The 57,247-nt window shown below is 53.4% G+C and carries 56 protein-coding genes, 2 rRNA genes, 1 other RNA gene and 1 pseudogene (3 of these 60 only partly in view); 10 read left to right on the top strand and 50 right to left on the bottom strand.

All coding sequences use genetic code 11. The annotated features are described in order from the left end of the window. On the bottom strand, nt 1–38 hold the start of the coding sequence (gene hrpB / locus EUZ85_RS07245; protein ID WP_241566980.1) for an ATP-dependent helicase HrpB. The gene continues 2,491 nt to the left of window position 1, outside the view; only the first 38 of its 2,529 coding nucleotides appear in the window; the start codon lies at nt 36–38; the stop codon falls past the left edge of the window. Further along, a protein-coding gene (locus EUZ85_RS07240; protein WP_127968660.1) for a dihydrofolate reductase crosses the window boundary here: on the bottom strand, nt 1–486 show its 5' portion. 12 nt of this gene lie to the left of the window's left edge; 486 of the gene's 498 nt are visible here — the first part of the coding sequence; its start codon is at nt 484–486; its stop codon lies off the left edge, out of view. The genes hrpB and EUZ85_RS07240 overlap by 50 nt, the downstream gene beginning before the upstream one ends. An 11-nt stretch (nt 487–497) precedes the next feature. Beyond that, a complete protein-coding gene (thyA, locus tag EUZ85_RS07235) occupies nt 498–1,292 on the bottom strand; it encodes a thymidylate synthase (RefSeq protein ID WP_127968659.1) in 795 nt (264 codons plus the stop codon). A gap of 10 nt (nt 1,293–1,302) precedes the next feature. After that, complete coding sequence (gene lgt, locus EUZ85_RS07230; RefSeq protein WP_127968658.1) at nt 1,303–2,124, bottom strand: prolipoprotein diacylglyceryl transferase; 822 nt, start codon at nt 2,122–2,124, stop codon at nt 1,303–1,305. After that, nucleotides 2,121–2,921, bottom strand: coding sequence for a sulfite exporter TauE/SafE family protein (locus EUZ85_RS07225; protein ID WP_127968657.1), 801 nt, complete (start codon nt 2,919–2,921; stop codon nt 2,121–2,123). Before EUZ85_RS07225 ends, lgt begins: the two co-directional genes overlap by 4 nt. Before the next feature lie 116 nt (nt 2,922–3,037). Between EUZ85_RS07225 and EUZ85_RS07220 the strand changes: the two genes are divergently transcribed. After that, entirely contained in the window at nt 3,038–3,826 is a 789-nt protein-coding gene (locus EUZ85_RS07220) for an NRDE family protein (RefSeq protein WP_127968656.1), read from the top strand. On the opposite strand, the gene EUZ85_RS07215 is transcribed toward EUZ85_RS07220, so the two are convergent. The 3 genes from EUZ85_RS07215 to pomA form a co-directional block, all read right to left on the bottom strand. Next, on the bottom strand, nt 3,768–4,355 hold the full coding sequence (locus EUZ85_RS07215; protein WP_127968655.1) for a PilZ domain-containing protein: 588 nt from the start codon (nt 4,353–4,355) through the stop codon (nt 3,768–3,770). The genes EUZ85_RS07220 and EUZ85_RS07215 overlap by 59 nt on opposite strands. Before the next feature lie 119 nt (nt 4,356–4,474). Continuing rightward, entirely contained in the window at nt 4,475–5,455 is a 981-nt protein-coding gene (locus tag EUZ85_RS07210) for a flagellar motor protein MotB (RefSeq protein WP_127968654.1), read from the bottom strand. A gap of 14 nt (nt 5,456–5,469) precedes the next feature. Beyond that, nucleotides 5,470–6,228: a flagellar motor protein PomA gene (pomA, locus tag EUZ85_RS07205; RefSeq protein WP_127968653.1), complete on the bottom strand. Its 759-nt coding sequence runs from the start codon at nt 6,226–6,228 to the stop codon at nt 5,470–5,472. A gap of 245 nt (nt 6,229–6,473) precedes the next feature. On the opposite strand from pomA, the gene EUZ85_RS07200 reads away from it, so the two are divergent. The 3 genes from EUZ85_RS07200 (at nt 6,474) to dxs (ending at nt 9,698) form a co-directional block, all read left to right on the top strand. After that, entirely contained in the window at nt 6,474–6,752 is a 279-nt protein-coding gene (locus tag EUZ85_RS07200; protein WP_127968652.1) for an exodeoxyribonuclease VII small subunit, read from the top strand. Continuing rightward, the gene (locus tag EUZ85_RS07195) at nt 6,736–7,635 is read left to right on the top strand and encodes a polyprenyl synthetase family protein (protein ID WP_127968651.1); all 900 of its coding nucleotides are present in this window, start codon (nt 6,736–6,738) and stop codon (nt 7,633–7,635) included. The genes EUZ85_RS07200 and EUZ85_RS07195 overlap by 17 nt, the downstream gene beginning before the upstream one ends. 131 nt (nt 7,636–7,766) lie before the next feature. Further along, nucleotides 7,767–9,698 (top strand): 1-deoxy-D-xylulose-5-phosphate synthase, encoded by a 1,932-nt coding sequence (gene dxs / locus EUZ85_RS07190; RefSeq protein WP_127968650.1) that lies wholly within the window; start codon nt 7,767–7,769, stop codon nt 9,696–9,698. A gap of 84 nt (nt 9,699–9,782) precedes the next feature. Here dxs and ribA read toward each other — a convergent pair whose 3' ends face one another. The 8 genes from ribA to EUZ85_RS07150 form a co-directional block, all read right to left on the bottom strand. Further along, the gene (ribA, locus tag EUZ85_RS07185; RefSeq protein ID WP_127968649.1) at nt 9,783–10,406 is read right to left on the bottom strand and encodes a GTP cyclohydrolase II; all 624 of its coding nucleotides are present in this window, start codon (nt 10,404–10,406) and stop codon (nt 9,783–9,785) included. 132 nt (nt 10,407–10,538) lie between these two features. Continuing rightward, the gene (gene moaA, locus EUZ85_RS07180; protein ID WP_127968648.1) at nt 10,539–11,525 is read right to left on the bottom strand and encodes a GTP 3',8-cyclase MoaA; all 987 of its coding nucleotides are present in this window, start codon (nt 11,523–11,525) and stop codon (nt 10,539–10,541) included. 105 nt (nt 11,526–11,630) lie between these two features. After that, on the bottom strand, nt 11,631–11,882 hold the full coding sequence (gene moaD, locus EUZ85_RS07175; protein ID WP_127968647.1) for a molybdopterin converting factor subunit 1: 252 nt from the start codon (nt 11,880–11,882) through the stop codon (nt 11,631–11,633). Between the two features lie 3 nt (nt 11,883–11,885). Beyond that, nucleotides 11,886–12,365: a cyclic pyranopterin monophosphate synthase MoaC gene (moaC, locus tag EUZ85_RS07170; RefSeq protein WP_127968646.1), complete on the bottom strand. Its 480-nt coding sequence runs from the start codon at nt 12,363–12,365 to the stop codon at nt 11,886–11,888. Nucleotides 12,366–12,386: 21 nt separating this feature from the next. Next, nucleotides 12,387–12,791, bottom strand: coding sequence for an 8-oxo-dGTP diphosphatase MutT (mutT, locus tag EUZ85_RS07165; protein ID WP_127968645.1), 405 nt, complete (start codon nt 12,789–12,791; stop codon nt 12,387–12,389). 30 nt (nt 12,792–12,821) lie between these two features. Further along, complete coding sequence (argJ, locus tag EUZ85_RS07160) at nt 12,822–14,042, bottom strand: bifunctional glutamate N-acetyltransferase/amino-acid acetyltransferase ArgJ (RefSeq protein WP_127968644.1); 1,221 nt, start codon at nt 14,040–14,042, stop codon at nt 12,822–12,824. Nucleotides 14,043–14,047: 5 nt separating this feature from the next. After that, complete coding sequence (gene secA, locus EUZ85_RS07155) at nt 14,048–16,774, bottom strand: preprotein translocase subunit SecA (protein WP_127968643.1); 2,727 nt, start codon at nt 16,772–16,774, stop codon at nt 14,048–14,050. 318 nt (nt 16,775–17,092) lie between these two features. Next, entirely contained in the window at nt 17,093–18,028 is a 936-nt protein-coding gene (locus tag EUZ85_RS07150) for a M23 family metallopeptidase (protein WP_127968642.1), read from the bottom strand. Between the two features lie 139 nt (nt 18,029–18,167). On the opposite strand from EUZ85_RS07150, the gene EUZ85_RS07145 reads away from it, so the two are divergent. Beyond that, nucleotides 18,168–18,611 (top strand): DciA family protein, encoded by a 444-nt coding sequence (locus tag EUZ85_RS07145; protein WP_127968641.1) that lies wholly within the window; start codon nt 18,168–18,170, stop codon nt 18,609–18,611. A 5-nt stretch (nt 18,612–18,616) separates the two neighbouring features. Here the strand turns inward: EUZ85_RS07145 and lpxC are convergent, their stop codons facing one another. From lpxC to rsmI, 18 genes are all read right to left on the bottom strand, one after another. Then, on the bottom strand, nt 18,617–19,525 hold the full coding sequence (gene lpxC / locus EUZ85_RS07140) for a UDP-3-O-acyl-N-acetylglucosamine deacetylase (RefSeq protein ID WP_127968640.1): 909 nt from the start codon (nt 19,523–19,525) through the stop codon (nt 18,617–18,619). Nucleotides 19,526–19,618: 93 nt separating this feature from the next. Next, nucleotides 19,619–20,782: a cell division protein FtsZ gene (gene ftsZ, locus EUZ85_RS07135; protein WP_127968639.1), complete on the bottom strand. Its 1,164-nt coding sequence runs from the start codon at nt 20,780–20,782 to the stop codon at nt 19,619–19,621. Between the two features lie 91 nt (nt 20,783–20,873). Further along, nucleotides 20,874–22,106: a cell division protein FtsA gene (ftsA, locus tag EUZ85_RS07130; protein ID WP_127968638.1), complete on the bottom strand. Its 1,233-nt coding sequence runs from the start codon at nt 22,104–22,106 to the stop codon at nt 20,874–20,876. A 29-nt stretch (nt 22,107–22,135) separates the two neighbouring features. After that, on the bottom strand, nt 22,136–22,975 hold the full coding sequence (locus EUZ85_RS07125) for a cell division protein FtsQ/DivIB (protein ID WP_011399588.1): 840 nt from the start codon (nt 22,973–22,975) through the stop codon (nt 22,136–22,138). A gap of 114 nt (nt 22,976–23,089) precedes the next feature. Next, complete coding sequence (locus EUZ85_RS07120; protein WP_127968637.1) at nt 23,090–24,037, bottom strand: D-alanine--D-alanine ligase; 948 nt, start codon at nt 24,035–24,037, stop codon at nt 23,090–23,092. 89 nt (nt 24,038–24,126) lie between these two features. Next, the gene (gene murC, locus EUZ85_RS07115) at nt 24,127–25,560 is read right to left on the bottom strand and encodes a UDP-N-acetylmuramate--L-alanine ligase (RefSeq protein WP_370454921.1); all 1,434 of its coding nucleotides are present in this window, start codon (nt 25,558–25,560) and stop codon (nt 24,127–24,129) included. After that, nucleotides 25,553–26,635 (bottom strand): undecaprenyldiphospho-muramoylpentapeptide beta-N-acetylglucosaminyltransferase, encoded by a 1,083-nt coding sequence (gene murG, locus EUZ85_RS07110; protein ID WP_127968636.1) that lies wholly within the window; start codon nt 26,633–26,635, stop codon nt 25,553–25,555. The genes murC and murG overlap by 8 nt, the downstream gene beginning before the upstream one ends. Continuing rightward, nucleotides 26,632–27,825, bottom strand: coding sequence for a putative lipid II flippase FtsW (gene ftsW / locus EUZ85_RS07105; RefSeq protein ID WP_127968635.1), 1,194 nt, complete (start codon nt 27,823–27,825; stop codon nt 26,632–26,634). The genes murG and ftsW overlap by 4 nt, the downstream gene beginning before the upstream one ends. Next, nucleotides 27,822–29,162 carry a UDP-N-acetylmuramoyl-L-alanine--D-glutamate ligase gene (gene murD / locus EUZ85_RS07100; RefSeq protein WP_127968634.1) on the bottom strand — a complete coding sequence of 447 codons (1,341 nt, stop codon included), beginning with the start codon at nt 29,160–29,162 and terminating at the stop codon, nt 27,822–27,824. The genes ftsW and murD overlap by 4 nt, the downstream gene beginning before the upstream one ends. 7 nt (nt 29,163–29,169) lie before the next feature. After that, nucleotides 29,170–30,252, bottom strand: a complete 1,083-nt coding sequence (mraY, locus tag EUZ85_RS07095) for a phospho-N-acetylmuramoyl-pentapeptide-transferase (RefSeq protein WP_127968633.1) — start codon at nt 30,250–30,252, stop codon at nt 29,170–29,172. A gap of 47 nt (nt 30,253–30,299) precedes the next feature. After that, entirely contained in the window at nt 30,300–31,631 is a 1,332-nt protein-coding gene (gene murF, locus EUZ85_RS07090) for a UDP-N-acetylmuramoyl-tripeptide--D-alanyl-D-alanine ligase (RefSeq protein WP_241566979.1), read from the bottom strand. 31 nt (nt 31,632–31,662) lie between these two features. Continuing rightward, nucleotides 31,663–33,189 carry a UDP-N-acetylmuramoyl-L-alanyl-D-glutamate--2,6-diaminopimelate ligase gene (locus EUZ85_RS07085; RefSeq protein ID WP_127968631.1) on the bottom strand — a complete coding sequence of 509 codons (1,527 nt, stop codon included), beginning with the start codon at nt 33,187–33,189 and terminating at the stop codon, nt 31,663–31,665. A 1-nt stretch (nt 33,190) separates the two neighbouring features. Then, nucleotides 33,191–34,963, bottom strand: coding sequence for a penicillin-binding protein 2 (locus EUZ85_RS07080; protein ID WP_127968630.1), 1,773 nt, complete (start codon nt 34,961–34,963; stop codon nt 33,191–33,193). Continuing rightward, entirely contained in the window at nt 34,960–35,355 is a 396-nt protein-coding gene (gene ftsL, locus EUZ85_RS07075) for a cell division protein FtsL (protein ID WP_127968629.1), read from the bottom strand. Before ftsL ends, EUZ85_RS07080 begins: the two co-directional genes overlap by 4 nt. Beyond that, nucleotides 35,355–36,284, bottom strand: coding sequence for a 16S rRNA (cytosine(1402)-N(4))-methyltransferase RsmH (gene rsmH, locus EUZ85_RS07070; RefSeq protein ID WP_127968628.1), 930 nt, complete (start codon nt 36,282–36,284; stop codon nt 35,355–35,357). The genes ftsL and rsmH overlap by 1 nt, the downstream gene beginning before the upstream one ends. A gap of 4 nt (nt 36,285–36,288) precedes the next feature. Further along, nucleotides 36,289–36,744, bottom strand: a complete 456-nt coding sequence (gene mraZ / locus EUZ85_RS07065; RefSeq protein ID WP_041598950.1) for a division/cell wall cluster transcriptional repressor MraZ — start codon at nt 36,742–36,744, stop codon at nt 36,289–36,291. Between the two features lie 385 nt (nt 36,745–37,129). After that, nucleotides 37,130–37,495: RNase P RNA component class A (gene rnpB / locus EUZ85_RS07060), an RNA gene on the bottom strand. Nucleotides 37,496–37,567: 72 nt separating this feature from the next. Continuing rightward, the gene (rsmI, locus tag EUZ85_RS07055) at nt 37,568–38,416 is read right to left on the bottom strand and encodes a 16S rRNA (cytidine(1402)-2'-O)-methyltransferase (RefSeq protein ID WP_127968627.1); all 849 of its coding nucleotides are present in this window, start codon (nt 38,414–38,416) and stop codon (nt 37,568–37,570) included. Nucleotides 38,417–38,598: 182 nt separating this feature from the next. On the opposite strand from rsmI, the gene EUZ85_RS07050 reads away from it, so the two are divergent. Genes EUZ85_RS07050 through EUZ85_RS07040 form a run of 3 tightly spaced genes read left to right on the top strand, consistent with a single transcriptional unit; the run spans nt 38,599 to nt 41,473 of the window. Beyond that, nucleotides 38,599–40,455, top strand: coding sequence for a penicillin-binding protein activator (locus EUZ85_RS07050; protein ID WP_127968626.1), 1,857 nt, complete (start codon nt 38,599–38,601; stop codon nt 40,453–40,455). Further along, nucleotides 40,455–40,829: a YraN family protein gene (locus EUZ85_RS07045; protein ID WP_127968625.1), complete on the top strand. Its 375-nt coding sequence runs from the start codon at nt 40,455–40,457 to the stop codon at nt 40,827–40,829. Before EUZ85_RS07050 ends, EUZ85_RS07045 begins: the two co-directional genes overlap by 1 nt. 50 nt (nt 40,830–40,879) lie before the next feature. Continuing rightward, entirely contained in the window at nt 40,880–41,473 is a 594-nt protein-coding gene (locus EUZ85_RS07040; protein WP_127968624.1) for a phosphoheptose isomerase, read from the top strand. Between the two features lie 70 nt (nt 41,474–41,543). Here the strand turns inward: EUZ85_RS07040 and EUZ85_RS07035 are convergent, their stop codons facing one another. The 13 genes from EUZ85_RS07035 to EUZ85_RS06975 all read right to left on the bottom strand — a co-directional run bounded on the left by EUZ85_RS07035 (nt 41,544) and on the right by EUZ85_RS06975 (nt 52,561). Further along, nucleotides 41,544–41,966: a ClpXP protease specificity-enhancing factor gene (locus EUZ85_RS07035; protein WP_127968623.1), complete on the bottom strand. Its 423-nt coding sequence runs from the start codon at nt 41,964–41,966 to the stop codon at nt 41,544–41,546. Nucleotides 41,967–42,027: 61 nt separating this feature from the next. Next, nucleotides 42,028–42,660, bottom strand: a complete 633-nt coding sequence (locus EUZ85_RS07030) for a glutathione S-transferase N-terminal domain-containing protein (protein ID WP_127968622.1) — start codon at nt 42,658–42,660, stop codon at nt 42,028–42,030. Nucleotides 42,661–42,770: 110 nt separating this feature from the next. Further along, nucleotides 42,771–43,529 carry a cytochrome c1 gene (locus EUZ85_RS07025; protein ID WP_127968621.1) on the bottom strand — a complete coding sequence of 253 codons (759 nt, stop codon included), beginning with the start codon at nt 43,527–43,529 and terminating at the stop codon, nt 42,771–42,773. Beyond that, nucleotides 43,529–44,761, bottom strand: a complete 1,233-nt coding sequence (locus EUZ85_RS07020; protein ID WP_127968620.1) for a cytochrome bc complex cytochrome b subunit — start codon at nt 44,759–44,761, stop codon at nt 43,529–43,531. The genes EUZ85_RS07025 and EUZ85_RS07020 overlap by 1 nt, the downstream gene beginning before the upstream one ends. After that, a complete protein-coding gene (petA, locus tag EUZ85_RS07015; protein ID WP_127968619.1) occupies nt 44,761–45,342 on the bottom strand; it encodes a ubiquinol-cytochrome c reductase iron-sulfur subunit in 582 nt (193 codons plus the stop codon). Before petA ends, EUZ85_RS07020 begins: the two co-directional genes overlap by 1 nt. 248 nt (nt 45,343–45,590) lie before the next feature. After that, nucleotides 45,591–45,983 (bottom strand): 30S ribosomal protein S9, encoded by a 393-nt coding sequence (gene rpsI / locus EUZ85_RS07010; RefSeq protein WP_127968618.1) that lies wholly within the window; start codon nt 45,981–45,983, stop codon nt 45,591–45,593. Between the two features lie 11 nt (nt 45,984–45,994). After that, entirely contained in the window at nt 45,995–46,423 is a 429-nt protein-coding gene (gene rplM / locus EUZ85_RS07005) for a 50S ribosomal protein L13 (protein WP_011399611.1), read from the bottom strand. Nucleotides 46,424–46,653: 230 nt separating this feature from the next. After that, nucleotides 46,654–47,436, bottom strand: coding sequence for a TatD family hydrolase (locus EUZ85_RS07000; protein ID WP_127974427.1), 783 nt, complete (start codon nt 47,434–47,436; stop codon nt 46,654–46,656). Between the two features lie 11 nt (nt 47,437–47,447). Continuing rightward, entirely contained in the window at nt 47,448–49,025 is a 1,578-nt protein-coding gene (gene prfC, locus EUZ85_RS06995; RefSeq protein WP_127968617.1) for a peptide chain release factor 3, read from the bottom strand. Nucleotides 49,026–49,091: 66 nt separating this feature from the next. Next, complete coding sequence (locus tag EUZ85_RS06990) at nt 49,092–49,751, bottom strand: energy-coupling factor ABC transporter permease (protein ID WP_127968616.1); 660 nt, start codon at nt 49,749–49,751, stop codon at nt 49,092–49,094. Between the two features lie 3 nt (nt 49,752–49,754). Further along, nucleotides 49,755–50,225: a ribosomal protein S18-alanine N-acetyltransferase gene (gene rimI / locus EUZ85_RS06985; RefSeq protein WP_127968615.1), complete on the bottom strand. Its 471-nt coding sequence runs from the start codon at nt 50,223–50,225 to the stop codon at nt 49,755–49,757. Then, nucleotides 50,218–50,994, bottom strand: coding sequence for a hypothetical protein (locus tag EUZ85_RS06980; protein WP_127968614.1), 777 nt, complete (start codon nt 50,992–50,994; stop codon nt 50,218–50,220). The genes rimI and EUZ85_RS06980 overlap by 8 nt, the downstream gene beginning before the upstream one ends. A gap of 22 nt (nt 50,995–51,016) precedes the next feature. Beyond that, nucleotides 51,017–52,561, bottom strand: a complete 1,545-nt coding sequence (locus EUZ85_RS06975; protein ID WP_206618010.1) for a 2-isopropylmalate synthase — start codon at nt 52,559–52,561, stop codon at nt 51,017–51,019. A 550-nt stretch (nt 52,562–53,111) separates the two neighbouring features. Here EUZ85_RS06975 and EUZ85_RS06970 point away from each other — a divergent pair. Then, nucleotides 53,112–54,146 carry a PEP-CTERM sorting domain-containing protein gene (locus EUZ85_RS06970; RefSeq protein WP_127968612.1) on the top strand — a complete coding sequence of 345 codons (1,035 nt, stop codon included), beginning with the start codon at nt 53,112–53,114 and terminating at the stop codon, nt 54,144–54,146. An 81-nt stretch (nt 54,147–54,227) separates the two neighbouring features. Here EUZ85_RS06970 and EUZ85_RS06965 read toward each other — a convergent pair. Further along, nucleotides 54,228–55,420, bottom strand: a pseudogene (locus EUZ85_RS06965) (IS256 family transposase). A 15-nt stretch (nt 55,421–55,435) separates the two neighbouring features. On the opposite strand from EUZ85_RS06965, the gene EUZ85_RS06960 reads away from it, so the two are divergent. After that, the gene (locus tag EUZ85_RS06960; RefSeq protein WP_241566978.1) at nt 55,436–55,822 is read left to right on the top strand and encodes an OB-fold nucleic acid binding domain-containing protein; all 387 of its coding nucleotides are present in this window, start codon (nt 55,436–55,438) and stop codon (nt 55,820–55,822) included. 130 nt (nt 55,823–55,952) lie between these two features. On the opposite strand, the gene rrf is transcribed toward EUZ85_RS06960, so the two are convergent. Further along, nucleotides 55,953–56,066: ribosomal RNA gene (gene rrf / locus EUZ85_RS06955) — 5S ribosomal RNA — on the bottom strand. 116 nt (nt 56,067–56,182) lie between these two features. Beyond that, nucleotides 56,183–57,247, bottom strand: a 23S ribosomal RNA gene (locus EUZ85_RS06950) (it continues 1,824 nt past the right edge of the window).

Genomic DNA, 57,247 nt, shown 5'->3' with positions numbered 1-57,247 from the left:
AAAGACGACAAAGTCATGGGGATATTGATTTTTCTCATCCGCCGGGTGCGAATCGCGAGACGTTTCACGCCAGTCAGCGGGGTCAAGCTCCGGGAAAAACGCATCGCCCTGCACGGAAGTCTTCACCTCCGTCAGATAAACACGCTGCGCCGCCGCCAGCCCCTGCCGATACAGCTCGGCGCCGCCAATCAGCATAACCTCGTCTGTCTGCTCCCGTCCCGCCAGAGATACCGCCTCATCCAGAGAGTGAGCCACGCTGACGCCATCGTGACGCCAGTCTTTATTACGGGTCACCACAATGTTGGTTCTGCCCGGCAGCGGACGCCCAATCGAATCGAAGGTCTTGCGTCCCATAATAATCGGCTTGCCCATGGTGACTCGCTTGAAATACTGCAGGTCATTGGATAAACGCCAGGGCAACGTATTTTCCACGCCAATAGCGCCATTCTCCGCGCGGGCGACAACGATTGATAAAACTGCGCTCATATCTTCGCTCCTTACACTGCTACCGGCGCTTTAATATGAGGGTGCGGGTCGTATCCCGTAATCTCAAAATCTTCAAACTCATAGTCAAACAGCGACGCCGGCTTGCGACGAATCTGCAATTTTGGCAGCGGACGCGGTTCACGGTTTAGTTGCTCATCCGCCTGATCCAGATGATTGTTGTACAGGTGCACGTCGCCGCCGGTCCAGATGAAATCTCCTACCTCCAGGTCGCATTGCTGCGCAAACATATGCGTCAGCAGCGCATAGCTGGCGATATTAAAAGGCACGCCTAGGAAAATATCAGCACTGCGCTGGTACAACTGGCAGGATAAGCGTCCTTCCGCCACATAGAACTGAAACATGGCGTGACAGGGAGGCAGCGCCATCTGATCCACAAACGCGGGGTTATACGCCACCACCATATGACGACGGGAGTCCGGATTGCTTTTGATCTGCGCCAGCACATTGGAAATCTGATCGATATGCTCGCCATTCGGCGCGGGCCAGCTGCGCCACTGGTAGCCATAAACAGGCCCCAGGCCACCGCTTTCATCCGCCCACTCGTCCCAGATTCTGACGCCATTGTCCTTCAGATATTTGATATTGGTGTCGCCATTCAGAAACCACAGCAATTCATAAATGATCGAGCGCAAATGCAACTTCTTGGTGGTCACCAGGGGAAAGCCCTGCTGCAAATCGAAGCGCATCTGATAACCGAATACGCTACGGGTGCCGGTGCCGGTACGGTCAGTTTTAACGGCCCCTTGCTCGCGCACATGGCGCATCATGTCGAGATACTGTTTCATATGACGTCTACTAACTCCGCGCCGCTTTTGCTTCCGCCCCATACACGGTGCGGCCATAAATAATGAAAGCCACCCCAATTACAATCATCGGAGTTGATAAAACCTGCCCCATGGTCAGCCAGCCCCACGCCAGATAGCCTAACTGCGCATCGGGCTCGCGTACAAATTCCACCAGGAAGCGGAAACAACCGTAACACAGCAGGAACAGGCCGGAGACGGTCATGCGCGGGCGGGGTTTAGCGGAATAGAACCATAGGATCAAGAACAGGGCGACGCCTTCCAGGGCGAACTGATATAGCTGTGAGGGGTGGCGCGCCAGATGCGTCGGATCACGTGGAAACACCATGGCCCAGGGAACATCCGTCGCTCTGCCCCAGAGTTCGCCGCCGATAAAGTTGCCCAGACGCCCTGCACCCAATCCAATTGGCACCAGCGGCGCGACAAAGTCCGCCACCTGAAAAAATGAGAGTCCTAATGAGCGACCATAGGCCCACATAGCGATAATTACGCCGATCAGCCCACCGTGGAATGACATGCCTCCGGTCCAGACTTCAAACAACCAGATGGGATCATCCAGAAACTGTTCAAAGTTATAGAAAATGACATAGCCAACGCGTCCACCCAACACGACGCCAAGCGCGCACCAGAAAATCAGGTCCGCCACTTGCTGCTCCTGCATAGGCGCATGGGGCTGATGCGAACGGTGTTTACCCAGCATCCAGGCCGCGGCGAAGCCCAGCAGATACATCAAGCCATACCAATGCACACTCAGCGGCCCAACGGAAAAAGCCACCGGGTCAATATTCGGATAGTCAAACCAACGTTCTGTCACAATTGTCCCCACGCTTGATATAGAAACCGGCCGCCCACAATAAACAGCAGCACTGAGAAAATTCGTTTAAGCACGTCTCCGGGAAGACGGTGAGCCAATTTGGCGCCCAGACTCGCGAACGGCATGCTGGTTATCGCGATCCCCGCCAAAGCCGGCAGATAAATGAACCCCAGACTGTATTCCGGTAGCGACGCTTCGCCCCATCCTTCCCAGATATTAGTGACGGCGCCCATTAGCGCTATCGGCAACCCACAAGCGGCTGAGGTGCCCACCGCCTGCTGCATGCGCACGTTACACCATGTCAGATAGGGTACCGACAGGGAGCCGCCGCCAATGCCGAATATGGCGGACGCCCAACCGATGCCGCCGCCAACGCCCACTAATACGCCATCGCCAGGCAAGCTCCTATGGGGTTTGGGCTTCAGCGCCAACGCCATTTGCACGCCGATGGTGATGGCGAATATCCCGATGACCAGCTTCAACTGCGCCGCCGGCATAAGAGAGGCCGTCTGCGCGCCCAATACCGCGCCAATCATCAGTCCTACCGCCATAGGACGAAACACGCGCCAATTCACCCCTTGCTTCTGATGATGCGCACGGATCGAGTTTATGGATGTGAAAATAATCGTCGCCAGGGATGTGCCGACGGCCAAATGCGTGGCGACGCTCGGGGCCACGCTCTGCAGTTCGAAGCTGAAAATCAACGCAGGGACAATAATCAATCCGCCGCCGATGCCGAACAGTCCGGCCAACACTCCCGCTAGCGCGCCCAAAGCCAAATACGCCAGGAATACCATTTCGCCCCCATAGGATCAGGCCGCTCCGCCAGGAGCCCCGTATAAAGAAGGTGGTATGATACATAAATTAAGGACTCTGTGCTTTTCGAATTCCACGCACGTCTGGGAGCAAGCCTATGTGCCTACTATTTGTCGCTTATCAAGCGAATTCCCGGTTTCCACTGATCGTCGCCGCCAATCGTGACGAGTTCTACGCCCGCCCCACCCAGCCTCTCACGCAATGGCCAGAGCGCCCGCGCATTTACGCCGGACGCGACTTGCAGGAAGGCGGAACCTGGATGGGCGCGACCACCAACGGCCGTTTCGCCGCCATTACCAACCACCGCTCCGGCCCCCGCGAAGCGGCGCAGCTTTCCCGAGGCGCTCTGGTCAGAAACTTCCTGGAGTCTGAATTATCAGTGGACGATTTCGCCGCCGCCCTGGAGCCAACCAGCCACTCCTATGGCGGTTTTAACCTGATGATGCTCGCGGGCTCCACCCTGGCTTATTTCAGTAATCGTAAGGAGCCACAGTATCAGCGCTTAACGCCAGGCGTATACGGTTTGAGCAACGGTTTTTTGAATACGCCCTGGCCCAAGTTGACCGCCGGCAAGCGCCGATTCGCCTCTGCAATTACCGGACCGAACCAGGATGACCTCTGGGCGTTACTGGCGGATGACGCCGCCGCGCCCGACTATCTGTTGCCAGATACAGGCGTGGGAGTTGAAGTAGAGCGGTTGCTGTCCTCCGCCTTTATTACCTCGAAGGATTACGGCACCCGCAGCAGTACGCTGTTGCTGCATGATGCAAACGGCGTCACGCAGATGTGGGAGAAGACATTTGAGAAGGGCGTTTATCAGAATGAAGTCAGCCTTTCTTTTCCTTCTCCTCTCGCCGCTCCCGCAACTGACGGGTCTGACACTTAAGAACATGTTGAATCAGGATTTCCTGATTCTGTTCTTCAATGTCCGTGAAATCCGCCCGCAGGACAAAGCCATCTTTGTCCTCATCATCAGCTCTGGGCTTGTCGCAGGCAATAACGAGCGCACGCAGGGACATTGAGATATTGCTGGGATATAAGATGATGTGAAGTTGCAGCGTCACGCCGACGTTCAGGCGATCGTCCACCGGAAAAGCAATGCCGCAGGCGCTGAGACTGACCCGCTTGGCGCGTCGGGGTTCCGACCATACGCCGTCGCTGCGATTTTCCAGGGTAAGCGCCAAATTAATCTTACGATTGAACAGCTCAAGCATATGAGCCAGCCCTGCGTTCGCCGCTCGCATGCTTTCCAGCGCTTTGGAAATATCATTTTCCAGACTCAACAAAGAGGCTGAACTAACGTGGGATTCCGATGACTCTTTCTCCGTCGCCTCTCCGCGCTGCAATACTCGATACGCCAATCCCACTGTATCGCTAATTCGAAAGAAGCGACGTCTTTCAGCTAACTCAGACATAGATTCTCACCCGCGCTCATACGCCAATACTCTCATACGCCTCCTGCTCTTCTCTCCCATCTTTCTCTCTAGATACGCCCTCGCCCCATCCAATGCGCACCATTCGGCACACGGCCTGATCAGAATATTTCGTCCGGCGCCAGGCCCTGCCATTCCTCCGATTGGTCGCTGGGCAAAATGCCTGGAGCGACATCTCTCGCCTTCTGAATTTCTTTCTTGGTTTCATCATCCAGCGGTTGTTGCAGAATAATCTCCACCCGTCGATTGCGGGCGCGATTTTCCACCGAATCGTTCGGAGCCAGGGGTTTGGTGTCCGCGTAACCGGCGACGCTGAAACGGGAGGGGTCAAGCTCTCCCGACTCAAACAATGCATGGGCCACTTCCAGCGCCCGCGCCGCGGAGAGATCCCAGTTGGAACGAAACCGGGCGGTATGAATGGGAATACTGTCCGAATGACCTTCCACGGAGATACTCCCGTCCATGGACTTGAGCAGTTCCACCAGCTTATCTATCACCGGAAAAAACTCGGGATTCAAGTCTGCGGAGCCGCTATTGAATGAACCTTTTTCCTGCACGCGAATGACGATCTTACGCCCCCGGGTCTCCACTTCCACTTGATTATTACGAACCTCCGCTTCCAATGCGGAAGCCAGTGTAATGGCGTCGTTCTCCGTCTCCTCCACCAGCATCTTGATCTTTTCCAGCACAATGTCGCTGAGTTCCTCGCCTTTTATCTTCGGACACTCTTCCTTTAATGCGTCCGCCACCTGCTGTTCGCAGAGCTGCTCCAGGTTGGGCAAGTCCATCTGGGTTTGCTGCATGATGGTCTGCAGCGGTGTCGGATCAGGTTTACCAGGACTAAACTCCTGGGCGATGATGCTGGTGCCTTTAGGGATACTGTCCACACTGACGATAGCTTGCACGCCGAAGGCTTCCCGCATGGAGCCGGCCAGACGTTTGAACTTGAGCGCATCCATCTCGGAAAAAGACAGCAGCAGCACAAAGAAACACATCAGCAAGGACATCAAATCGGCGAAAGTCGCCATCCAGGCAGGCAGCCCGGGGGGACATTCGCACTTTTGCTCTTCTTCGTCACTCATTGGCGCAACTCCCGTCAGGCTTCTTCAGTCTGACGTTTACCTTCAGGCAGATAGGTGCGCAGCATGGTCTCAATCACGCGCGGGTTCTGTCCCGCCTGAATCGCCAACAGAGCGTCGATGATCATGGACTTGATCTGCTCTTCCTCCCCCATTCTCAATTTCAATTTATCCGCAACTGGAATCGCAACCATATTCGCCAGCATGGCGCCATATAGCGTTGTGAGTAGCGCAACAGCCATCGCTGGCCCAATAGACTTAGGGTCATCCATATTGGACAACATGGCCACCAACCCCACCAGTGTGCCGATCATTCCCATCGCCGGCGCCACATCCCCCATGGAGGTAAATACGGAAGAGCCCTGCTTATGCCGGTCCACGGTAAGATTTCGGTCTTTAGTCAGCAACGCTTTCACCACATCGCCATCGTGACCGTCTATCAGCAGTTGAATACCTTTAGAGAGAAACGCGTTGGGAATTTCCTTACCTTCCAGAGAGAGCAAGCCGCCTTTTCTGGCGGCGTCCGCCAGCTCCACGACCTGCTCGATCAATTCTTCAGGCTTATCCAGCTTGAACATAAAGGCCTTGGCCGCCACCTTGCCTGCGCTGAGAAATTGACCAAGCGAAAACTTCATCAAAACGACCAAAAGCGTGCCGCCAAATACAATGAGAAGCGACGGCACATCAACAAACATTCCAATTGAGCCGCCTAACATCATCGCCATCGTCACGATCGCGAAACCGCCGATGAGGCCCAAAAGCGTAGCTAAATCCACAAAGCGCTCCTTTACGGGTGGACAGTACAGAATAAACCCAGAGGACGCCGGCGCAGGAACAAGCGGCGCCGGGCTTCTCCAAAGTATAGACAGGGAATTTAAAAACTGCTGACTTATCCGGGTGTTAGTTTGTTGAAGCAGACGCCTGCAAAGCCCGGCCCGGCTGAATTTTAACGGCGACCGATTGACCCTGACGACGCTCTCAGGTAGGGTGGCTCTGCGCAAAAACCCGGCATAAGAACACCATGACTGAAAAAAACGCCAACTCTGATGTAAGCCCCTCCACCAGCGGCTCAACGCCCGATTTCGAAGACGCATTGCAACGTCTGGAAGTTCTGGTGAGAAAGCTGGAGCAAGGCGATCTTAAACTGGAAGAAGCTCTAGTCGCTTTTGAAGAAGGCGTCCAACTCACTCGCCACTGCCAAACCGCCTTGCAGACTGCGGAACAAAAGGTTCAACAGTTAATTGAAGAGCGCGGAACCCCGCTAACCAAACCTTTTGACCAGAATGACGCCGAAGACTGATTCTCTCGACGACTTTTTCCAGCGTAACCGCGCCCAGATCGACCAAGCCCTAGCCAACCTGCTTCCCAATCCGGAAGGCCCCAAGGCCAGGCTGAATGAGGCCATGCGTTACTGCGTGCTTAACGGCGGCAAGCGAGTGCGTCCTTTATTATTGCTCGCTACGACGGAAGCGTTGGGTGGAGACCCGCAACAGGCGTTACCCGCCTGTTGCGCAGTAGAACTGATTCACGCCTACTCTTTAGTGCATGACGATTTACCGGCAATGGACGACGACTCTCTGCGCCGGGGTAAACCCACCTGCCACATCGCCTACGACGAAGCCACCGCCATACTGGTCGGCGACGGTCTGCAAACGCTGGCGTTCAGCGCACTAACCGAGCCATCTGGCGCGTCAGCGGAAAGCATGTTGCAAATGGTGCGGGAACTCGCCCGCGCCAGCGGACACCTGGGAATGGTCGGCGGACAGGCTATCGATATCTACTCAGAAGGTCATACGCTCAAGCTCGAAGAATTGGAACGCATGCATCTGGAAAAAACCGGCGCATTGATAGAGGCGAGCATCGTATTGGGCGCCCTGTCCAGCGGTCGGTCTGACGCTGAAACCATAGAAGGCTTACGCCGATTCGCCCAGGCCATTGGCTTGGCGTTCCAGGTCCGTGACGACATCATAGACGTGGAAAGCGACACCAGCGTATTGGGCAAAACCGCCGGGAAAGACGCCGAGCGTAACAAACCCACGTACACATCTCTGTTGGGCCTTGAACAGGCGAAACTGAAAGCGCGCCAGTTGTATGAAGAGGCCCTCGCGCAGCTACAGGCGCTGGGATTGCAGAACTCCCGCTTGCAGGATCTTGCCAGCTTCATGATCGAGCGCACGCATTGATCGCCAATTGCCCGTGTTCTCCAACCCAACATCGCTTATAATGGCCGATTGCTTTTATAGGCAAATTTTTTGCGTCCGAGGCTATAATCCGGCGGCTAATCCCTTAGAACCGAGCGACTACAACTGCAAGAATGCAAAAACCATACGTATTTCAAGAAATTCCAGTGCACCGGCCCAATACGCCGCTGCTCGACAAAATCGACTCTCCGGCCCAACTGCGTCTTCTCAATGAAGCCGAACTCCTGCAGTTGGCGCACGAACTACGTGCATTTTTGCTGTACAGCGTAGGCCAATCCGGCGGCCATTTCGGCGCAGGCCTTGGCGTGGTGGAGTTAACCGTAGCCCTGCACTACGCCTTTAATACTCCTGACGACCGACTGGTTTGGGACGTGGGCCATCAGGCTTATCCTCACAAAATACTTACCGGCCGCCGTGAGCAAATGCTCACTATTCGCCAAAAGGATGGTCTCGCCGCTTTCCCCCGCCGCGAGGAAAGCCCATATGACACCTTTGGCGTTGGTCACTCCAGCACGTCTATCAGCGCCGCACTGGGCATGGCGATCGCTGCCCGCATGCAGAACCAGCCCCGGAAAGCCATCGCCGTCATCGGCGACGGCGCCATGACCGCCGGTATGGCGTTCGAGGCCCTGAACCACGCCGCCGACACCAAAGCAGACCTGCTGGTGATTCTAAACGACAACGACATGTCGATCTCCCGCAATGTCGGAGGCCTGTCCAACTATTTCGCCCGCTTGCTGGCAAGCAAGACCTACAACCAGATGCGCGACAGCGGCAAGCGCGTGCTGCAAGGCGCGCCGGGTCTGATGGAGCTGGCCCGCAAAACGGAAGAGCATTTCAAAGGCATGGTCGCTCCGGGCACGCTGTTCGAAGAGCTTGGCTTCAACTATATCGGCCCAATAGACGGCCATGATCTGCCTCGTCTGGTCGAGACTCTGAACAATATCAAGGAACTGAGCGGACCTCAGTTCCTGCATGTGGTCACCAAAAAAGGCAAAGGCTTCGCCCACGCGGAAAGCGACCCTATTGGCTATCACGCCATCAACAAAATTGAACCTAAGCCCAAGGTGCAGGACACCGCCAAAGCGCCGAAAAAGCCGCGTTACTCCAATATTTTTGGACAATGGCTGTGCGACATGGCGGAACGGGACCCCAGCTTAGTGGGCATCACGCCCGCTATGTGCGAAGGCTCCGACCTGATCGAATTTTCCAAGCGTTTTCCTGAGCGTTATTACGATGTCGCCATCGCGGAACAGCATGCAGTGACTTTAGCCGCAGGCCTGGCTTGCGACGGGGCCAAGCCGGTAGTGGCCATTTACTCCACCTTCCTGCAGCGCGCCTACGACCAGCTCATTCACGATGTCGCGATTCAGAATCTGGATGTGCTTTTCGCGATTGACCGCGCAGGTCTGGTCGGCGAAGACGGCCCTACCCACGCCGGCAGCTTCGACCTTACCTTCCTTCGCTGTATCCCCAATATGGTGATCATGGCACCGTCGGATGAAGATGAAACCCGCAAAATGCTGACTACGGGGCACCAATTCAAAGGCCCCGCTGCGGTTCGCTACCCCAGAGGCAACGGACCAGGCGCGGAAATCAGCCCAGGGCTGGAGTCATTGGAGATAGGCAAAGCCAATCTGCGTCGCCGTGGCGCGCAGACTGTCATCCTGAACTTCGGAGCCTTGTTGCCTGCGGCGCTGGAAGTGGCGGAAGAGAATAACTTCACTGTCGTGGATATGCGATTTATCAAACCTCTGGATCAAAATATGATTCTGGAGATGGCGGGAAGCCATGATCTTTTGGTGACGCTTGAAGAAAATAGCATCCTTGGCGGCGCCGGCAGCGGCGTTATCGAGTTTCTTGCTTCACAAGGCATCGCCATGCCCGTATTGCAGCTGGGTCTACCCGATGAGTTTATCGAACATGGCAAGCCTGCAGAATTGCACAAAGAAGTCGGTCTGGATGCGCAAGGCATCGCAGCTGCTATCAAAAAGCGTCTGCAGAGCCTGAACCTGGCGTCGCCCAAGACTGGCACCAGCGCCTGAAAACGCAAACGGGGCGTACTACACGCCCCGTTTAACCTTTCTCAAAACTGTCTGTCTTGAATTCTGTTTTACTGCCTGTCCGCATTATTTCGCAGCGACAACGTAATCGTCGTCTTGGTGCGTCGTCAGCAAATGACCTAATTTGCCGGCTTTAGTGGCCAGATAGTTGCGATTATGAGGATTTCTTCCCACTTCCAGAGGCACCCGTTCGACGACTTCAATTCCCAAACCAGTCAGCGAATTGACCTTGCGAGGATTGTTGGTCATCAGGCGAATGCGGCTTATCCCCAGGTGATACAGCATCGGTTTGCACATACTGTAGTCGCGCAAGTCCGCCGCGAACCCCAGCTGCTCATTGGCTTCTACCGTATCAGCGCCCTGATCTTGCAGATTATAAGCGCGGATCTTATTCAATAAGCCAATCCCACGGCCTTCCTGGCGCAAGTACAGCAAAATACCGCGCCCTTCGGCGGCGATACTGCGCAACGCTTCGTCGAGCTGGTAACCGCAGTCACAGCGCATACTGAACAGCGCGTCACCGGTCAGGCATTCTGAGTGCGTACGCGCCAGCACCGGCGCTCCGTCGCCAATATCTCCCAAAGTCAGGGCAATATGTTCTTTTTGCGTACCGGCTTCCTGGAATCCGTGCATATCGAATACACCAAAGGGAGTTGGCAGCTTGCAACTGGCGACATAGGTGACAGACACTCGATACTCTCTCTAAAACTTGGCGGGGCGGAAATTCTATCAGATGCGCCGCCCCACCCCAACACTTAGACTCATGGGCGCAATCTATGGCGTCAATAACTTACGCCAATGATCCGCCCCATAGGACTGGCCTCAACCACCGGTCATATTCATAAAGCGAACGATCTGAGCTTCTTCCTCTAGATTAAAATAGTGCCGTTCCGGCTTAATCGCCATAGCGTCGACGATTGCCGGCTTCAATTGGTCAGGTCTACCACGCAAAACTTCGCGCAAATCAACGGAATGCTCATTGCCCAGACACAGCAGCAAGCGCCCTTCCACCGTCACTCGAACCCGGTTGCACAAATGGCAGAAGTTATGGCTGTGAGGTGAAATAAACCCAATTCTGGATACGCTATCGGACATTCTGTAATAACGAGAAGGGCCCCCTGTATTTTCACTACAGGGAAACAGCTCATAATCCTGACTGATGCGCTCACGCAATTCAGCGCTGGAGACAAATGAAAGTTGTCGGCTATGCTCAGTGATTGCGCCCAGCGGCATTTCTTCAATGAAAGAAATATCCAGCTTCTCCGCTCGCGCATAGCGCACCAGGTCCATCACCTCGTCTTCATTGCGCCCGCGCAGAACCACAGCATTAAGCTTAATTCTCTCTATACCGGCGGTTTTGGCGGCTTCGATTCCCGCCAACACCTGCTGCAAATCCCCTGTACGGGTCAATTCTTTAAAACGATCGGTATTGAGACTGTCGAGACTGACATTAATACGTTTGACGCCAGCTTTATGGAGGTCCGGCGCCATTTTGACAAGCTGGGAGCCATTGGTGGTCAGGGTTAATTCATGCAATTCCTGCAAACGCCCAAGCTTCTCCACCAACTCCAGAATGTTACGACGCACGAGGGGCTCTCCCCCGGTCAGCCTCAACTTACGAACGCCAAGCTCAACAAAGGCTTTGCCCACGTCATAGAGCTCTTCCAATGAAAGGATTTGTTCACGGGGAAGGAAGGTCATATCTTCCGCCATGCAATACACGCAGCGAAAGTCGCACCGGTCGGTTACAGACAGCCGTACGTAATTTACTTCACGGCCAAATCGATCAATAAGGCGGGCTGAAGACATAGCGAAACGCACTCCCCCTCGATAACTACCAACTCCATTTATACGCCACCTGATCGACCGAAACAAATCCGGTCCAACAGGCGGCGAACTACAAACCGCGGGCTCTCACCCACCAGTCACAGGCGGAAAGAATGCGACCTCATCACCGTCTGCAACTATCGCGCTCAAGGGAGCCATTTCCTGGTTTATCGCCGCCAGAATATTTCCCTGCCTCAAGACGGGTTCAGCCTCTGGTATTTCCGCAACCACCGCATCTAGCAGCGCAGCTACATTGCTCCCCGAATCCAAAGCAGGCAGCTCTATTTCAGAACGACCAACCTGCTCTCGCAGCTTCGCGAAAAACAACACCTTTATCATGGCTTACTCCTGAACCTGCCAATGGCCGCTGCGACCGCCTTGCTTCTCCAGCAAGCGCACCGACTCGATCACCATGCCTTTATCTACCGCCTTACACATGTCATAAAGGGTCAGCGCCGCTACACTGGCCGCTGTCAGCGCCTCCATCTCCACACCGGTTTTCGCATCAAGCTTACATATCGCTTCAATGCGCACCAGGGAAGCACTCGAGTCCGCTTCCAGATTTACTTTCACCGAAGTCAGATTAAGGCTATGGCATAGGGGAATCAGGTCAGACGTTTTTTTCGCCGCTTGAATGCCAGCGATACGGGCGACAGCAAAGACGTCGCCTTTTTTGTGCCGACCTTCGGTAATCATGGCCAAGGTTTCCGGCTGCATTCGAATCAATGCCTCCGCTCGCGCCACTCGGGTTGTCGTTTCCTTATCGGAAACGTCCACCATATGTGCTGCGCCCTTCTCATCAAGATGGGTGAGTTCAGCCATCCGCACTCCTCATTCAGGTCACTAACTGGCTTGCCGCAACGCCGCGATGATCTCACGATTAGCGGCGGGAAACGCTTCCGGGTCAAGCTCATTCAGGTCCAGCCAGGCGACATATTGACCTTCACGGCCTTGCGCCTCGCCAGAGAATCGGGATACACGCCACACATCCAGTAATACATGCTTATCGGGATAGTGGTGTTCTATTTGGATCAAAGGGTTTGTTGCGTCCTCAGATACATCCACTTGGACGCCAACTTCTTCAAAAAGTTCACGCTGCAGCGCCGCCAAAACCGTCTCACCGGGTTCGACCTTACCTCCAGGAAACTCTAACAGCCCTCCCTGGTGCAAATGGTCTGGTCTGCGAGCCACCAACACTCTATTGTGCTGATCGAGAATCACCGCAACAGCGACATGAACGGCTTTCATTCTCCGTCTCCATAGCACCTGTCACAGCGATCAGGTGCGATATTCCGCATTGATAGTGACATATTCATGGGAGAAGTCGCAGGTCCAGACGGTGTCTTCCACCTCTCCGCGTCCCAGATCGACTCGGATTGTAATATCCTCAAGATCCATCACCGCTTGCCCAGCCTCCTCCGTATATGAAGCCGCTCTCGCTCCGCCCTCAACAATACATACCTCGTTAAGGTAAATATTGATGCGCTCAACCTCAAGGCTCTGCAGCCCTGCGCGCCCAACCGCCGCCAGTATGCGGCCCCAATTAGGATCGCTGGCGAATAACGCGGTCTTGACCAAGGGAGAGTGTGCGATGGTATAGGCGACATCGAGCGCCTCACTAAGCGTCGCCGCGCCCTGAACGTTGACGGCGACGAACTTGGTCGCTCCTTCCGCGTCCCTGACAATGGCGTGAGCCAGTTGTTGCATCAAGTCATCCAACGCTTCCTTGAATGGCCGCCAGAGTTCAGTATTCGCCTCGGTAAATCTGGGTGCGCCGGAGCGCCCTGTCGCTACCAGTACGCAAGCGTCATTGGTGGAAGTATCTCCATCTACGGTGATGCGATTGAAAGATTTATTCGCGGCCGCCGTCAGCATGCGTTGCAGCAGTTCCGGCTCGATATCTGCGTCCGTCGCTACGAAGCCCAGCATTGTGGCCATATTCGGCTTAATCATCCCAGCGCCTTTACTGACGCCACTGATATGAACCGCCACGCCATCAATTTCAAGACGCACTGTAGCGCCTTTCGGCCGGGTATCCGTCGTCATTATGCCTTGAGCGGCTTCAGCCCAGGCGTTGTCACTGAAATTACCCAAAGCGCCGGGTAATCCCGCTACGATCTTATCTACAGGCAGCGGCTCGCCAATGACCCCCGTGGAAAATGGCAATACTTGCTCAGTCGCCACTTCGCCAAGCTGCGCCAACGTCTGGCAGCATCGCATGGCGTTATCCAGACCTTGCCGACCAGTCCCCGCATTGGCGTTACCAGTGTTGATTAGCAAGTAACGAGGCGCGCCCTCAGCAAGGTGACGCTTAGCCAGCGTGACTGGAGCGGCGCAAAAAGCGTTACTGGTAAAAACGGCGGCGGTTTGCGCCCCTTCACATAGCTCAAACACTACTAAGTCTTTACGACCCGGCTTTTTAACGCCGGCGGACCCGACCCCAATACGAACCCCCGCTACAGGGTGAAACTCGGGTAAAGGCGCGTGCCCCACAGCCATCTCAATTACTCCAGGCGACCATGACACTGTTTATATTTCTTGCCGGAACCACATGGGCAAGGCTCGTTACGACCGACTTTCTTGTGGTCGCGGACATAAGGCGCGTCAGAGCTTTCATCCTGCTCCTCCGCATCGGCATCTTCTTCTGACGCTTCAGGGTGAGTCGCCTGGGCGCGCTGCATTTGCTGCGCCAACGCCTCACGACGACGGCGTTCCAGCTCTTCCATTTCTTCCTGTTTCTGCACCCTGACATGGCAGATCACTCTGACTACGTCATGCTTGATGGTATCCAGCATATTCTGGAACAGCTCAAAGGCTTCACGCTTGTATTCCTGTTTGGGATTCTTCTGCGCGTAACCACGCAAGTGAATCCCCATACGCAGCAGGTCCATATTGGAAAGGTGCTCTTTCCACAAGGTATCCAGAACTTGCAGGAATACCTGCTTCTCGAAGTTGCGCATGACGGATGCGCCAACCACTTCTTCTTTCTCACGATAAGAATCGACTACCGCCTGCAGGATTTTCTCGCGCAAGGTCTCTTCATGCAGACGCTTGTCTTCGTCCAGCCATTGCTGCACAGGTAAATCAACGCCAAAATCGGACTCTAATTGCTTCTCAAGGCCTGGAATATTCCACTGTTCGGCCAAACTTTGCGGAGGGATAAACTGGCTGACCGTAGCGTTGACCACGTCGCCACGGATCGCATCGATCATTTCCGAAATATCGTCAGTCGCCATGATTTCGTTACGCTGTTCGTATACTACATGACGCTGATCGTTCGCCACGTCGTCATATTCCAGCAGCGATTTACGAATATCGAAGTTGCGGCCTTCTACTTTACGCTGAGCTTTTTCGATAGCGTTGCTCACCATACGGTGCTCAATCGCTTCGCCTTTCTGCATACCCAGCGCCTGCATAATATTTTTCACCCGGTCAGAGGCGAAAATACGCATCAGGTTATCTTCCAAGGACAGGTAGAAACGTGTCGAGCCAGGATCTCCCTGACGTCCCGAACGTCCTCGTAGCTGGTTATCAATCCGCCGCGACTCATGGCGCTCAGAACCAACGACATGCAGACCGCCCGCAGCGATTACTTGATCATGGCGTTTCTGCCAGTCGGCTTTGAGTTTAGCGATCTGTTCTGGTGTTGGGTCTTCCAACTCAGCGACGTCGGCTTCCCAGTTTCCACCCAAGACAATGTCGGTACCGCGACCCGCCATGTTAGTGGCGATGGTGACTGCCCCAGGACGACCTGCCTGCGCGATGACGTGCGCTTCACGCTCGTGCTGCTTCGCGTTCAAAACGTTATGGGCGATGCCTTCTTTTTTCAGCATAGCCGACAAATACTCGGACGCCTCAATAGAGGCCGTACCCACCAACACAGGACGATTTTGCGTCACAGTATCCTTGATATCGTCGATGACCGCCTGGAATTTCTCATCCACGGACAGATATACCAAGTCATTGTAATCAATACGCTTAATCGGCTTATTAGTTGGAATAACGATGACGTCCAAACCATAAATCTGGCGGAATTCAAAGGCTTCGGTATCAGCGGTACCGGTCATACCGGCAAGCTTTTCGTAAAGACGGAAGTAATTCTGGAAGGTAGTGGAAGCGAGTGTCTGACTTTCAGCTTGGATTTTAATGCGTTCTTTCGCTTCAATCGCCTGATGCAGACCTTCGCCCCAACGACGGCCCGGCATGGTTCTGCCTGTATGTTCGTCAACAATCACTACTTGGTCGTTCTGCACGATGTAGTCAACGTCTTTACTATATAAATGATGGGCGCGCAGAGCAGAACTGATATGGTGCAGTAAACCCAGGTTCGTGGCGGCGTAGAGGCTGTCGCCTTCTTCCAGCAACCCGTTTTTGGTTAACAGCTCTTCTACATAGGAGTGACCTGATTCCGACAGCTCAACTGAGCGACTTTTCTCATCAACAGTAAAGTGCCCGTCTACTGGCTGTCCTTCCTCTGGCTGCTCCCCTTTCTTAAGTTGAGGAACCAGCTCGTTAATTTTCCTGTACAACTCAGAGCTGTCTTCGGCTGGGCCGCTGATAATCAGAGGCGTCCGCGCCTCATCAATCAAAATCGAGTCAACCTCGTCGACAATCGCAAAATGCTGCCCGCGCTGCGCCTTGTCAGTAAGACTGAACGCCATGTTGTCACGCAGGTAATCAAAACCGAATTCGTTATTGGTTCCGTAAGTAATATCTGATGCGTAAGCGGCGCGCTTGGTTTCACTGTCCTGCCCGCTTACCACAACGCCAACGCTCAACCCCAAGTATTCGTACAGAGGTCTCATCCAGTCCGCATCACGACGCGCCAGGTAATCGTTTACGGTGACTACGTGTACGCCTTTTCCAGTCAGGGCATTCAGGTACACGGGAAGCGTCGCTACCAGCGTTTTACCTTCCCCGGTACGCATCTCTGCAATTTTGCCTTCATGCAGCACCATACCGCCGATCAACTGAACATCGAAATGGCGCATGCCCATCACACGCTTACCCGCCTCTCGCGCTACCGCAAAAGCTTCCGGCAACACTTGATCAAGTGCTTCTCCCTTCTCAAGTCGAGAGCGAAACTCCTGAGTTTTTGCTTTAAGAGCGGCTTCGTCTAATGCGCTGATTGACTCTTCCAGTTCGTTGATGCGTTTGACAACTTTGCCCATGCGCTTAATTTCGCGGGCATTTTTGCTGCCGAAAATTTTCCTGGCGATAGATGAAAACATAACTAACGAAATTACCTGTCTCTTTGAAGCGTTTATGGAGGCTCCGCTCGTGGCGGAATCGCTTACTCGTTACTTTATGGATTTGGAGCCACCTTGCCGAAGGAGATATAAATTCAGCGGGAGCGTAATTCCAAGCTCCGCATTCTAACCTCAATTTGTTACAGCAATAAAGGGATTAGTGCACACTTGTTACCCCTAGTAACAAGCAATGCGCGCGGTAGGGAGATAGAAGCGCCTTAAAATGGCTAGACTGAAAGTGGGGGAAAGCCTGTAATAGCAAGGCCTTGACGGGTATTACATCAAGGCCCTGAAAAAGTGTTACCGACTTGCGCGGTGAATAAATTTTGTGGGATTTGCAGAACGCCCATCCTGAAGAACTTCAAAGTGGACATGGGGCCCAGTCGAGCGCCCAGTGCTACCCATCTTCGCCAAAATTTGACCTTTTTGCACCACATCTCCGGTTTTAACCATAAGTTTGGCGCAGTGCGCATAGCGAGTGACCAAACCTCCGCCATGGTTAACCTCAACCAGATTACCGTAGCCGAAGCGCTCTTCTGAATAGGTTACAACACCACCAGCAACCGCAACGATATCGCTGCCCTCTTTACCGGCGAAGTCTACGCCAGAATGCCATGCCCGTTTGCCGGTGAACGGATCTGAGCGAAAGCCATAATGGGAAGACAGCCAACCTTTCTTGATTGGACGGCCCGCTACAAACTGCTCTCGTTGAAAGCGCTGGTTAACGAACAGCTCATCCATCACCCGCAATTGCTGCTCTCGCGACTCAGCCTGCTGCTCAATGGACTCCAACACTTGCGTTAACATAGGAACAGAGAAAGATTGTTCTAAGGCGGGCTCTTCTGGTCCACCTAATGCGGGCGATGATTCGAAGTCAAACTCCCCTTCATCCAGACCGGCGACATCGGTAAGACGCTGCCCAAGCGCATCAAGCCGCAACAGTCTCGCCTGCAATTCGCCCATACGCAGAGTCAGCGCGTCTATATTCTGTTGCGCAAGCGACTTATAAGTGCGGATTTCTTCTTTCTGTTGCTTCAGATTTTCCTGCCAGGTTTTAACCAGCTCAGGAGTGATAGAAGCGTCCGACGCGGCGGATTGTCGTCCAAGCCAAAACGCCGCCGCCAACAACGCAGCCACCAGAGACAGCGCAAGGACCGTCGTCAGCACAACTGCGCGCGCGCCCATAGAACGGGCGCGTGACTGACCATGTCCATCTCTCAGGAAGATAATATTCATGCTTTTCCAGGGTTTTGAGTTGCCTGAATTATATAAACGACGGAGGTTATCTAAAAATACTATACTTGTAAATTGTAACAGATGCTGTGATAGTTGATGTCTGCAAATGTAACGAACCTTTAATCTTTGGTTAACCGTAATGCCTGATAGAGATCGAAAGCTGGGAGATATTTTGTCGTCATCCTCCCCTACGCTGGAGTCTCTTTTTCACCGAGCCCTTCAACTGGATAAGCTGCAGCAGATATTCTCACAATGTCTGCCCGACCAACTACGCGGCAAAGTAATTCTGTCATCAGTTAAAGATGGCGTAATCCGCGTAACTGTCCCCGATGCCGTCACCGCAACTCAGTTGCGCATGAATCAACACACGTCGCTGCCGGAACTACGCAAGCACAAAGATTTCGATTTTGCTTATCAGTTCAAGATTCGCGTGGAGCCAGCGGAAGGTAAAGTGAAAACAAAAAGGAAGGCGAAACCAATTTCGCAAAAGAATGCTGAGCTTCTTAAACAAGAAGCTCAGCTCTGTGACGATCCTGAGTTGAAGAAAGCCCTAGAGGCTCTTTCAACTCATACAGAGGACTAGAAATCTTAGGCCAGCACTGGTTTCAGGTAGGAAATCGGCGCTTCACTGGCGTCTTCAAAGGTCACAACCTCCCAAGCATCCTTTTGGGAAATAAGCTCACGAAGAAGTTTGTTATTTAAGCCGTGACCCGACTTGTGCCCTTTAAACTCACCGATCAGACTGTTGCCTAACAGGTACAGGTCTCCAATCGCGTCCAACACTTTGTGCTTGACGAATTCGTCTTCGTAGCGCAAGCCGTCTTCATTGAGAATTTTGAAGTCATCGACAACGATAACGTTATCCATGCTGCCGCCCAAAGCCAGATTCATTGCACGTAATTTTTCAATATCGCGCATGAATCCAAATGTCCGCGCACGGCTAACTTCTTTAACAAAAGAAGTGCTGGAAAAGTCGATAACTGTCTCTTGTGAGCGGCCTTTGATCACAGGATGATCAAAGTCTATGCTAAAAGTCACTTTGAAACCGTCGAACGGTACAAAGGTAGCCCGCTTGTCTTCGTCAGTCACCGTTACTTCGCGCTTGATGCGGATAAATTTCTTGGGCGCGTCCTGCTCAGCAATGCCCGCCGATTGAATCAGAAACACAAACGGACCGGCGCTGCCATCCATAATAGGCACTTCGGCTGCGCTCAACTCAACGTAGCAGTTATCGATACCAAGACCGGCCAGAGCTGACAGCAAGTGTTCAACCGTTGCTATCTTCACTCCGTTTTTTACGAGAGTCGTAGAGAGAAGGGTTTCGCCTACGTTCTCAGCACGCGCCGGGATTTCCACGATAGGATCGAGATCTGTACGGCAGAATACAACACCCGTGTCCACTGGGGCCGGTTTCAAGGTCAGGTAGACCTTCTCCCCTGAATGCAGACCAACGCCAGTGGCTCGGATGATGTTTTTAAGTGTGCGCTGTTTTATCATTTCAATGATTTACCAAAATCTGGATAAAATTCGGCCAAATCATACCAGAAAGGTATTAGGTGCACCAACCTAAAAGACCGAACTCATTCTCATTTAATCCGCCTGACGACGCAAAAACGCAGGTATATCCAAATAGTCCACGTTTTGCTCATCCCCTACGGCCCGACGATCCACCGCCGCATTGCCCACAACTGAAGTAGCGCGTTTGCGCATCACAGTCGGACGCTCCAGCTGATGATAATCAGTTGTGCCGTTCATAGTCCGGGAAGAGTTGTCCACCACTTTGGTCGGCCGGTCATGCACACCGCCCAAACCCGTGGCGACCACTGTCACCCGCAACTCATCCTTCATTTCTGGATCAATTACCGTTCCAACAACCACTGTCGCAGCGTCGGAAGCGAACTCTTCAATGGTGGCGCCCACTTCAGAAAACTCGCCCAAAGACAGATCCATGCCTGCAGTAATGTTGACCAGAATCCCACGCGCGCCCTGCAGATTGATATCTTCAAGCAGCGGGCTGCGTACGGCTCTTTCCGCCGCTTCGCGAGCGCGATTGTCGCCGCTGGAAACGCCGGTGCCCATCATCGCCATGCCCATTTCGGACATAACGGTGCGAACGTCCGCAAAGTCTACGTTTATCATTCCGGGACGGATAATCAAATCCGCAATTCCCTGTACAGCCCCCAAAAGCACATCGTTAGCAGCGGCGAAAGCATCCAGCAGACTGGTGTTTTTGCCCATGACGCTCAACAGCTTCTCATTGGGAATCGTAATCAATGAATCGACGTGCTGCCCCAATTCACGCAGGCCAGCTTCCGCAACTTTCATGCGCTTGCCGCCTTCAAATGGGAATGGACGGGTGACTACTGCAACCGTCAAAATACCCATTTCACGAGCGATTTCCGCCACGACTGGCGCGCCGCCCGTTCCGGTACCGCCGCCCATACCAGCAGTTATGAAGACCATGTCGGCGCCTCTCAGCGTTTCCGCAATGCGCTCTCTGTCTTCCATCGCCGCCTGACGACCGACTTCTGGATTGGCTCCGGCGCCCAGCCCTTTGGTGACGCTGCCGCCGAGTTGAATCACGTGCTTGGCGTCGACATCACGCAACGCCTGAGCGTCGGTGTTCGCGCAGATAAACTCCACGCCTTCCACCGAAGAGGCGAGCATGTGACGAACTGCGTTGCCGCCGCCGCCGCCAACGCCTACAACTTTAATGACTGCATTTTGTGGTACGTTATCTACGAGCTCAAACATTCCCCTTCTCCTTCTTCGTTATAGTACCTGCGACCTGAAACTAATTTCCGCAAGTTGGTATAGACCTTTGAGTTGACTCTATTTGGGCTGATTAAAAATTCCCCATAAACCAGTTCTTCAGCCGTTGGAACAGGTTTTCTGCAGGTTCTCCCCGGTGCTGAGCGCCCCGGCCGAGATCTTGCTGTTTAAATCCATAGAGCAGTAATCCGACTGCGGTGGAGTACATAGGATTGCTAACCACATCGCTCAGGCCGGTGACCCATTGCGGCACCGCCAGCCTTACCGGCATGTGGAAAATCTCCTCCGCCAACTCCACGACCCCCTCCATACTGGAGGTTCCTCCAGTGAGCACGACGCCGGCGGCGATGAGATCCTCATATCCGCTGCGTCGCAACTCTGATTGGATCAAGGTGAACAACTCCTCATAGCGCGGCTCCACAACTTCCGCCAGCGACTGCCGGCTTAAGTCCCGCGACGGGCGATCTCCCACGCCCGGCACCTTGATCGTCTCATCCGCGCCTGCCAGCTGAGTCAGCGCGCAGGCGTATTTGATCTTGATTTCCTCTGCATTCTGCGTTGGCGTTCGCAACGCCATCGCAATATCGTTAGTGACCTGATCGCCAGCGATAGGGATTACCGCCGTGTGACGAATAGAGCCTCCAGTGAATATTGCGATATCAGTCGTGCCCCCGCCGATATCGACAACGCACACGCCCAATTCTTTTTCGTCATCCGTCAGCACCGCGTAGCTGGAAGCGAGCTGCTCCAAGATGATTTCGTCTACCTCCAAACCACAGCGCTTCACGCACTTTTCGATGTTCTGATAGGCGTTTACCGCACAGGTAACCAGATGCACTTTGGCTTCCAGACGCACGCCAGACATCCCCACAGGCTCTTTCACGCCCTCCTGGTTGTCGATGACGTACTCCTGCGGCACGACGTGGAGCACACGTTGATCAGCGGGGATCGCCACTGCCTGCGCCGCATCCAGAACTCTTTCCAGATCCGCCTGCACCACTTCCCGATCGCGCACCGCAACGATGCCGTGAGAGTTCATACTGCGGATGTGACTGCCAGCGATGCCTGCATAGACGGAGTGAATGCGGCAACCGGCCATCAGTTCAGCCTCTTCCACCGCGCGTTGTATGGCCTGGACCGTTGTTTCGATATTGACGACGACGCCCCGTTTGAGTCCGCGTGACGGATGGGAACCGATGCCAACGACTTCAATCGCTCCTTCCTGATTTCTCTGCCCGACAATGGCCACCACCTTGGATGTGCCAATGTCCAGCCCCACAATCATATTCCCACTCGAACTCGCCATATATTTCGACTCTGTCTTAAAGTTCACATTCAACCTTGTTCCGGAGTAACGTCTGCTTTCCATTTCACCGCCACCCCCCGGGTGTATCGTGCGTCAACACTCGCTATTTTTTCTCGCTCCTGGTGCAGTTTCTTCTCAAACAGCACAGTAAAACGGTGTAGCCGTCCCTCAACATCCTGCTTCCCCAGGTTAAGCTCCCACCCATCCGTAAAGCTGATCAGCCATGCGCCTCTGGACTCCATGATCACACCGTTCACATCCAGTCCCACTTTGGCCAGCTCCGCCTTCCATTTCTGGAAGTTATCAAACACCAGCCGCTCGCTGTGCGGCGGTCCAATCAGCGCTGGCAGGCCATTCACCACGACGCCGGTTTCTTTAACGAACAGCCGCCCGGCTTCGTTGATATAGCCCTGGTTGCGCCATCTGACAAAAGGCTCTTCTTCTTCCAGATCCACTTGCACAGCGTCCGGCCATAATCTGGAGATGGAAGCCCGTTTTACCCAGGGGTGGGCTTCCAGACTTTTACGCACACCTTCTAGGTCGGATGTAAAAAAACTGGCGTGGAGTAACGGCGACAGCAGCTCTTTCACCTCTCCGCGGCTCACGTAATTCAACTCGCCGACTACCTGAACCGTGGCGACTGGACGGTCCAACCATTTGACGCCGGCGATCAGCGCACTTAACACCAATAGCCAAAAGCAGAAGATCGACACGTGCAGCAGCACCCGATTCCACGGGATAAAGGCCAGCAGTCGCACGATCGCAGCCGGCCCGGTATTCCGGTTGTCGGCGCGCTCCTTTGCGCGGGTCGCAGTTGCGCCGCGTCGGGAACCAAGCGATTTGTCGAGCTGCTTCTTCATTGGCGTCATTAGCTGTAGCGACTCTCAGTTACTTGCCTTGGCGCAACTATCGTTACGCACGTCCGTACATTTCAATTTTGCTCAGTCGTCCTTGACTGCCATCCAGGTCGACAACCGCCTGGGTTACAATGTCGTTCCGAGTATGCTCAAAACCAGTTGTTCAAAGCTTAATCCAGATGCTTTCGCCGCCATGGGAACCAGACTATGGTCCGTCATCCCGGGCACCGTGTTCGCTTCCAGCAGCCAAGGCTGGCCGGCGGCGTCGCACATGATGTCCACCCGCCCCCATCCAGAACAGCCAATGGCGCGGTAGGCGCGCAGAGCCAGCGTTTTGAGCTCGTCTTCTTTGTCCTGAGGTAAGCCGCAGGGCAGAATGTAACGCGTGTCGTTCACCACATACTTGGCTTCGTAATCGTAGAACTGGCGGTCTGTCTCCAGTTTGATAGCCGGCAACGCGTCCTCTCCCAAAATAGAGACCGTGTATTCCGCGCCGGTTATCCACTGTTCTGCGATCACGACCGAGTCAAATTTCGCTGCTTCCAGATAGGCCGCTTCCAATTCTTCAGCAGTGCCCACTCTGCGCATACCAATACTGGAGCCTTCATGGACCGGCTTGACCATCAGCGGCTGCCCAGCACCTACTTCATGCATGATGGAGCCCCAGTCACAGCCGGCGTCCAGCACAGCATACTTGGGCGTCGGAATGCCCACGGTTTCCCACAACTGTTTAGTGCGCAGCTTATCCATCGCCAAGGCGGACGCCAGAACGTCGCTACCGGTGTAGGGCTTGCTCAGCAGGGTTAACAGTCCCTGCATGGTTCCGTCTTCTCCGCCACGGCCGTGCAATACGATGAATGCGCGATCAAAGTCGCCGTCCAGTAAGGGCTGCAGGCCATCGCGCGGGTCGATATGAAAACAGTCCACACCAGCGTTACGTAAGGCCGCGAGCACTTGCCCGCCACTTTTCAGAGACACATCCCGCTCAGCGGATGCGCCTCCGAACAGCACCGCCACTTTGCCGAAATCGGCAGGCGGCAGGTCTTTTACTTTTTCCCAACTAAGGACCGTCATATACGCTTTAATTACCTTGTTGCTTCGTTACGCCAGCCGCTTAGTTTCTGGCGTCATCGTTCACTCTTAATTTCTATCGGCTCCAGTCGCTACTGCAGCCCGCCTTCAGCCAATACTCCCGCTACAGAGCCGATGTCTCCCGCACCTTGCGTCAGCAGAAGATCTCCATCCTGAAGCACGCCGCTCAGCACTGCCTTCACATCCTGACCACGCTCAATGAATATCGGGTCAAGCTGACCGCGCTGCCGGATACTGCGACAGAGACTGCGTCCATCCGCTCCGGGGATTTCTTTTTCGCCCGCGGGATAAACGTCCATCAGCACCAGTACATCCACTTTGGATAACACCTGCACAAAGTCTTCATACAGGTCGCGGGTGCGTGTATAGCGATGGGGCTGGAATACTGTCACCAGACGCTTGTCCGGCCAGCCGTCGCGAATGGCTTTGATGGTGGCGTCCACCTCTCTGGGGTGATGTCCATAGTCATCAACCAGCATGACCGAGCCTTCGGCCACCGGATAATTTCCGTAAACCTGAAAACGGCGCCCCACGCCCTGAAATTTATTCAGCGCGGAGACAATCGCTTCGTCGGCAATACCTTCATCAGTCGCTACCGCAATCACCGCCAGCGCATTCAATACATTGTGCTTGCCCGGCATGTTCAGACTGATACGCAAGTCGGGCTGACCGCCAGGACGCTTAGTAGTAAAGGACGTCTGCATCCCCAGCTGTGCGATATCCACCGCCCGCACGTCCGCTTTCTCGTTAAACCCGTAGGTAATGACGGAGCGCCCTACGCGGGGGATAATTTCACGCACCACCGGGTCGTCGTAACACATCACCGCCACGCCGTAGAAAGGCAGGTTGTGCAGGAAGTCGACGAAGGTCTGCTTCAGCTTCTCGAAGTCGCCGCCATAGGTGTGCATATGGTCTGCGTCTATGTTTGTCACCACTGACACCATTGGCGTCAGGTGCAGGAACGACGCGTCGCTCTCGTCCGCCTCAGCCACCAGATATCGGGAGGCGCCCAGCTTGGCGTTAGTGCCAGCGCTGTTCAGACGACCGCCGATAACGAACGTTGGGTCCAGACCCGCTTCGCCCAAAACAGACGCCATCAGACTGGTTGTCGTTGTCTTGCCGTGAGTGCCCGCGATGGCGACGCCATGTCGGTAACGCATCAACTCCGCCAGCATTTCCGCACGGGCGATGACCGGAATACGCTGCTCGTTAGCCGCCGTCACTTCCGGGTTATCTTTGGCCACGGCGCTGGATGTCACCACCACATTGGCGCCGGCAATATTCTGCGCGGTATGGCCGAAGGTGATGATCGCCCCCATATCGCTCAAACGTCTGGTCGTGGCGGACTCTTTCAAGTCTGAGCCACTGATTTCATAGCCCTGGTTCAGCAGCACTTCCGCGATGCCGCACATACCGGAACCGCCGATCCCTACAAAATGTATGCGTCTGATACGGCGCATTTCGGGCGGTCCCCAAACGGTATTCTTCATAGTTGTCTCAGTCATTGGCGCATGCCTCCCAACAATACTTGACCACTTCTCTGGTCGCTTCGGGCTTGGCTAACGTCCGTGCGGCGTTCGCCATTTCCAGCAGTTTCTGCGGCTGCCCGAGCAGGGAAGTCAAAGTCTCAGCCAATCTTTCCACCGTTAAATTATCCTGTTGAAATATCTTCGCCGCTCCCGCCTGCTCCAAGTGCCGGGCATTCGCGGTCTGGTGATCGTCCACCGCATGTGGGTAGGGCGCCAGCAGCGCTCCCAGCCCCACAGTACAAAGCTCGGCAAGGGTCAACGCCCCTGCTCGACATAAAGCCAAATCAGCATTCGCGTAAACGCCAGCCATGTCTTGTAAAAAATCGTGGACTTCCGCCTCTACGCCCAAACTCGCATAGAGTTCACGACAGGCCTGGTCCTTACCCTCGCCCGCTTGATGCACAATTCGCGGACGCAAAGTCTCTGGTAAAGCCGCAATCGCTTTAGGCGCCGCTTCATTTAACGCCAGAGCGCCGCGACTGCCGCCTAGAATAAGCAGCGTAGGTTTTCTGGTTCCAACTCCGCGCTCCTGCGGCGAAGGCAACGCCGCCAATTCGTCTCTAACCGGATTACCCACGGTCACAACCGATTGCGCCTGAGCAAAGGTTTGCGGAAAGGCTTCCAATACATAGCGCGCGCCGCGGGCTAACCAACGGTTGGTCATTCCGGCAATCGCATTCTGTTCATGAATCACCAAGGGAGTGCCGGTCAAACAGGCCACGATGCCGCCAGGTCCTGACGCAAAGCCGCCCATTCCCAGCACACAATCGGGCTTTTCCTTACGGAACACGCTAAATGCCTGCCACAGGGCGCGCATCAGATTGACCGGCGCCATCAACAACGCAGCCGCGCCTTTGCCCCGCAAGCCGCCAATAGTGATTAATCGCATAGGAATGTCGGTGCGACCGATAATACGCTCCTCCATCCCTCCACGCGCCCCCAGCCAGACGACGTTCGCCCCCTGCTCACGCAGCGCCAGCGCAGACGCCAGCGCTGGGTACACATGCCCGCCTGTGCCACCCGCCATAACCAGAAAAGTCTTGCCGCTCATCGCTGCGCGCCTCCCCGGTTTTTCACTTTTGGCGACGTATCTTCATTCTGCTCGCCGCTCACTGCTTCGGAGCCAATTCGCAGCAAAATCGCCACGCACAGGCTACTGATAATCAAACTACTGCCACCGTAGCTGATCAGCGGCAACGTCAAACCTTTGGTTGGCAACAGCCCTGTGTTCACGCCCAGATTGATCAAAGCCTGACCGCCCAGCAACAGCGTGACGCCATAGCCGGTGTAGGCGTTAAACAGCTGACCCGCACGCTCCGCCATCCGCGATACATGCATGCCGCGCCACAGCAACACGCCAAACAACACGATAATCAACAAGCTACCCAGCAGACCCAACTCTTCCGCGATAATCGCGAACACGAAGTCGGTATGCGCTTCAGGCAGATAAAAAAGCTTTTGTATACTATTACCCAGACCTACGCCGCTCCACTCACCACGCCCGAAAGCAATCAGCGCCTGAGTCAGCTGATAACCGCTGTCAAACTGATCCGCCCAGGGATCGGTATAGGCCGTCAGCCGCTTCAAACGGTAGGGTTGTGATACCGCCAGCAACGCCACGCTACCCACGCAGAACATCAACAATGCGGCGAACCGGCTTAAAGCCACGCCGCTCAAAAAAATCATTCCCACCACTGCGCACATGGTGACGACCAGTGCGCCAAAGTCCGGCTCCATCAGCAGCAGCAACGCCACCAGCGTCAGCACCAGCAACGGCTTGGCGAAGCCCCACCAGCTACCGCGCACTTCGTCCAGACGACGCACCAGATAGCTGGCGGTGTATATCGCCAGACACACCTTGGCGATTTCCGACGCCTGGATATTGATTACTCCCAGACTGATCCAGCGGGTGCTGCCGTTAACTGTGCGCCCGATACCGGGAATCAGCACCGCCACCAGGAAGCCCAGCGCCACCACCAGCAATATCCAGCTTTGCTTGTGCCACCATTGCAGAGGCAGCCGCAAAATCACAAAGCCGACTGCAACGCCAGCCAGCAGGTACGACAAATGTCGCCACATGTAATACAAGGCCTGCCCATTAGCGTCGTCAGCGAAATCAACCGACGCCGAGGTCACCATAATCAAGCCAATCGCCGCCAACGCCAGGGCGGAGCCTAGCAAGGGCATATCCAGCGTCATCGTCTGGGTGTTTTTGGAAGCGGTAAGCGTTAACGCACTCATAACGCCCTCACCATTTGCTTGAACTGGTCGCCGCGATCCTCATAGTTTTTGAACATGTCAAAACTGGCGCAGGCTGGAGACAGCAACACCAGATCACCAGGCGAGGATTTTTCCGCCGCCAGCTTAACCGCCTCTTCCATCGTTCCGGCCGACAAAGCCATTGCGCCGCCAGCAAGGGCTTCTTTTATCTTGGGGCCGTCTTCACCAACAATAATCAGCGTGGACACCCACTCTTTCACCGCCGGAGCCAAAGGAGCAAAGTCCTGCCCTTTCCCTTGTCCGCCGCAAATCAACACGATTCCACCGCTCGTAACAGGGCCCAATCCGGCCAATGCAGCTTGAGTCGCTCCCACGTTGGTGGCTTTGGAGTCATTGATGTAGGCGACTCCGTCTTTGTCAGCCACCCATTCGCAACGGTGGGTCAGCCCCGTAAATTCTCTCAAAGCCTGCAAACAGGGCTCGCGCTCCAAACCTGCGGCATCCGCCAGCGCCAGCGCAGCCAGCGCGTTGCTCCAGTTGTGCTTACCGCGAATGCGCATCTGCTCTACCGGCAAAAGCTTCTCCGCGCCGTACGCCAGCCAGGCGCCGTCATTTTCTTCCAGCACGCCATACTGTCCTGGCTCAGGCTTCTTCAATGTGAACCAGGTAACATCCACGTCCCGGCTCAGGGGCGGTTGCGCCAACGCGTCATCGCGATTCAGTACTTGACGGCGGCAGCCGTAAAACACCCTCAACTTGGCGAGGTGGTAAGCCATCATGTCCGCATAACGATCCATATGGTCTTCCGACAGATTCAGCACTGTCGCCGCCAGAGCGCCCAAACGATCAGTCGTTTCCAGCTGGAAGCTGGACAACTCCACCACATACAACTCCACCCCATCCGCCAGCAGATCCAGCACAGGCGTTCCCAGATTGCCGCCCACGGCGACATTCACGCCGCAAGCCTTCGCCATCTCGCCGACCAGCGTGGTCACTGTGCTTTTGCCATTGGAGCCAGTGATAGCCAGAATGGGGGCATTAGCCTCGCGGCTGAATACATCTACATCGCCACAGATCTTGACTTGCCCTTTCACCGCCTGCAGGTCTGGATGACTCAGCGGCACACCAGGGCTCAACCAGATTTCGTCGGCGCTCGCCAACATGTCCTGATCAAGCTTGCCGGTCACCACCTGCACACCCGGATTAATCGCATTCAGCTCCGCCAGCCCAGGAGGATTTTCGCGCGTATCCATCACGCAAAAGCCATAACCGCGCCGTGTCAGATAATCCGCGCAGGACAGCCCGGTCTTACCTAGCCCGATAACAGCGATATTTCGGTCGCGCGCCAAAATCGACATGAACGAATTACCTGATCTTCAACGTCGCCAAACCAATCAGCACCAGCACTACGGTTATGACCCAAAACCGTACGATAACTCTCGGCTCCGGCCAGCCTTTGAGCTCAAAATGGTGGTGCAACGGAGCCATGCGGAATATACGCCTTCCGGTCAGCTTGTATGACGCCACCTGTAGAATCACGGACACCGTCTCCATTACGAACACGCCGCCCATTACAAAAAACACCAGTTCCTGACGGACGATGACCGCCACAACGCCAAGCGCGGCGCCAAGCGCCAGTGCGCCAACATCGCCCATGAACACTTGCGCCGGATAAGTGTTGAACCAGAGAAAGCCCAATCCTGCGCCGACCAGCGCCCCGAGGAAGATCACTAGTTCGCCGGTTCCCGGCAGATAAGGAATATGCAGGTATTCTGCAAACTTCACGTGACCGGACAAATAAGCGAACACGGCCAAGGCGCCGCCCACCATGACGGTTGGCATAATCGCCAGTCCATCCAGGCCGTCAGTCAGGTTGACGGCATTACTGCCGCCCACGATGACAAAATAGGTCAACAGGACAAACCCCACGCCAAGCGCCAAGGTGACATCTTTGAAGAAGGGAACGATCAACGTCGTTTCCTGCGGCAAATGAGCGGTCTTGAATAACACGACGGCCGCGCCAAAGCCGAACACGGACTGCCAGAAGTACTTCCAGCGCGCCGGCAGACCTTTAGGGTTTCTCTCGACGACTTTGCGCCAGTCATCCACCCAGCCGATAGCGCCGAACAACAGGGTCACGCCCAGTGTGATCAGGACGTAGCGATTGGTCAGGTCCGCCCACAGCAAGGTGCTCACTGCAATCGCCACCAAAATCAAAGCGCCGCCCATGGTCGGCGTGCCGGCTTTGCTGAAATGGCTCTCGGGGCCATCGTCTCTGACCGCTTGCCCGATCTGGTAATAGCTGAGCTTGCGAATCATTACCGGACCCACCAGCAAAGAGATCAGCAGCGCCGTTAAGACACCCAGGATCGCACGCAGCGTGAGGTACTGGAACACACTGAAAATGCTGAAATACTGCGCCAGGAAATCAGCTAACCAGACTAGCATTTAGCCCCGTCTCCCATCGCGTTTGATGAACGGACGTTCATACGATTTCATTTCTCCACAATCTGCTTCACAACATTTTCCATCGCCGCGCTCCGTGAGCCTTTCACCAACACAGTAGTGTTAGGGTCCAGGCGCTCGCGCAACCATGCGGCGATGTCGTCATGAGTAGTAACAACCGGGGACGCATCCCCGAAGCCTTCACGATATTCCGCCGCCCAGCGGCCTATTCCCAATAACATCTCTACGCCACTGTCCCTGGCGTATTGAGCAACCTCCCTATGTGCTTCCTCCGCAGCAGAACCCAGTTCCGCCATGTGCCCCAGCGCAACGATTCGACGCCCTGGATAGCGGGCCAGGACGTCAATCGCGGCCTTCACTGAAGTTGGGCTGGCATTGTATGTGTCATCAAGAATGACACTCCCATTAATTCCCAGTAACTTGTTCATGCGGCCTTTCACAGGAGCCGCCGACGCGAGCCCGTCGCGCACTTCACTCAAAGTCCATCCCAACGCCAGTGCGGCGGCCGCCGCGGCCAATGCGTTGCGAACGTTGTGTGCGCCCGGCAACGGCAGCGTCGCATCAATGTCTCCCTCCGGCGCGCATAACCGAAACGTGGAGCCGTTCAGCTCCAGGCTCACGTCTTGCGCTCTCACCATCGCAGACTCATCCATACCAAAGCTGATAACTTTGCGCGCCCCCGCCATTTCCACCCATGCGGAAAAGTTAGCGTCATCTTTGTTCAGCACCGCCACGCCATCTTCAGGTAAACCACAGACAATCTCGCCCTTGGCTTTAACGATGCTCGCCAGATCCCCAAACCCTTCGACATGCACGGCTGCCGCGTTATTCAGAATCGCCACTTGCGGGCGCGCAAGCGCCACTGTGTAGGCGATCTCTCCCACTGCACTGGCCCCCAGCTCAAACACCGCGCTTTTGTGAGCGTCAGTCAACTGCAGCAGGCTCAATGGCGCGCCAATGTGATTGTTGAAGTTGCCCTGGGTCTTACAGACCTCGCCGCGCTGAGACAATATAGAAGCCAGCAGCTCTTTCACCGTGGTCTTACCCGCGCTACCGGTGACAGCCGCCACTGGCCCGTTAAAGCGCTTCCGGTTCAGAGCGCCCAGCCGCCCCAGACCGATCAGGCTGTCGGGGACAATAATCTGCGCCACATCCACCGCCACTTTGCGTTGCGCCAGTATGGCGACAGCGCCCTGAGAGACGGCGGCGTCTACATATTCATGACCATCGAAGCGGTCGCCTTTCAGCGCAACGAACAAAGCGCCGGAGCAATCCGCCCGGGAGTCGGTCGTCACGCAGGTAAAAGCAACGTTGTCGCCTTCAGCCGCGCCGTCGACCGCTTTCGCTATGTCATTTGTCAACCAGTCTCCGATCATCGTCACTATCTCTTTTTCAAATTTCGCCGCTGGCGGAACTACTCTCGCCTCGTACGCCAGCGACAGAGGCCAGACAGTCACGGGCTATCTCAATGTCCGAGAATGGCATGCGCCGCCCTTGAATCTCCTGGTAATCCTCATGCCCTTTGCCAGCCAGTAAAATCACATCCTCCCGGGCGGCATGCTCTACCGCGAAACGAATGGCGTCATTTCGAGGACGCACCACTTGAAAGTGCGCGCCTTGTTCCACGCCTTTCACAATCTGCGCGACGATACTTTCCGGATCTTCCCCGCGAGGATTGTCATCAGTCAGCACCACCTCATCCGCATATTGCGCGGCGACAGCCCCCATCAAAGGCCGCTTGCCTGGATCACGGTCGCCGCCGCAGCCAAACACGCACCAAAGACGCCCGGGGCAGTGCCTGCGCGCCGCCTTCAATGCAACTTCCAAGGCATCCGGCGTGTGCGCGTAATCCACCACAACAGTCGGAGCCTTGTCTTCATGCAGCGGCTGCATGCGACCAGTCACTGGCGTTAATCGCGCCATCTGCTGACGCACGGCCTGCGGTTCCGCCTTCAATGCCGACAGGGCCGCACACGCAGCCAACGCATTGGATAAATTAAACTCGCCAACCAGCGCTAAGCGCGCAGGTTCACGGGTCGCGCCAAAATCAAGCTCAAAGCTCATTCCATCCGCGTCAAAATGTACGTCTTCCGCACAGACGTTCGCCGCGGTCTTATCTCGTTTTCCGACGCTGAACGTCAGCGTTTTCGGCCCTTGCAGTTCTTGCGCCCAGCGCGCGCCGTATGGGTCATCCTGATTGAAGACTTTCCAGCGCACTGAATCCGACAGGAACAGCCGCTTTTTGGCTTCAGCGTACGCCTCTAGCGTGCCGTGATAATCCAGGTGGTCCCGAGTGATGTTGGTCAACACCGCCACATCAAAGTTAACGCCCGCCGCTCTGTCCTGATCCAGCGCATGGGAAGAGACCTCCATCGCCACCAGTTCAATGCCTTCGTTGCGCAACTCCGCCAGCACCCGATGCAGAGACACGGCATCCGGCGTGGTGTGCGTCGTCGCCTTCAGACTGTTCGGGCGACCGTAGCCAAGTGTTCCGACTACCGCCGCCGACATTCCCATCCCTTCCGCCAGTTGCGCAACGTAATGGGTGACGGAGGACTTACCGTTGGTACCAGTGACACCCACCACTTTCATGCGATGCGTCGCCTGACCAAAGAAACGGTGCGCGATAATCCCAACTACTGGCCGCACGTTATCGAGCTCAATAAAGACCACATCGCCTTTTTCATAAACATGCTGACGCGTTCCTGGCAGCAGCACTGCACGCGCGCCTCTGGCCAACGCGTCCTCTACATACTGAGCGCCATTTGAGCTGACGCCCTCAGCCGCGACAAACAAAGCGCCACTGGTGACTTTTCTGCTGTCCTGCTGGATATCAGACACCCAGCAGTCCAAAGCGGCCGGCACCTCCGCAATTCCCTTTAACAGTTCCGCCAGTCGTTGTTGCGCGACACCCGGCATATCAGCCTCCATTCCTTTTGCTATCGGAGCCGCTTGCTCCTGCTACCACAGGGATAGCCCGATCCGGCGCCACATTTAGCAGGCGCAACGCATTGGCCACCACTCTGGCGAAAACCGGCGCGGAGACTTCTCCGCCGTAATATTCCGAGCCCTGTGGTTCATTCATCAGGATCGCCATGGCCAGTCTGGGCTTCTCAACCGGAGCCAAACCTGCAAACACCGCGTTATAGGCGTCATCCGCATAGCCATGCTCGCCAACTTTGTGAGTGGTGCCGGTTTTACCCGCCACACGATACTCGGCGACATGCGCCCGGGTTCCCGTGCCGCCTTTCAGCACCACTGTCTCCAGCATTTCTCTGATCTGCTTGGAAATACCCGCTGGCATAACCTGTTGCGGAGAAACACCTTGCTGCCCGCCCCTAATCAAACTTACTGGTCTGCGCACGCCATCTGCGGCGATTGCCATGTATGACTGCGCCAACTGCAGCGTCGTTACAGACAGCCCGTAGCCGTATGACAGAGTAGCCAGACGAATGGGCTGCCATTTGGTGAAATTCGGCAGCACGCCCACCGCTTCACCTGGAAACTCAATACCGGACGACTGTCCAAAGCCAGCTTGGTAGAAGGTTTCAAAAACCGCTTCTCCGCCAATTTTCAGCGCCACTTTGCTGGTGCCGACGTTACTGGACTTGGTGATGATGGAAACCAGGTCCAGCGAGCCATAGTCACGAGCGTCGCGAATAGTCTGCCCATTTAAACGCAGGAAACCCGGACTGGTGTTGATCCGGGTTTCTGCTGTAACACTCCCTGTCTTAAGCGCTGCGGCTATCGACAGGGGTTTGACAGTGGACCCGGGCTCGAACAAATCCGTCACCGCCCGATTTCGCAACCCCGAGGGGTTCATACTGTCTCGATTGTTGGGGTTGAACGAGGGTTGATTCACCATCGCCAACACCTCGCCGGTCCTCACATCCAATATCACCAGTGATCCGGACTTTGCGTGGTGCGCCTCAACCGCCGCCTTTAATTCCCGATACGCCATATACTGCAGGCGCAAATCGATACTGAGCTGTAAATCCGTACCGGATTGCGCGTCTTGCAGCAGACTCAAATCCTTAATCACATATCCGCGGCGGTCTTTTAGGACCTTTTTGCTGCCATTAACGCCGCGTAGATATTGATCAAAAGCCAGCTCAATGCCTTCCTGGCCTTTTTCGTCGATATCCGTGATGCCAACAATATGCGCCGCTACTTCCCCGGCAGGGTAATAGCGTTTAAATTCGCGTTTTGCGTAAAGCCCTTGCAGCTTCAGGTCCATCGCCAAACGCCCGGTTTCCGGGGATAGTTGACGCTGTACGTAAATAAACTCTTTGCCCTTATGCCGACGCAGTCTCTTCACCATCTCGTCGGACTGCATACCGAGCAACTCCGCCAGCTTATGCCAACCTTCATCATTCTCCTGCGCTTCTTGCGGGTTCGCCCACAAGGTCACAACCGGAGCGCTGACCGCCAAAGGCTCGCCGTTACGATCCAGTATCTTGCCGCGCGTCGCCTGAATCGGCTCAACCCGAACAGTGCGCATGTCGCCTTGCGAACGCAGGAATTCATGATTGATCACCTGCAAGTCGATAACACGCCAGACCAGCACGATAAAACACGCGACCAACACGATAGCTACAGCGTAATAACGCCAGAGCATCGCCGGAGCCGCTTGTCCGCTCTCGGCCTGCTCCATGGCGCCACGCTGAGCTGTCCGCCGGTCGTTGGCTTTCATCTCACTATCTCTATCTTGGTGGCGTCAGGCACATGCATGCCGAAACGCTGATCCGCAATCTGCTCCACTCGGCTATGCGCGCTCCAAGCGCTTTCTTCCAGCAATAGCTGGGTCCATTCACGCTCATAGCGGTCTTTATCCCGCTGCAGCGTCTGTAGCTCAATAAACTGCTGCCGGTTCAAATGCACGGCATACACCGTAGCGACGCCGGACACCACCAGAGCCGCCAACAGTGACAAAGTTATCAGCGCCCGTCCCTTGACCATGCTGACGGCAAGGCGACACGTCTCACCCCACCACTCCAGTACGACAGGCAAAATCGGCTCACGAACCGTTTTGCTGCGTCTTGTCGTCAGTGGCGTGGCCTGACCTGTAGAACGAATCAAAATCATCAACATTTCTCCAATACACGCATTACGGCGCTGCGCGCCCGTACATTGGCCGCGAGCTCAGTTTCGCCTGCGCGGATTTTCTTACCTACCAATTTGGCTTTTGGCGGCGCATCATCCACCACCGGCAGCCATTTCGGAGTCTTAGGCCCTCGTACAATATCCCGCATGTACTGTTTGACCATGCGATCTTCGAGAGAATGGAAGCTGATAACCGTCAGACGCCCGCCCGGCTTAAGCACTCCGAACGCCTGCTCCAACCCTTGGGCCAGATCGTCCAACTCCCTGTTGATGTATATCCTGATAGCCTGAAACGCTCGCGTCGCCGGGTTTTTGCCTTTCTCCCAACGTGGGTTAGCCGCCGCGACTATTTCCGCCAACTGCAAGGTTCGAGTAATGGGTTGGGTCTGACGCGCCGCCACAATGGCTTTCGCCATCCGTCGCGCAAAACGCTCTTCACCCAGATCCCAAAGCACCTTGCTAATCTCTTCTTCTTTTGCGGTATTCACCCATTCTGAAGCAGACTGGCCGCTGTCCGGGTCCATCCGCATATCCAAAGGCCCGTCCTGCATAAAGCTGAAGCCCCTTTCGGCTTCATCCAACTGCGGGGAGGAAACACCCAAATCAAGCAGTACGCCATCAACTCCAGGCCATTGCAGTTCCGCAACAAACGAGGCCATGTCAGCAAAGGAGCCTTGCCGGAATAGAAATCTGTCATCGCCAGAAAACCTTTCCATCGCCGTCCGCCTCGCACGTGGATCTTTGTCGATACCCAGCAGTCGCCCTTGCGGCCCCAGCGCTTTCAATATCTCCGCACTGTGTCCGCCGCGCCCGAAGGTGCCGTCTATATAAAGCCCATCCGCCTCGACGCCCAGAGCCTCAACAGCCTCGGCCAATAAAACCGTTACGTGTCCGTATTGATTACTTTCCATAGTGTTATAGCGCGATGTTCATCAGTTCTTCTGGGACATCCTGACCAAGCGCATCCTCGTCCAAATATTCATCGCGCCGCTTCGTCCAGTGATCTTCGTCCCACAACTCAAACTTCTTACCCTGACCCAATAGAATCAATTTTTTATCCAGATATGCGTATTCACGTAACGGCTGGGACAACAACACGCGTCCCGCACCATCAATTTCAAGTTCAGTGGCGTGGCCCAATAAAAGCCGCTGGATACGCCGAGTCGCCGGGTTATACGCGGGTAGCGCGGCGATTTGGCTTTCAATCTGCTCCCACTCCGGCAGTGGATAAATCAGAAGGCAGCGTTCTTGTGTATCAATGGTTGCAATCATTTGGTTATTGCTTATTTCGGCAATACGATCCCGGTAACGCGTCGGCATAGCAAAGCGCCCCTTTGAATCCATGTTGATCGCATTGACCCCTCTAAACACTTATTTGCCCATCTCAGAAGGTTTTCGCCACAAAAAACCACAATCATCCACTTTTACCCACTTTTACACACTATAGAAAGCGGAAGGCAACATTTCAAGATGATTAAGTTACGGATGGGTCAATAATTTCCTCTTAAAAGACAAGTAGTTACAGAAAAAAAGGGGAAAAAATAGACAGATTTGAGACAAAAATAGCTTTGCAATCAAAGCGCTAGGGGAATTTCTTTAGATACAAGCTCGCATCTAAGAATATTTAGCTATAAAGACTGCATTGGTAAATAAAACGAGGTATGTGCACGCCCAATTATCGGCCGCACAGTTTCATTGTTAAGGGAAGTTAACCCTGAAACTCTCATACGCAAGAGTTTCAGGGTTATAAAGAGAAAAGAAGAGCTTGTCTGTAAGCCGGGTTCTGTCGTGGACAGTCATTCATCTGGGATGCATGTCGCCATGCACCTCTAGCGACCTACCCGGACCCAGCGTGGGCCACGCCATTGGGTCCCTATTTGGTCTTGCTCCGAGTGGGGTTTTCCATCGCCATGGACTGTTACCAGCCATGCGGTGCGCTCTTACCGCACCATTTCAACCTTACCGTTCTGCCGAAGCAGACTTAGGCGGTATACTTTCTGTTGCACTTTCCGTCGACTCGCGCCGCCCAGGCGTTACCTGGCACTTTGCCCTGTGGAGCCCGGACTTTCCTCCATCCCGCGCCCAATAAAGGATGCGAAACAGCGACTGCCTAACAAGCTCTGGCGGCAAGATTAGCGATTTCCCTCTCCCGACACAAGCTTTGCGCCAGCAAGTCACAAAAGAAGTCGCAAACTTACTCGCCCTTTAAGGCCAGCGCCTGCTGATAAAGCTCATTTTTACCGACTCCCGTCAATGAAGACGCCAGCGCCGCCGCCTTTTTAACAGGCAATTCTTTAAGCAACGCCTGCAACAGTTGCGAGACTTTGATTTCCACAGAGTCGCCTTGCTCTTTACGCTCCCCCTTCACCAACACGACGAACTCACCGCGCTGCTGATTTCCATCCGCCAGCATCCAGGCTTTAACCTCCTGAACGCAGCCAGCCTTTATCGTCTCAAAGGTTTTGGTCAACTCTCTGGCGATCACCACCTCCCTGGCGGGCCCCATCACAGCCTCTAAATCTTCCATCATCGCCAAGATCCGGTGAGGAGACTCATAAAACACCATCGTCCGAGGCTCTTCAGTCAGCTCCTGCAAACGCCCACGTCGTCCGGAACCCTTGGCGGGCAGAAACCCCTCAAAGACAAACCGTTCACTCGGCATACCTGAGGCGGACAAAGCCGCCACCAGCGCACAGGCGCCGGGTACTGGCGTGACGACGAAGCCCGCCTCTCTGGTCGCCCGCACCAAGGGAAACCCTGGATCCGATATCAGCGGCGTCCCGGCATCAGATATCAGAGCGATAGATTTCCCTACCGCCAGCTCTGACAACAAACGCTCTGTTTTCGACTCTTCATTGAATTGATGCAAAGAGGTCATCGGCGCATCAACGCCAAAATGACTCAATAACTTGCCGCTGTGCCGAGTGTCTTCCGCCGCAATCAGGTCCACCGACTTCAAGATCGCGACCGCCCTGGGAGTCATGTCATCCAAATTACCAATTGGGGTCGCTACTATGTATAAAACACCCTTTGCTTCGCTCATAATTCTTTCATCTTGTTAATAACTGAAATTTCCACCCCAACCTTGGCCTTTGCTAGAATGGCCGTTGCTTTTATATTTACACTCGGCTTCTCGCATATCGCCGCCATTATATAACCGCCGCGGCCGGCCTAAGTTAACCATAAAACCGGCCTGACTTATAACTATTGCTCTCTGGTAAGCGCATGCAGCGAAAACATAATTATCCATTGCACGTCCTGCTTTTAACATTACTCCTGTCTTTTTTAAGCGGCTGTGAGGGCTTACCCGTCAAAGGCGGCGACTCCAGCTCGCAAGGCGCAACTTCTCAGGACGAAGCGGAAAGAGAGCTCCAGCTTGCTCAAAATACGCTACCGCCCGAGCAGGCCAACCATAAATTAAAAGCGCTGGACATTTACCTGGCGCGAGGCGACCACGCAAACGCACAAAAAGTGGTGGACTCCATCAATTCCACCACCCTGACCCTGCCCCAAATGGAACAGTATATTATCCTCGGCGCCACACTGGCCCTGGAGCAGAACCGACCAGACCAAGCCCTTTCTTATTTCAACGCAGCCCCATCAGGCGCTTTCGCCAGCCGACCAGTGGACATTCAGCTTCGCGCCAATGAATTGCACGCCAAAGCGCTTATGGCGACAGGCTCTTCATTGGACGCCGCACAGCTCCTTGTTTACGCATCAGGCCTCTATACTGGAGAAGAGTATTGGCATGTACTGGATGACGCTTGGAACGCCTTGCGCGCCACGCCCAGCTTGGAGCTGAGCCGCGCGCTGGAAACAGCGCAAGACTATGACTGGCGCGGCTGGCTTGAACTGATTACCGCCGTACGCCAAAACCAGTTCAGCCTGGAAATGCAACTGGCGGCCCTGAAAAGCTGGCGCCAGCAATGGGCCGATCATCCCGCAGCAAAAAGACTCCCCGCCGAACTCAAGATGCTCGCAGAGCTGCCCAATGAGCGCCCCAGCAAAATCGCACTGCTGGCGCCGCTAAGCGGCAATCTGGCCAAAGCAGGGGAAGCTATTCGCGACGGCTTCCTGGCGGCCTACTACCAGGATATCAACAGCAGCGAGAGCAACGGACAAGGACCGGAAATTCAAATTATAGACTCAGGCTCTATCGAAAATATCGCCGACCTCTATCTCTCGTTGCAGCTGGAAGGCTACGACCTGATTATTGGCCCACTGGAGAAAGAGGCCGTCGCCCAGCTCGCAGGATTCCCCGAACTTGATCCCCCTGTGCTCGCATTGAATTACCTGGACGAAGGCGTCACTCCACCTCCCGGCATGTACCAATACGGGCTGGCCGCCGAAGACGAAGTTCGCCAAATAGCCAGAAAGCTGATGTCGGAAGGAAAACGCGGCGTCGCAGTGATTTATCCTGACTCGCCATGGGCGATAAAACTCGCCAGCGTACTGGACAGAGAATATGAAGCAGCCAACCTACCTTTACCCATCCCATACAAATATGTAGAGGGCGAAAACTATTCAGACGGTATCGCCCATCTGCTGCAGATCAACGCAAGCAAGCAAAGAGCCAGAAAGCTGAAGTCAGTTGCTGGTAAATTTGAGTATGAGCCGCGCCGCCGACAGGACATTGATGCGATCATCATGATCTCTACGCCTTATGTGGCCAGACAGCTAAAACCCTTACTGCTGTTTCACTATGCCAGCGACTTGCCTGTTTACGCCACATCGCAAATTTACGGTGGCGTCCCTCAACCAGACAAAGACCATGATTTGAATGGCATTCATTTTACGGAAACGCCCTGGTTATTGAGCCAGTCATTGCCACTCAAACAAGATATTCGTTATGTCGCGGACACCACTCGCTATGAAAGACTGTATGCAATGGGCGCCGACGCTTACACTATCGCACCACGACTCAGCCTCATGCGGCAATTCCCTGACAGCCAGATACAAGGCGCAACAGGAAATCTATTTATGAATGACGCCCAGCAAATTCGCCGCATTCTGGAATGGGCGATCTTTGAGAGAGGCGTGGCGAAAGCAGAGTTAAACAGCCCAGAGCCAATCTCTCAATAATGCCCTTTAAGCGCCTGATCAAGTCTATTGATATTGGCCGCGCAGCAGAAAGCCAAGCGGAGAATTTCGCACGCGCTCAAGGACTCACTATCATTGAGCGCAACTTTCGCTGCAAAGGAGGAGAGATTGACCTCATCGCCAAACACGGCGAGCACTTGGTATTTATAGAAGTGCGCCACAGAAGCAGCGATAAGTTTGGCAGCGCAGCAGAATCTATTACTCAAAAAAAGCAGCAACGCATTATCCTTGCCGCAAACATATACCTTCAGAAGAAAGGTTTAACAAACATGCCATGCCGATTTGATGCTATCGTGGGAAACCTCAAATCAAACACCGGCTTTCAATGGATACCAGACGCATTTAGCTGCTGGTGACGCACACCCTATCGCACCAACGCACATCACCGTTAATTCCGGATTTTTATATGAACAGTATTGAACGCATCATCCACCTCTTCGAAGAAAGCATTAAAGCGAAGCAAGTTTCCGCTCAATCACTCCCCCCACTGATTGAGGCGGCAGGCCAGTTGATGGTTCACGCTCTTCTTAGCGATCACAAAATTCTCTCCTGCGGCAATGGCGGCTCCGCTGGAGATGCGCAACACTTCTCCTCAGAACTGCTAAACCGCTTTGAGCGTGAGCGCCCCAGCCTACCTGCAGTTGCTCTGACGACTGACACCTCGACGCTGACATCCATCGCTAACGACTACAGCTACAATGAAGTATTCTCCAAGCAGATCCGCGCCCTAGGCTCTGAGGGGGACGTGCTTTTGGCTATTTCCACAAGTGGCAATTCTGCGAACGTGATTCAAGCGATACAGGCAGCCCATGACAGAGGGATGAGAGTGGCTGCTTTGACGGGAAAAGATGGCGGAAACATGGCTTCCTTACTCCAGGCTGAAGATGTTGAAATCCGAGTTCCAATGACATCCACCGCACGTATCCAGGAAGTACACCTGCTAACCATTCATACTCTTTGCGACTACATCGACCGCGAAATTTTTGGCCCAATCGACTAACTCAACAAAAAAGCCGGAAGCATAGCTTTCACCATACTTCCGGCTCTTCAGACTCTAAAGCTTTAATCGCTTACTTAACTATCTTCAAGCTCGGTTTTGAGCCATCTCGCCCTCCGCCTTTCGGTGGAGGCGTTGGAGAAGATCCCGGCTTACCTTTATTGCTAGGCGGCTCAGGCGCTCCGCCCGGCTCAGAACCGAAGACCATGCCCTGACCGTTTTCCTTCGCGTATATCGCCAATACCGCCATTATCGGAACGGACACTTGACGCGGCACGCCGCCAAAACGAGCGCTAAACTCAAGATAATCATTACCTATGTTCAAACCGCGCACGGCTTGTGGACTGATGTTAAGCACAATTTGGCCGTTGCTCACAAAGTCACGTGGCACATCTACGCCCTGAAGCGACGCATCCACAACCACATAAGGCGTTAGATGATTATCAAGAATCCACTCGTTCAGAGCTCGCAACAAATAGGGACGACTGGGAGTCATTGGTATTGCCAATTCAATTTGAGCTTTAGGGGTCTTGCATAGACCCCTTCAGTTAGAAGTATCAGCTAAACATTTCCTGTTCGATATCGGACAGGCTAGCTTTGAAGGACTCACGGGAGAACAGGCGGTCCATATACTTGATCAGCGGTTTAGCCGGCTTTTCAGGAAGCTCAATCTTCATGAGCTTTAGACGCCACAATAGTGGGGCGACGCAGCAGTCTACAATTGTAAACTCTTCGCTCATGAAATACGGCTTCTCAGAAAAGATCGGGGCGGCGGCTATCAAACTTTCACGAAGCTGTTTGCGCGCCCCTTCAACCTCGGCAGTATCTGATTTACCTTTCAGAACGACATCCGCCAGACTGCACCAATCTTTTTGGATTCGGTACATCAACAAACGGCTCTGCGCCCGCGCAACCGGATATACCGGCAAAAGCGGCGGATGAGGGAAACGCTCATCCAGATACTCCATCATGATGTTTGGTTCGTACAGCGACAGCTCACGATCCACCAAGGTTGGCAGCGTGTTATAAGGATTTAGGTCGGCAATCTCCGCAGGCTTATCATCAGGATCAACATCGATGATATCCACCGCCACACCTTTCTCAGCCAAAACAATACGGACTCTATGACTGTAGTGGCTCTGCGGATCAGAAAAAAATGTCATTGATGACCGTTTGGTCACGACTCCCATAGAATTACCTCGGTCGCTTGTAACTCAAATTATTCAGAAAGAAAAATTCCAGCATCGGGGCAACCGATGCTGGAGCTTTTATCCAAGGTCGAACATTATACACGAAAAGACTAGTGAACGTCTTTCCAATATTCTCTGTTGAGGAGGTATGCAGGAACGAACAGAATCACCAGGAACAACAATACAAACGGAGCGATGTCTTCACTTTCCAGTCTCGACGGTTCACCCACATAGGCCAGGAAATTGACCATGTCGCGTATCGCAGCATCATACTCCTGGGGCTCCATGCTGCCCGTTGTAGCAAATGACTTACAACCCGGCGCGCCAACTACAACACCACTTAAAGGATCAATACCCGCTTTGCTGCCCAGTTCCGGCTTTTCAGCGCACAAGCCCTGCAGACCAACCAGAACATGAGGCATACCAACGTCTTTAAACACAACGTTGTTGACCCCCCATGGACGAGACTCATCTTTATAGAACCCACGTAGATAGCTATACAACCAATTTGGTCCGCGCAATCTGGAGACCAACGTCAGATCAGGGGGCGCGGCACCAAACCAGCCTTTCGCCATGGAAGGAGCCATAGCGATATCCATCAACTGTCCAATCTTCGCATCGCCAAAGATCAGATTCTGCTCGTAAAGATTGTGCGGAATGCCGATATCATCCGCTACACGCTCATAACGAGAGTATTTTAAAGAGTGACAGCCCATGCAGTAGTTGGTAAACAGCGCGGCCCCTCTTTGCATAGAAGGCTTATCACGAATATCAACATCCACATGATCTAAGTGGACATCTCCACCGCCGGAGGCGTATGCAAGAGACGTCACACACGAGAGAAGCAGAACTTTCAGTATGCTTTTCATTAGTGAGTCACCCTCTCTGGTACAGGTTTAGTCTTTTCAGCTCTGGTATACCAAGGCATTAATAGGAAGTAAGCGAAATACAAGCCTGTAAACAGAGGAGCCATCCAGCTGGGTTGCTCGTTAGCGGGCAGTGCGCCGCAAACACCCAGAATCACAAAGCTCACTGCAAATACCAGCAATGCAACCTTACTCATCACACCTTTGTAACGGATAGACTTAACAGGGCTGCGATCCAGCCACGGCAACACGAAGAGAATCGCAATCGCGGCGCCCATTACAACCACACCCCAGAATTTCGCATCAACACCAAACAAAGGATAAGTAATTGCCCGCAACATGGCGTAGAAAGGCGTGAAATACCAGACAGGAGCAATGTGCTCAGGCGTCTTCAGAGGGTTGGCCGGTTCAAAGTTCGGCTTTTCCAGGAAGTACCCATTCATTTCAGGGAAGTAGAACACCACCACACAGAATACGAAGAGGAAGACAACCAAGGCCACGATGTCATGCACCGTGTAGTATGGATGGAAAGGAATACCGTCTTTCGGAATACCATTCTCATCTTTGTTCTTCTTGATCTCAACGCCATCAGGATTGTTAGAGCCGACTTCATGAAGAGCAAGAATGTGCAGAACAACCAGACCAAGCAGTACGATTGGCAAAGCGATAACGTGTAGAGCAAAGAACCGGTTAAGAGTAATACCTGAAATCAGGTAGTCACCCCTGATCCACTGAGCCAGATCTTCACCCACATAGGGTATTGCGCCGAACAGAGAAACGATTACCTGCGCCCCCCAGTACGACATCTGCCCCCAAGGCAACAAATAACCAAGGAAAGCCTCAGCCATCAAACACAGATAAATTGTCATACCGAAGATCCAAACTAACTCACGAGGCTTTTTATATGAGCCATACATGAGCCCGCGGAACATATGCAGGTAGACAACGACAAAGAATGCTGATGCGCCAGTTGAGTGCATCAATCGAATGAGCCACCCAAACTCCACGTCACGCATAATGTACTCTACTGAAGCGAACGCCCCTTCAGCAGTAGGGTTGTAGCTCATAGTCAACCAAATACCTGTAAGTAGCTGATTAACAAGAACAACTAAAGACAACGAGCCGAAGAAATACCATACGTTAAAGTTTTTAGGCGCATAGTACTTGCTCATGTGCTTTTCGAAGGCATCGACGACAGGCAAACGATCATCGATCCACTGAATAAGCTTCTGCATTATGCGTTCTCCTTGTCTTCACCTACGATGAGGTTCACGTCATCAACATACATGTGGGGAGGCACTTCAAGATTCTTGGGAGCAGGTACGCCTTTGAAGACCCTTCCAGCGAAGTCAAACTTGCTGCCGTGACAAGGACAATAAAACCCACCAACGGTTTCATCAGGAATAACTTCCGGCATGAATTTCGGAGAGCAACCCAAGTGAGTACAGATTCCTACGAGTATGACGTATTCATCTTTGATGGAGCGGTGAGCGTTTTGAGCGTAAGCGGGTTGTTGCGGCTTTTCAGATTGCGGGTCCTGCAAATCGTCCGTAATCGAATCCAGCCCTTGCAACATTTCTGGCGTTCTGCGCACCACCCAGACAGGCTTGCCCCGCCATTCAACCGTCATTTGTTGACCGGGTTCAAGTTTACTGATATTAACCTTAACAGGCGCACCAGCGGCTTTCGCTTTCGCGCTTGGGTTCCAGGAAGCGACAAAAGGCACCGCCGCGCCGATGGCGCCGATACCTCCTACGACCGAGGTTGCTCCCACCAGAAAACGACGGCGGCTCTTGTTCACGTCGTCTTTCGTCATACTAGGTTTCTCCCATCAGGCAGCAATTTGAGGCCAAAATCAGGCCATTATGCTCTTATTTCTTCAGGCGTAAAATCCGGCTGACATACTAATTAAAATGCCTTATCGATACAAGGACGACGCGCGTGCGACGTGGCGTTGTCTCAACAATATTGATCCAAGTTAAATATCCGTCGGACGGTTTTCGCTTATGCTCAGCGGAAACAAAAAAGCCCGGACTACCGGGCTTTTTATTTTTAGCGTATCGATTAACGCTTGGAGAATTGCGGACGCTTACGCGCTTTACGCAGACCGACTTTCTTACGCTCAACTTCACGAGCATCGCGAGTAACGTAACCGGCTTTACGCAGCGGAGAGCGATTCGCTTCATCATACTGAATCAGCGCACGAGTAATACCGTGACGAATTGCGCCTGCCTGACCAGAAGGACCGCCGCCTTTAACGGTAACAAAAACGTCAAAGTTGCCAATAGCCTCTAACAGCTCTAAAGGCTGACGCACAACCATGCGAGCAGTTTCGCGACCAAAGTACGAATCCAAATCAGTCTGGTTCACAGTGATTTTTCCGCTACCGGGTCTCAGGAAGACGCGAGCAGTCGAAGTTTTACGACGACCGGTACCGTAGTATTGAGTAACAGACATATCCACCTTCCTTAAATTTTCAGTTCAATCGGTTGCTGAGCGGTATGCGGGTGTTCAGCCGAAGCGTATACCTTGAGCTTTTTCAGCATCGCACGACCTAAAGGATTGCGCGGCATCATGCCTTTAACAGCTGTTTCGATAACACGCTCTGGAGCATGTTGAATCAGCTTATCGAAAGACATTTCTTTCAAGCCGCCAGGATAGCCTGTGTGGCGATAGTACATTTTGTCTTGTGCTTTGTTGCCAGTCACACGCACTTTTTCTGCGTTTACTACAACGATGTAATCCCCAGTGTCAACATGAGGGGTATATTCCGCTTTGTGCTTGCCCCTCAAGCGACGGGCGATTTCAGTAGAAAGACGTCCAAGCGTCTTGTCGGTCGCGTCTATAACATACCAGTCACGCTTTACGGTTTCTGGCTTAGCGCTGATCGTTTTCATTTAAATCCCGCCTTACTCTTAAATTCTCGGCTGATTAATCCAAATAAAACGCACGCAACTCCTTTCCTTCAGGGAAAGTTGCAACGACGTTCTGACTTTTCGGAACTTCGGCTTCGGGGCTTCGCCAAAGTTCCTAACTATATTGCAAATCCGGGCGCAGGATTATATTGCACTTCCTGCTCAATTGCTACTCTAAATCCAATTAATTACGCGGCAACGCAATGCCAAGGTCACATATCAAGATTTGGTAGACCGAACGTCTCGATTGTGTTTTGCAGAACAGCATCGGATATCTGTTCTGGGGGCTCTTCTCTCAAGGCGCACAGCGCATCAAATATTTGGGGAATAAACTCAGGAGAATTACGCCGCCCTTGCCGACCACATAAAGGCATATCCGGGGCGTCAGTCTCCAACAGCAAAGACTCCAATGGAAGCCTGGAGATCGCTTTTCTGGTTTTCTGCGCTCGCTCATAGGTGATAACGCCGCCAACCCCTAATTTGAGCCCCAGTTTCACAAACTGCATTCCCTCTTCGTAACTTCCCGAAAAGGCGTGCACCACCCCCCTCTTAACGCCAGATTCCTTGACCAGCCTGGCAAGCTGGCTATGGGTCTTTCTTGAGTGAAGAATTACGGAAAGATCACTCGCTTTCGCCATCCTGAGCTGTTCGCGCAAAAAAAAGCGCTGCACGTCAAAGGCAATGTCTACCGTTGCGTCAAGCCCGCACTCCCCGACCGCTGAAATATCCTCACGCTGACTACACAACCTCTCAGCTAGGTCATCCAGATGAAACACGGAGTGCTCGTACAGGTAGAGAGGATGAATACCCAGCGCGAAATTGACCCCATCATAACGCGCAGCCATCTGAGATATACGCGCCCAATTTTGGACGCCTACAGAGGGTGTAATAATTCGCTTTATCCCCAACTCCTGAGCATGGCGCAGGACTTCTTCTCTGTCGTTATCGAAGCCGGGAAAGTCAAAGTGGCAATGGCTGTCAATGTAAACCGCCATCGCCAATGTCCTTAATGTTCCCTTGTCTTCCTGAATTGAACATCCGGATAACGCTCCATCGCCAGCTGCAAGTTGACATTCGTCGGAGCCAGATAGGTCAGGCTGTCGCCCCCATCCAGAGACAAATTTTCGGACACTTTCCGTTTAAACTCATCCAGCTTTTTCGCATCTTTCGCTTCAACCCAGCGTGCAGTGGCAACGTTGACTGGCTCATACACCGCGTCCACTTTGTACTCAGATTTGAGACGATGAACTACCACATCAAACTGCAACATTCCCACCGCCCCAACAATCAAGTCATTGTTATTGAGTGGCCTGAATACCTGCACAGCACCTTCTTCAGACAACTGAATCAGACCTTTTTGCAATTGTTTGGACTTCAACGGGTCCTTCAGACGAATACGGCGAAACAGTTCAGGGGCGAAGTTAGGAATACCGCTAAACTTAAACTCCTCCCCTTCGCTAAACGTATCGCCAATCTGGATAGTACCGTGATTGTGCAAACCAATAATGTCGCCTGCGAATGCCTCTTCCGCCCGAGTTCGATCTCCCGCCATGAATGTCAGCGCATCAGCAATACGAACGTCTTTACCCAGACGCACATGCTTTATTTTCATGCCCTGTTCGTAGCGACCTGAACAGACCCTCAAGAAAGCAATACGGTCACGATGAAGCGGGTCCATATTCGCCTGTATTTTAAATACAAAGCCAGAGAACTTTTCGTCTTCCGCTTCAACAACACGCTTGTCAGTCTCTCTGGGCTGGGGAGATGGAGCCCACGCCACCAAGCCATCCAGCATATGATCAACGCCAAAGTTACCTAGCGCAGTGCCAAAAAATACTGGCGTCAACTCACCCGCCCAAAAGGCCTGATGATCAAACTCATGAGAAGCGCCTTGCAGTAATTCAATTTCACCACGCAAATTCCCTGCATCCGAGCCAAGCACCTGATCCAGTTCAGGGTTATCCAGGCCCTTAATCGTGCGTCCATCCTGGAGAGTATGCCCCTTACCAGTCTGGTATAAAATGACCTCATCCCGAAGAAGGTGATAGACACCTTTGAATCCCTTGCCCATGCCAATGGGCCAAGAAATGGGCGCGCACTTAATTTTCAGTACGCCCTCGACCTCATCCAGCAACTCCATTGGATCTCGAATATCGCGGTCGAGTTTATTCATGAAAGTAATGATTGGCGTATCGCGCAACCGCGTAACTTCCATAAGTTTGATGGTGCGCTCCTCAACGCCCTTTGCGCTGTCTATGACCATTAAACACGAGTCAACCGCAGTCAAAGTACGATAGGTATCTTCAGAGAAGTCTTCGTGGCCCGGAGTATCAAGCAGGTTTACCAGAGAATCGTCATAAGGGAACTGCATAACGGAAGTGGTTACGGAGATCCCCCGCTCTTTTTCCATTTCCATCCAGTCGGACTTCGCAAATTGGCCGGATTTCTTACCTTTTACTGTACCGGCTTTCTGCAGCGCCCCACCATGTAAGAGTACTTTCTCAGTAATGGTGGTTTTACCCGCATCAGGGTGAGAAATAATAGCGAATGTACGGCGGCGTTTGATTTCTTCACGAAGTTCCATGACAAACCTTGAACATCTGGCGAATTGAGGGCGAACATTATAGCGCCGCAAACAGAGTGTCAAAAGCTATTGGTAGCGACTGGAATCAAAGGTTCTAAGCACGTCCGGGAAATATACCATCATACCTGTCGCCAACATTCCATTAATCACGCCTTCAGGCAAGGCTATCAATGGGAGGTAAGCAAACATTAAAGAGTGATCCTGACTCCACTCCCCACCTACTAGCCAGCAGATAGTCATTCCAAACAGAATACTGGCGACTATCGACAGCCCTCCGCCCAAGAAGCCGTTCACTAAAGGGTAAGCAAAAAACAATCTTCCACCAGACTTCCTTTCCCTATCCACTACCCATTTGGTCACCATAACAGGAATGAGCACTGCCCCTAGAAAATTCAAAGGGAGCAATAGCCAAGGCGTTGCGCCCTGAAGCGCAAGAAGCAATAGCCCGACAAAGCCAGCAAACATCGCCAACTCCCAATCCAGGATCAGGGTCAGTGCACTTAGAAGGAGAAAATGAAGAGAAACGCCAAAATCGACATCAATTCTGAGGCGCCAGGACAGCCCTACGGCCAACGCACATCCCCAGAAAATGTGCTGCAGCCTGTTATCTCGCCGCAGCAAAACATGACAACGCCCAACCCACAGCAGAGCAATACAGACAAGCATCGCTCCCCACAATCCCAGCTCTACAGCAAAAGGCAGTGAATCCGCGCTAATATACTCCACGCCCTAATCTTCGCCCCCCAACTTCATCGACATCACGATAGCGTCTTCGCGACCATCAGAGGCAGGGTAATAGGCCTTTCGATAACCAATTTCATTAAATCCCAACTTTCTGTACAACTGCACCGCAGCGGCATTGCTGGCGCGAACCTCTAAAAATAGCTCCACCATATTTTGCGCACGAAAACGCTCCAGCAAAAACGTCATGAAGGACAACCCCACGCCGTTCCCTTGTAACGCGCGCGCTACACATAGATTAAGCAAATGCGCCTCATCTATAACCATGGAGGTCACCGCATGCCCGACTACCTCATTGTTATATAAGGCGACCCAACATTCGGAAGCTCCCGCAAGACACTCTTTAAAAACGCCTTCCGTCCAAGGGTGGGAATAAGCCCCTCGTTCATTATGTAAGACAAGGGATAAGTCTGCTTCGGTCATTAACCTAAAAGCGAGATCGGGTTTGAAATCAGTCATTGGAGTAGAGATATTGACGAAGCTTGCGCCATACAAGTTTTTTGATAGAGGGGTTCTGAAGCATCTCGTCTAGAGACGGCAATTGTAGGAGCCTGTCGCCCTTCCACACAGGATCTAAACCTCCCAAAGTCGCTGCGATGCCTCCATCACAAAATAGAATACAATGCTTCAACCCATCAAGGGGCGACCAACGCGCCAGAATTCTAGTCAGCATCGCGTCGTCTTGCATCGGCAACCCTTTACGCTCGAATGGCGGCCAGGCAAAAAGACTATATGCATCCTTCCATTCCTCTCCCAGGCTAACCGCCAACGCAATATTGGCAAGCAGCTGGCCACTGGGCGACTCAGGCGTTATATCTACTTCGCCCTTAGACAGCGCCACCATACAAATATCGCCAGCCTTTATACTCATCGCGCGCAGCCGATCGATAGTAGCAGGGGATGATTTTACCAATACAGGTGTAGGGGAAGCGTCTTTCTTATCCGGTTCCAGGATCTTCTTCTGTTTAACTTGCTCAGGCTGAGCGATAGCAGACATCGTTTGGCGAAGAGCCGCTGCTTGCTGAGCGCTTTTTAATGATGGTGTTTTTGGCGGGCTGACCTTATTCGCGCACCGTTCTACATCCTGGTTATCCAGCTCTTCAGGTGTCTCATCGAACTCAAACAGCGTGGAAGGCGCAGCATTCGACAACGGGCGGCGTGCGTACCACACCGCAATTCCCATTTCGCTCAAATATGTCTGTCTGTCGTTCTCGTACAAAAAGTTCATAATTTTATGCGCAGAAAAAAAATCACACTTCACTCTGCGGATGTTGTTTCCTCTTATCTGAAGAAATTAGATTCAAGGCGTTGATATAAGCCTTTGCTGAGGCAATAACAATATCAGTATCCGCGCCAACGCCATTTACAATCCTGCCTCCACGCTCCAAACGAACAGTCACCTCTCCTTGTGAGTCAGTCCCGCTGGTTATGTTATTAACCGAATATAGCTGCAAGTTCGCTCCAGAAGAGGCTATTTCTTCTATCGCCCGATAAGTTGCATCAACAGGCCCGCCCCCTTCCGCAGATGCTGTTCGCTCATCACCACTTATCATCAAGGTGACTTTCGAAATAGGCGTAACGCCGGTTTCACTGCAAACAGACATACAGACCAATTTATAAATTTCGTCATCTTCTGATAGCTCTACAGCACTAACCAAAGCCTGCAGATCTTCATCGAAGATTTCGTGCTTCTTATCAGCCAAGTCTTTGAAGCGGGCAAAAGCTTCGTTAAGCGCAGTTTCTGAATCAAATTCATAGCCAAGCTCGTGTAGCCTGGTGCGAAAAGCGTTACGACCAGAGTGCTTGCCCAACACCAGACTGTTGGTGCGCCAACCTACATCCTGCGCCTGCATGATCTCATAAGTTTCCCTATGCTTGAGCACGCCATCCTGATGGATGCCAGACTCATGCGCGAACGCATTGGCGCCGACTATCGCCTTATTCGGTTGCACAGGAAACCCCGTAATTGTTGATACCAACCGAGAAGTTGGCACGATAAATTGCGTATCCAAACGAGTTTCAACGGCAAATAGGTCTTTCCGGGTTCTCACCGCCATAACGATCTCTTCAAGCGCCGCGTTTCCGGCCCTCTCTCCCAGGCCGTTGATAGTACACTCTACCTGACGAGCGCCATTCATCACCGCCGCCAGGGAATTCGCTACGGCCAGCCCCAAGTCATTGTGACAATGCACAGAAAATATTGCTTTATCAGCATTAGGCACCCTTTCCAATAGAGTTTGAATCGTTTCACCAAACTGCTGCGGAATCGCATAGCCTACTGTATCAGGGATATTAATTGTCCTTGCACCAGCGGCTATCGCCGCTTCTATGATTCTACAGAGAAAATCTATTTCTGAGCGCCCTGCATCCTCGCAAGAGAATTCAACATCATCTGTGTACATCCTAGCGCGTTTAACTGCTCTGACCGCCTGCTCCACAACCTGGTCAGGCTGCATCTGCAATTTGTACTTCATGTGGATTGGGGAGGTGGCGATGAATGTATGAATACGAGCCAATTTGGCGGGCTTCAAAGCCTCAGCTGCGCGATCTATATCCTTATCCAACGCTCTCGCCAAACTACATACGGTGGACTCATTGACAGACTCAGCTATCGCTTTAATCGCCTCAAAGTCCCCAGGACTGGCGATAGCGAAGCCTGCCTCTATAACATCCACCTTCATCTTTTCCAGTGCCTTGGCGATACGCAGCTTCTCATTCTTTGTCATGGAGGCCCCAGGACTTTGCTCTCCATCACGTAAGGTTGTATCAAATATCACCAAATGCCCGCAGCTCATCACGACTCTCCCACTTCATTTAAAAGGCGTCCGCCACTATCAGAAAAGTATTATACGCTCTGACATAAACACGACTACTAGTATGTCATGAGAGTCCCAATATAAGCCCCCTGTCTATGCCTGTAGGCGCTACTGGTAAAAAACACTATACCGTTCAAAGACTTTACACTTTGTCAGCGTTTCCTATTACTCCACTCTTATAATAAATAGGAATAAAAAACACTTAAAAATGCAGAGTATCTTGAAAAGTCTGCTTTATAAACTCAAATCCGAACATTATGACCTAGTCCAGCCTCCGCCCTCTGCCAGATGGGAATAAGCCTTTAAGAATAACCCGTCACAAATTCACCGAGAATGCTTCCATTTTTCATGTCCAATGGATTTACATCTGCCTGACAACCAAATATCCAGAAGTCAAACAGTAAGTCATTATCTTAATTAACATTTCAACAAATATGGCCAGGTTTGTGCTTAATGGGACATCGAGTCAATTCCAAACACTTCATTTATTAACAAGCTTACTAACTACAATCGACATCAGGAGATAACAATGAAACGATTGGCGTGCTCTTTTGCGCTAACGGCACTATTGCCACTTTCGGCAATGGCGGACTCTATTTCCCCCTCATCCTACTCCACAACATTAGGTGTAGGCGAAAGCGTAACTATTACCAAGACCGTAACCATTGACGCAGAAGCCACTACATCTAAAGTAGACGTATTCTTCCTCATGGATGAAACCGGAAGCATGGGTGGAGAAATAGCAGCCGTAAAAGCAGCGGCAAGCTCAATATTAAGCACTGCAGCTGGCTTTGGGGATATCAACTTCGGAGTTGGCGGCTACCGAGATATCAGCGACGCATTCACCTATCGCACACTTACTGATATGACCGCTGACACTTCTGCGACGCAAGCAGCCATTAATAGCTGGGAACATGGTGGGGGCGGTGATCGTCCAGAGGCGAATATCTATGCTCTCGAACAAGTGGCAAACACTATTTCATGGCGCCCAGATGCCGAGCGCATCCTTCTATGGTTCGGCGACGCAACAGGCCACGATCCATCACTGGGCTCAACCGAGGCTAGCGCTACAGCTGCCCTACAAGCCGCCAGCATCCAAGTTGAAGCAATCGATGTAGCTTCCAGCTGTATAGTAGGGCACTGCTTAGACGGCACTGGACAGGCCAGCCGCATTACAGCTGCAACTGGCGGTACCTATCACGCAGGTATTGACACATCCTCACTCGTAGACACAATTAATGCTGCAATTTCCGACGCCATCTCCACTTACTCCGAAGTGGCGCTTGATATTTCTGAGGCCCCTGCAGGCATGGTTTCCGTTTCTCCAGGCGTATACACAGGCTCATTCTCTCGCGATACGGCCGCAACTTACGAGTTTGAAGTCACTTTTACTGGCACAACCCCAGGAACTCACGACTTTGATATCTATGCCACCGTTGACGGCGGCCGAGTCGCCACAGAGAAAGACCATATTGTAGTCGCCTCTGCAGTTCCAGAACCCGCCAGCTTAGCGCTGATGGGACTTGGTCTGGCAGGCTTGCTGGCTCGCCGCAGAAAGAGCTAATCTTTCCTGCTTTGAAAGGGCGTTGAACAACGCCCTTTCACTTCTAGGAGTTATCGTCAAATCTGGTGTTCAGGCATTTGATCAAGCTGCGCTCTGATCCATCTGTTTCACCTCTTCTCCATCCTTGAATTTCACTCCGGTAACAACCTTGGCGAGATAGTCAAAGCCCCGCAGTTTTCTCCATTTCTTTTCTGCGCACATGCCCAGCTTGAATATCATATGCAGCATGCCTGTTTTCGACAGGCAACCCTTTGAGCGCCGGGTCCTGTGACGTATCGTGCCGAACGTAGACTCAATCGGATTCGTCGTCCGAATGCTCTGCCAGTGATGAGCCGGATAACTGAAGAAGGTCATCAGCTCCTCATGATCCTTCAGCAGGCACTCAGCCACCTTCGGGTATCTGGCTTCATACGTCCTGATGAAGGTGTCGAACGCTTTCTCCGCGCTCTCACGGGTTTCTGCCTGCCAGATATTATGGAGCGCCTGCTTCGCTTTGGGCTGACTGGCTTTCGGCAGCCGGTTCAAGATATTCGCCATTTTATGCACCCAGCAGCGCTGCTGCCGTGTCGATGGGTACACATCCTCCAACGCCGCCCAGAACCCCATGGCGCCATCGCCAACCGCCAACTCGGGGGCATTCATGCCTCGCCCCTTGAGGTTCTCCAGCACCGCCTTCCAGCTCAGCGTCGACTCACGCTCACCATCTTCTATGGCCAGAAAGTGCTTTTGTCCTCGCTCATTGACGCCTATGATCACCAGCGCACAGAGCTTGCTCTGTTGCGAACGTAGCCCGCTGTAGACGCCATCCGCCCAGACGTAGACCCAGCGATCCTTATCAAGCGGTCGCTTAAGCCAGGCTTCATACTCGCCGGCCCATTGACGCTTCAACTGTGATACCGCGCCAGCGGAGAGCCCCTTCGCTTCAGGTACAGCCAGGGCAAGGACGCTTCCAGGCTCCGCGTCTTGCGCACATACGGCGGAACCAGGGCTGACCGAAAAGTGACTGGGACGCCATCCTTGCTGCGAACCTTCAGCACTCTTACTGTAACCGGACCAATACCGGTCTGGATCTCGCGCTCCGGCAGGTGACCGTTACGCACTACGGCGGCTCTACCGCCTTCCAGCTGGCGCCCTTTGTATGTCTCCAGAAAAGCAGCCAGCTCCGCTTCAACGGCTTGCTGAATTAGCTCGCGCGCACCTTGGCGCAACAGCTCTGACAACGGATCGCTCGTTTCATCTCGACGGGAAAACTCGACAACGGTATTCTTGTTCATAGCGGTGTGTCTTATGTGTTGATTGACTTGTTTGGCGACAACAAATCAACCAGATACGCCGCTTCTTTTCAAACCTCCCGAACACCAGATTCAGTTATAACTCAACAAGTTGGCCTCAAGACCTATGTCGCAGGCGTCGTCATCAACAGACAGCGCCCAAAAACCTCGACCGGGGTCACTTTTCTCACCCTGGAAGATGAGACGGGCTCAATCAATATCATTGTCTGGAAAAGAACTGCGATGGCGCAGATGGACGCTCTCGTCAAGGCGCGGCTGCTGATGGTGTACGGGGAGATCGACAAGGATGACGAAGGGAGGATCGCGCACGTCATCGCCCACCGGTTGATAGACCTGACGTCACATCTGGAAGGCCTGGAGTCGCCCTCGCGGGACTTTCACTGAGCTGGGGGGGGGTTGCGGGAGGGAAGAGTCGTGGCGCAGGGCCGCGCGGGATGCCGTTTGCATGTCCTGCCCTGCGATAAATTTCAGGCATAAAAAAACCCGTCACGAGGACGGGTTCTTCGTATTAAGAGCCTGACGACGACCTACTCTTGCATGGGTAATCCACACTACCATCGGCGCTGGACTGTTTCACTTCTGAGTTCGGAATGGGATCAGGTGGTTCCAGTCCGCTATGATCATCAGGCAAAACCGTTAAGCTTTGTCTTAGTCTAGCTTGTCTAGTTGGCGCTTGGTCAGAAGACCTTTAACTTGGATAAGCAGTTATACTCAATCAATACCGGTAAATTACTTCGGTGTTATATGGTCAAGCCTCTCGGGCAATTAGTACTGGTTAGCTCAACGCCTCGCAGCGCTTACACACCCAGCCTATCAACCTCGTGGTCTACAAGGGCCCTTTAGGAGGATCAAGTCCTCAGGGAGATCTTATCTTGAAGGGGGCTTCCCGCTTAGATGCTTTCAGCGGTTATCCCGTCCGAACATAGCTACCGGGCAATGCGATTGGCATCACAACCCGAACACCAGCGGTTCGTTCACTCCGGTCCTCTCGTACTAGGAGCAACTCTCCTCAAATCTCCAACGTCCACGGCAGATAGGGACCGAACTGTCTCACGACGTTCTAAACCCAGCTCGCGTACCACTTTAAATGGCGAACAGCCATACCCTTGGGACCGGCTTCAGCCCCAGGATGTGATGAGCCGACATCGAGGTGCCAAACACCGCCGTCGATGTGAACTCTTGGGCGGTATCAGCCTGTTATCCCCGGAGTACCTTTTATCCGTTGAGCGATGGCCCTTCCATACAGAACCACCGGATCACTAAGACCTACTTTCGTACCTGCTCGACGTGTTTGTCTCGCAGTTAAGCGCGCTTTTGCCTTTACACTAACCGTACGATGTCCGACCGTACTTAGCGCACCTTCGTGCTCCTCCGTTACTCTTTTGGAGGAGACCGCCCCAGTCAAACTACCCACCACACAGTGTCCTCGACCGGGATTACCAGTCAGAGTTAGAACCTCAAACATGCCAGGGTGGTATTTCAAGGATGGCTCCACGAGAACTGGCGTCCTCGCTTCAAAGCCTCCCACCTATCCTACACAAGCAGGTTCAAAGTCCACTGTGAAGCTATAGTAAAGGTTCACGGTGTCTTTCCGTCTAGCCGCGGATACACTGCATCTTCACAGCGATTTCAATTTCACTGAGTCTCGGGTGGAGACAGCGCCCCCATCGTTACGCCATTCGTGCAGGTCGGAACTTACCCGACAAGGAATTTCGCTACCTTAGGACCGTTATAGTTACGGCCGCCGTTTACCGGGGCTTCGATCAAGAGCTTCGCTTACGCTAACCCCATCAATTAACCTTCCGGCAC

Source organism: Hahella sp. KA22 (genome assembly GCF_004135205.1).
Lineage (GTDB): Bacteria > Pseudomonadota > Gammaproteobacteria > Pseudomonadales > Oleiphilaceae > Hahella.
This window is presented reverse-complemented; position numbering and strand designations above follow the sequence as displayed.

Excerpts from the sequence above, each read along its gene's own strand:
- EUZ85_RS07195 (WP_127968651.1), top strand. The coding sequence starts at position 6,736 with ATGACGCCGAAGACTGATTCTCTCGACGACTTTTTCCAGCGTAACCGC.
- EUZ85_RS07200 (WP_127968652.1), top strand. The coding sequence starts at position 6,474 with ATGACTGAAAAAAACGCCAACTCTGATGTAAGCCCCTCCACCAGCGGC.
- EUZ85_RS07000 (WP_127974427.1), bottom strand. The coding sequence starts at position 47,436 with ATGGCGGTTTACATTGACAGCCATTGCCACTTTGACTTTCCCGGCTTC.
- EUZ85_RS06980 (WP_127968614.1), bottom strand. The coding sequence starts at position 50,994 with ATGAACTTTTTGTACGAGAACGACAGACAGACATATTTGAGCGAAATG.
- moaC (WP_127968646.1), bottom strand. The coding sequence starts at position 12,365 with ATGGCTGAACTCACCCATCTTGATGAGAAGGGCGCAGCACATATGGTG.
- petA (WP_127968619.1), bottom strand. The coding sequence starts at position 45,342 with ATGACGAAAGACGACGTGAACAAGAGCCGCCGTCGTTTTCTGGTGGGA.
- EUZ85_RS07030 (WP_127968622.1), bottom strand. The coding sequence starts at position 42,660 with ATGGGAGTCGTGACCAAACGGTCATCAATGACATTTTTTTCTGATCCG.
- ftsA (WP_127968638.1), bottom strand. The coding sequence starts at position 22,106 with ATGGCGAGTTCGAGTGGGAATATGATTGTGGGGCTGGACATTGGCACA.
- moaA (WP_127968648.1), bottom strand. The coding sequence starts at position 11,525 with ATGTCTTCAGCCCGCCTTATTGATCGATTTGGCCGTGAAGTAAATTAC.
- ftsZ (WP_127968639.1), bottom strand. The coding sequence starts at position 20,782 with ATGTTTGAGCTCGTAGATAACGTACCACAAAATGCAGTCATTAAAGTT.
- EUZ85_RS07220 (WP_127968656.1), top strand. The coding sequence starts at position 3,038 with ATGTGCCTACTATTTGTCGCTTATCAAGCGAATTCCCGGTTTCCACTG.
- EUZ85_RS07050 (WP_127968626.1), top strand. The coding sequence starts at position 38,599 with ATGCAGCGAAAACATAATTATCCATTGCACGTCCTGCTTTTAACATTA.
- rpsI (WP_127968618.1), bottom strand. The coding sequence starts at position 45,983 with ATGTCTGTTACTCAATACTACGGTACCGGTCGTCGTAAAACTTCGACT.
- EUZ85_RS07150 (WP_127968642.1), bottom strand. The coding sequence starts at position 18,028 with ATGAATATTATCTTCCTGAGAGATGGACATGGTCAGTCACGCGCCCGT.
- secA (WP_127968643.1), bottom strand. The coding sequence starts at position 16,774 with ATGTTTTCATCTATCGCCAGGAAAATTTTCGGCAGCAAAAATGCCCGC.
- argJ (WP_127968644.1), bottom strand. The coding sequence starts at position 14,042 with ATGGCTGTGGGGCACGCGCCTTTACCCGAGTTTCACCCTGTAGCGGGG.
- EUZ85_RS07145 (WP_127968641.1), top strand. The coding sequence starts at position 18,168 with ATGCCTGATAGAGATCGAAAGCTGGGAGATATTTTGTCGTCATCCTCC.
- EUZ85_RS07045 (WP_127968625.1), top strand. The coding sequence starts at position 40,455 with ATGCCCTTTAAGCGCCTGATCAAGTCTATTGATATTGGCCGCGCAGCA.
- murD (WP_127968634.1), bottom strand. The coding sequence starts at position 29,162 with ATGTCGATTTTGGCGCGCGACCGAAATATCGCTGTTATCGGGCTAGGT.
- EUZ85_RS07120 (WP_127968637.1), bottom strand. The coding sequence starts at position 24,037 with ATGACGGTCCTTAGTTGGGAAAAAGTAAAAGACCTGCCGCCTGCCGAT.
- murC (WP_370454921.1), bottom strand. The coding sequence starts at position 25,560 with ATGACTGAGACAACTATGAAGAATACCGTTTGGGGACCGCCCGAAATG.
- ftsL (WP_127968629.1), bottom strand. The coding sequence starts at position 35,355 with ATGATTTTGATTCGTTCTACAGGTCAGGCCACGCCACTGACGACAAGA.
- rimI (WP_127968615.1), bottom strand. The coding sequence starts at position 50,225 with ATGACTGATTTCAAACCCGATCTCGCTTTTAGGTTAATGACCGAAGCA.
- mraY (WP_127968633.1), bottom strand. The coding sequence starts at position 30,252 with ATGCTAGTCTGGTTAGCTGATTTCCTGGCGCAGTATTTCAGCATTTTC.
- murG (WP_127968636.1), bottom strand. The coding sequence starts at position 26,635 with ATGAGCGGCAAGACTTTTCTGGTTATGGCGGGTGGCACAGGCGGGCAT.
- dxs (WP_127968650.1), top strand. The coding sequence starts at position 7,767 with ATGCAAAAACCATACGTATTTCAAGAAATTCCAGTGCACCGGCCCAAT.
- EUZ85_RS07085 (WP_127968631.1), bottom strand. The coding sequence starts at position 33,189 with ATGCCGGGTGTCGCGCAACAACGACTGGCGGAACTGTTAAAGGGAATT.
- EUZ85_RS07215 (WP_127968655.1), bottom strand. The coding sequence starts at position 4,355 with ATGTCTGAGTTAGCTGAAAGACGTCGCTTCTTTCGAATTAGCGATACA.
- EUZ85_RS06970 (WP_127968612.1), top strand. The coding sequence starts at position 53,112 with ATGAAACGATTGGCGTGCTCTTTTGCGCTAACGGCACTATTGCCACTT.
- EUZ85_RS07020 (WP_127968620.1), bottom strand. The coding sequence starts at position 44,761 with ATGCAGAAGCTTATTCAGTGGATCGATGATCGTTTGCCTGTCGTCGAT.
- rplM (WP_011399611.1), bottom strand. The coding sequence starts at position 46,423 with ATGAAAACGATCAGCGCTAAGCCAGAAACCGTAAAGCGTGACTGGTAT.
- moaD (WP_127968647.1), bottom strand. The coding sequence starts at position 11,882 with ATGATAAAGGTGTTGTTTTTCGCGAAGCTGCGAGAGCAGGTTGGTCGT.
- rsmH (WP_127968628.1), bottom strand. The coding sequence starts at position 36,284 with ATGGAAAGTAATCAATACGGACACGTAACGGTTTTATTGGCCGAGGCT.
- EUZ85_RS06975 (WP_206618010.1), bottom strand. The coding sequence starts at position 52,561 with ATGAGCTGCGGGCATTTGGTGATATTTGATACAACCTTACGTGATGGA.
- EUZ85_RS07225 (WP_127968657.1), bottom strand. The coding sequence starts at position 2,921 with ATGGTATTCCTGGCGTATTTGGCTTTGGGCGCGCTAGCGGGAGTGTTG.
- EUZ85_RS07125 (WP_011399588.1), bottom strand. The coding sequence starts at position 22,975 with ATGACGCCAATGAAGAAGCAGCTCGACAAATCGCTTGGTTCCCGACGC.
- EUZ85_RS07035 (WP_127968623.1), bottom strand. The coding sequence starts at position 41,966 with ATGACTCCCAGTCGTCCCTATTTGTTGCGAGCTCTGAACGAGTGGATT.
- EUZ85_RS07025 (WP_127968621.1), bottom strand. The coding sequence starts at position 43,529 with ATGAAAAGCATACTGAAAGTTCTGCTTCTCTCGTGTGTGACGTCTCTT.
- prfC (WP_127968617.1), bottom strand. The coding sequence starts at position 49,025 with ATGGAACTTCGTGAAGAAATCAAACGCCGCCGTACATTCGCTATTATT.
- EUZ85_RS07040 (WP_127968624.1), top strand. The coding sequence starts at position 40,880 with ATGAACAGTATTGAACGCATCATCCACCTCTTCGAAGAAAGCATTAAA.
- lpxC (WP_127968640.1), bottom strand. The coding sequence starts at position 19,525 with ATGATAAAACAGCGCACACTTAAAAACATCATCCGAGCCACTGGCGTT.
- thyA (WP_127968659.1), bottom strand. The coding sequence starts at position 1,292 with ATGAAACAGTATCTCGACATGATGCGCCATGTGCGCGAGCAAGGGGCC.
- mutT (WP_127968645.1), bottom strand. The coding sequence starts at position 12,791 with ATGAAAGCCGTTCATGTCGCTGTTGCGGTGATTCTCGATCAGCACAAT.
- EUZ85_RS07210 (WP_127968654.1), bottom strand. The coding sequence starts at position 5,455 with ATGAGTGACGAAGAAGAGCAAAAGTGCGAATGTCCCCCCGGGCTGCCT.
- ftsW (WP_127968635.1), bottom strand. The coding sequence starts at position 27,825 with ATGAGTGCGTTAACGCTTACCGCTTCCAAAAACACCCAGACGATGACG.
- rsmI (WP_127968627.1), bottom strand. The coding sequence starts at position 38,416 with ATGAGCGAAGCAAAGGGTGTTTTATACATAGTAGCGACCCCAATTGGT.
- EUZ85_RS07080 (WP_127968630.1), bottom strand. The coding sequence starts at position 34,963 with ATGAAAGCCAACGACCGGCGGACAGCTCAGCGTGGCGCCATGGAGCAG.